The organism is Vibrio sp. VP6 (assembly GCF_028823755.1).
GTDB lineage: Bacteria > Pseudomonadota > Gammaproteobacteria > Enterobacterales > Vibrionaceae > Vibrio > Vibrio parahaemolyticus.
On record NZ_JAPEID010000020.1, the window covers coordinates 1 to 57671 of the forward strand.

General features: G+C 45.4%; 57 protein-coding genes and 1 pseudogene (1 of these 58 running past the window's edge). 20 read left to right on the forward strand and 38 right to left on the reverse strand.

Annotated elements, in window-relative coordinates:
- On the forward strand, positions 1 to 867 hold an 867-nt coding region (locus OU793_RS13785), incomplete at its 5' end, for a fructose-specific PTS transporter subunit EIIC (protein ID WP_274647784.1).
- A 308-nt stretch (positions 868 to 1175) separates the two neighbouring features.
- Entirely contained in the window at positions 1176 to 1751 is a 576-nt protein-coding gene (locus OU793_RS13790; protein ID WP_005454197.1) for a porin family protein, read from the forward strand.
- 68 nt (positions 1752 to 1819) lie between these two features.
- On the opposite strand, the gene vmeV is transcribed toward OU793_RS13790, so the two are convergent.
- From vmeV to vmeT, 3 genes are read right to left on the reverse strand one after another with little or no spacing between them, the layout of a single operon-like run.
- Positions 1820 to 4879: a multidrug efflux RND transporter permease subunit VmeV gene (gene vmeV, locus OU793_RS13795; RefSeq protein ID WP_025542339.1), complete on the reverse strand. Its 3060-nt coding sequence runs from the start codon at positions 4877 to 4879 to the stop codon at positions 1820 to 1822.
- Positions 4879 to 5940 (reverse strand): multidrug efflux RND transporter periplasmic adaptor subunit VmeU, encoded by a 1062-nt coding sequence (gene vmeU, locus OU793_RS13800; RefSeq protein ID WP_047725218.1) that lies wholly within the window; start codon positions 5938 to 5940, stop codon positions 4879 to 4881. Before vmeU ends, vmeV begins: the two co-directional genes overlap by 1 nt.
- Entirely contained in the window at positions 5940 to 7025 is a 1086-nt protein-coding gene (gene vmeT / locus OU793_RS13805) for a multidrug efflux RND transporter periplasmic adaptor subunit VmeT (protein WP_020835249.1), read from the reverse strand. The genes vmeU and vmeT overlap by 1 nt, the downstream gene beginning before the upstream one ends.
- 150 nt (positions 7026 to 7175) lie before the next feature.
- Between vmeT and vdeR the strand changes: the two genes are divergently transcribed.
- The gene (gene vdeR / locus OU793_RS13810) at positions 7176 to 7901 is read left to right on the forward strand and encodes an efflux transporter transcriptional repressor VdeR (protein ID WP_005478460.1); all 726 of its coding nucleotides are present in this window, start codon (positions 7176 to 7178) and stop codon (positions 7899 to 7901) included.
- A 72-nt stretch (positions 7902 to 7973) separates the two neighbouring features.
- Here vdeR and gcvT read toward each other — a convergent pair whose 3' ends face one another.
- Together gcvT and OU793_RS13820 are read right to left on the reverse strand one after the other, a co-directional pair.
- Positions 7974 to 9092 carry a glycine cleavage system aminomethyltransferase GcvT gene (gene gcvT, locus OU793_RS13815; RefSeq protein ID WP_159404333.1) on the reverse strand — a complete coding sequence of 373 codons (1119 nt, stop codon included), beginning with the start codon at positions 9090 to 9092 and terminating at the stop codon, positions 7974 to 7976.
- Positions 9093 to 9352: 260 nt separating this feature from the next.
- Positions 9353 to 9976, reverse strand: a complete 624-nt coding sequence (locus OU793_RS13820) for a helix-turn-helix domain-containing protein (RefSeq protein WP_005454180.1) — start codon at positions 9974 to 9976, stop codon at positions 9353 to 9355.
- 375 nt (positions 9977 to 10351) lie between these two features.
- Between OU793_RS13820 and OU793_RS13825 the strand changes: the two genes are divergently transcribed.
- The 3 genes from OU793_RS13825 to gcvP all read left to right on the forward strand — a co-directional run bounded on the left by OU793_RS13825 (position 10352) and on the right by gcvP (position 15072).
- Positions 10352 to 11647 (forward strand): serine hydroxymethyltransferase, encoded by a 1296-nt coding sequence (locus tag OU793_RS13825; RefSeq protein ID WP_005478453.1) that lies wholly within the window; start codon positions 10352 to 10354, stop codon positions 11645 to 11647.
- A 51-nt stretch (positions 11648 to 11698) separates the two neighbouring features.
- On the forward strand, positions 11699 to 12079 hold the full coding sequence (gene gcvH, locus OU793_RS13830; protein WP_005454126.1) for a glycine cleavage system protein GcvH: 381 nt from the start codon (positions 11699 to 11701) through the stop codon (positions 12077 to 12079).
- Positions 12080 to 12207: 128 nt separating this feature from the next.
- Entirely contained in the window at positions 12208 to 15072 is a 2865-nt protein-coding gene (gene gcvP / locus OU793_RS13835; protein WP_029862277.1) for an aminomethyl-transferring glycine dehydrogenase, read from the forward strand.
- Positions 15073 to 15516: 444 nt separating this feature from the next.
- Here the strand turns inward: gcvP and OU793_RS13840 are convergent, their stop codons facing one another.
- Positions 15517 to 15768 carry a hypothetical protein gene (locus OU793_RS13840; RefSeq protein ID WP_101945303.1) on the reverse strand — a complete coding sequence of 84 codons (252 nt, stop codon included), beginning with the start codon at positions 15766 to 15768 and terminating at the stop codon, positions 15517 to 15519.
- A 24-nt stretch (positions 15769 to 15792) separates the two neighbouring features.
- Positions 15793 to 16608: a caspase family protein gene (locus OU793_RS13845; RefSeq protein ID WP_140103311.1), complete on the reverse strand. Its 816-nt coding sequence runs from the start codon at positions 16606 to 16608 to the stop codon at positions 15793 to 15795.
- A gap of 275 nt (positions 16609 to 16883) precedes the next feature.
- On the opposite strand from OU793_RS13845, the gene OU793_RS13850 reads away from it, so the two are divergent.
- Positions 16884 to 17135 carry a tyrosine-type recombinase/integrase gene (locus OU793_RS13850; protein WP_180793870.1) on the forward strand — a complete coding sequence of 84 codons (252 nt, stop codon included), beginning with the start codon at positions 16884 to 16886 and terminating at the stop codon, positions 17133 to 17135.
- Between the two features lie 250 nt (positions 17136 to 17385).
- Here OU793_RS13850 and OU793_RS13855 read toward each other — a convergent pair whose 3' ends face one another.
- The 5 genes and pseudogenes from OU793_RS13855 to accD all read right to left on the reverse strand — a co-directional run bounded on the left by OU793_RS13855 (position 17386) and on the right by accD (position 20694).
- Positions 17386 to 17880, reverse strand: coding sequence for a YcxB family protein (locus OU793_RS13855; protein WP_140103312.1), 495 nt, complete (start codon positions 17878 to 17880; stop codon positions 17386 to 17388).
- Between the two features lie 224 nt (positions 17881 to 18104).
- Complete coding sequence (locus OU793_RS13860; RefSeq protein WP_140103313.1) at positions 18105 to 18365, reverse strand: DUF5062 family protein; 261 nt, start codon at positions 18363 to 18365, stop codon at positions 18105 to 18107.
- An 82-nt stretch (positions 18366 to 18447) separates the two neighbouring features.
- Positions 18448 to 18672: pseudogene (locus tag OU793_RS13865) on the reverse strand (threonine aldolase); the annotation flags it as partial.
- A 52-nt stretch (positions 18673 to 18724) separates the two neighbouring features.
- On the reverse strand, positions 18725 to 19585 hold the full coding sequence (locus tag OU793_RS13870) for an immunity 49 family protein (RefSeq protein WP_042771170.1): 861 nt from the start codon (positions 19583 to 19585) through the stop codon (positions 18725 to 18727).
- A 239-nt stretch (positions 19586 to 19824) separates the two neighbouring features.
- Entirely contained in the window at positions 19825 to 20694 is an 870-nt protein-coding gene (gene accD / locus OU793_RS13875; protein ID WP_017447608.1) for an acetyl-CoA carboxylase, carboxyltransferase subunit beta, read from the reverse strand.
- 103 nt (positions 20695 to 20797) lie between these two features.
- Here accD and OU793_RS13880 point away from each other — a divergent pair, with 103 nt between their 5' ends.
- From OU793_RS13880 to OU793_RS13900, 5 genes are all read left to right on the forward strand, one after another.
- Positions 20798 to 21709: a LysR family transcriptional regulator gene (locus OU793_RS13880; protein WP_180793976.1), complete on the forward strand. Its 912-nt coding sequence runs from the start codon at positions 20798 to 20800 to the stop codon at positions 21707 to 21709.
- 155 nt (positions 21710 to 21864) lie between these two features.
- Complete coding sequence (locus OU793_RS13885; protein ID WP_021821603.1) at positions 21865 to 22479, forward strand: PolC-type DNA polymerase III; 615 nt, start codon at positions 21865 to 21867, stop codon at positions 22477 to 22479.
- Positions 22480 to 22728: 249 nt separating this feature from the next.
- The gene (locus OU793_RS13890; protein ID WP_159404332.1) at positions 22729 to 23256 is read left to right on the forward strand and encodes a DUF6795 domain-containing protein; all 528 of its coding nucleotides are present in this window, start codon (positions 22729 to 22731) and stop codon (positions 23254 to 23256) included.
- 109 nt (positions 23257 to 23365) lie between these two features.
- A complete protein-coding gene (locus tag OU793_RS13895) occupies positions 23366 to 25126 on the forward strand; it encodes an ABC transporter ATP-binding protein/permease (RefSeq protein ID WP_140103324.1) in 1761 nt (586 codons plus the stop codon).
- A gap of 301 nt (positions 25127 to 25427) precedes the next feature.
- The gene (locus OU793_RS13900; protein WP_025526612.1) at positions 25428 to 25820 is read left to right on the forward strand and encodes a hypothetical protein; all 393 of its coding nucleotides are present in this window, start codon (positions 25428 to 25430) and stop codon (positions 25818 to 25820) included.
- A gap of 39 nt (positions 25821 to 25859) precedes the next feature.
- Here OU793_RS13900 and OU793_RS13905 read toward each other — a convergent pair whose 3' ends face one another.
- The 4 genes from OU793_RS13905 to OU793_RS13920 form a co-directional block, all read right to left on the reverse strand.
- On the reverse strand, positions 25860 to 26864 hold the full coding sequence (locus OU793_RS13905) for a metal-dependent hydrolase (RefSeq protein WP_069549941.1): 1005 nt from the start codon (positions 26862 to 26864) through the stop codon (positions 25860 to 25862).
- A 322-nt stretch (positions 26865 to 27186) separates the two neighbouring features.
- Positions 27187 to 27645, reverse strand: coding sequence for an exoribonuclease R (locus tag OU793_RS13910; protein ID WP_140103325.1), 459 nt, complete (start codon positions 27643 to 27645; stop codon positions 27187 to 27189).
- Between the two features lie 94 nt (positions 27646 to 27739).
- Positions 27740 to 28768 (reverse strand): phospholipase A, encoded by a 1029-nt coding sequence (locus tag OU793_RS13915; protein ID WP_005478421.1) that lies wholly within the window; start codon positions 28766 to 28768, stop codon positions 27740 to 27742.
- A 234-nt stretch (positions 28769 to 29002) separates the two neighbouring features.
- A complete protein-coding gene (locus OU793_RS13920) occupies positions 29003 to 29506 on the reverse strand; it encodes a DUF2938 domain-containing protein (protein ID WP_024702917.1) in 504 nt (167 codons plus the stop codon).
- Between the two features lie 91 nt (positions 29507 to 29597).
- Between OU793_RS13920 and OU793_RS13925 the strand changes: the two genes are divergently transcribed.
- Positions 29598 to 30005, forward strand: coding sequence for a helix-turn-helix domain-containing protein (locus OU793_RS13925; protein WP_020842055.1), 408 nt, complete (start codon positions 29598 to 29600; stop codon positions 30003 to 30005).
- Positions 30006 to 30068: 63 nt separating this feature from the next.
- Here the strand turns inward: OU793_RS13925 and def are convergent, their stop codons facing one another.
- The 7 genes from def to OU793_RS13960 all read right to left on the reverse strand — a co-directional run bounded on the left by def (position 30069) and on the right by OU793_RS13960 (position 35993).
- Positions 30069 to 30575, reverse strand: a complete 507-nt coding sequence (gene def / locus OU793_RS13930; protein WP_020842054.1) for a peptide deformylase — start codon at positions 30573 to 30575, stop codon at positions 30069 to 30071.
- Between the two features lie 220 nt (positions 30576 to 30795).
- Positions 30796 to 31254 carry an ABZJ_00895 family protein gene (locus OU793_RS13935; protein ID WP_193237410.1) on the reverse strand — a complete coding sequence of 153 codons (459 nt, stop codon included), beginning with the start codon at positions 31252 to 31254 and terminating at the stop codon, positions 30796 to 30798.
- Between the two features lie 32 nt (positions 31255 to 31286).
- Complete coding sequence (locus tag OU793_RS13940; protein ID WP_005478428.1) at positions 31287 to 31616, reverse strand: YceK/YidQ family lipoprotein; 330 nt, start codon at positions 31614 to 31616, stop codon at positions 31287 to 31289.
- A gap of 311 nt (positions 31617 to 31927) precedes the next feature.
- Entirely contained in the window at positions 31928 to 32179 is a 252-nt protein-coding gene (locus OU793_RS13945; protein ID WP_005395194.1) for a DUF2999 family protein, read from the reverse strand.
- 100 nt (positions 32180 to 32279) lie between these two features.
- A complete protein-coding gene (locus tag OU793_RS13950; protein WP_180793874.1) occupies positions 32280 to 33725 on the reverse strand; it encodes an N-acylglucosamine 2-epimerase in 1446 nt (481 codons plus the stop codon).
- A 113-nt stretch (positions 33726 to 33838) separates the two neighbouring features.
- The gene (locus OU793_RS13955) at positions 33839 to 34375 is read right to left on the reverse strand and encodes an AAA family ATPase (RefSeq protein ID WP_021821594.1); all 537 of its coding nucleotides are present in this window, start codon (positions 34373 to 34375) and stop codon (positions 33839 to 33841) included.
- A 271-nt stretch (positions 34376 to 34646) separates the two neighbouring features.
- Positions 34647 to 35993 (reverse strand): magnesium transporter, encoded by a 1347-nt coding sequence (locus OU793_RS13960; protein ID WP_021448459.1) that lies wholly within the window; start codon positions 35991 to 35993, stop codon positions 34647 to 34649.
- Between the two features lie 212 nt (positions 35994 to 36205).
- Between OU793_RS13960 and OU793_RS13965 the strand changes: the two genes are divergently transcribed.
- A complete protein-coding gene (locus tag OU793_RS13965; RefSeq protein ID WP_140103328.1) occupies positions 36206 to 37081 on the forward strand; it encodes a universal stress protein in 876 nt (291 codons plus the stop codon).
- A 45-nt stretch (positions 37082 to 37126) separates the two neighbouring features.
- Here OU793_RS13965 and OU793_RS13970 read toward each other — a convergent pair whose 3' ends face one another.
- Together OU793_RS13970 and OU793_RS13975 are read right to left on the reverse strand one after the other, a co-directional pair.
- Entirely contained in the window at positions 37127 to 37516 is a 390-nt protein-coding gene (locus OU793_RS13970) for a MazG nucleotide pyrophosphohydrolase domain-containing protein (protein ID WP_140103329.1), read from the reverse strand.
- A 26-nt stretch (positions 37517 to 37542) separates the two neighbouring features.
- Positions 37543 to 37971 carry a PaaI family thioesterase gene (locus OU793_RS13975; RefSeq protein ID WP_020842047.1) on the reverse strand — a complete coding sequence of 143 codons (429 nt, stop codon included), beginning with the start codon at positions 37969 to 37971 and terminating at the stop codon, positions 37543 to 37545.
- 210 nt (positions 37972 to 38181) lie between these two features.
- On the opposite strand from OU793_RS13975, the gene gloA reads away from it, so the two are divergent.
- Both gloA and OU793_RS13985 read left to right on the forward strand, forming a co-directional pair.
- Positions 38182 to 38568, forward strand: coding sequence for a lactoylglutathione lyase (gene gloA / locus OU793_RS13980; protein ID WP_005481322.1), 387 nt, complete (start codon positions 38182 to 38184; stop codon positions 38566 to 38568).
- An 11-nt stretch (positions 38569 to 38579) separates the two neighbouring features.
- Positions 38580 to 39680 carry an alkene reductase gene (locus OU793_RS13985; protein WP_140103330.1) on the forward strand — a complete coding sequence of 367 codons (1101 nt, stop codon included), beginning with the start codon at positions 38580 to 38582 and terminating at the stop codon, positions 39678 to 39680.
- A gap of 120 nt (positions 39681 to 39800) precedes the next feature.
- Here the strand turns inward: OU793_RS13985 and OU793_RS13990 are convergent, their stop codons facing one another.
- Complete coding sequence (locus OU793_RS13990) at positions 39801 to 40076, reverse strand: nitrogenase-stabilizing/protective protein NifW (RefSeq protein ID WP_140103331.1); 276 nt, start codon at positions 40074 to 40076, stop codon at positions 39801 to 39803.
- A gap of 241 nt (positions 40077 to 40317) precedes the next feature.
- Here OU793_RS13990 and OU793_RS13995 point away from each other — a divergent pair, with 241 nt between their 5' ends.
- Complete coding sequence (locus OU793_RS13995) at positions 40318 to 42168, forward strand: acyltransferase family protein (RefSeq protein WP_140103332.1); 1851 nt, start codon at positions 40318 to 40320, stop codon at positions 42166 to 42168.
- Between the two features lie 80 nt (positions 42169 to 42248).
- On the opposite strand, the gene OU793_RS14000 is transcribed toward OU793_RS13995, so the two are convergent.
- The 4 genes from OU793_RS14000 to OU793_RS14015 all read right to left on the reverse strand — a co-directional run bounded on the left by OU793_RS14000 (position 42249) and on the right by OU793_RS14015 (position 47244).
- Positions 42249 to 42719 carry an RES family NAD+ phosphorylase gene (locus tag OU793_RS14000; protein ID WP_005376497.1) on the reverse strand — a complete coding sequence of 157 codons (471 nt, stop codon included), beginning with the start codon at positions 42717 to 42719 and terminating at the stop codon, positions 42249 to 42251.
- 1 nt (position 42720) lies between these two features.
- Positions 42721 to 43173, reverse strand: a complete 453-nt coding sequence (locus OU793_RS14005; protein WP_005481265.1) for an antitoxin Xre/MbcA/ParS toxin-binding domain-containing protein — start codon at positions 43171 to 43173, stop codon at positions 42721 to 42723.
- 161 nt (positions 43174 to 43334) lie between these two features.
- Complete coding sequence (gene katG, locus OU793_RS14010; RefSeq protein ID WP_140103333.1) at positions 43335 to 45509, reverse strand: catalase/peroxidase HPI; 2175 nt, start codon at positions 45507 to 45509, stop codon at positions 43335 to 43337.
- 193 nt (positions 45510 to 45702) lie between these two features.
- Complete coding sequence (locus OU793_RS14015; protein WP_023584923.1) at positions 45703 to 47244, reverse strand: glutamate synthase-related protein; 1542 nt, start codon at positions 47242 to 47244, stop codon at positions 45703 to 45705.
- 157 nt (positions 47245 to 47401) lie between these two features.
- Here OU793_RS14015 and OU793_RS14020 point away from each other — a divergent pair, with 157 nt between their 5' ends.
- Complete coding sequence (locus OU793_RS14020) at positions 47402 to 47881, forward strand: aminoacyl-tRNA deacylase (RefSeq protein WP_005486498.1); 480 nt, start codon at positions 47402 to 47404, stop codon at positions 47879 to 47881.
- 77 nt (positions 47882 to 47958) lie between these two features.
- On the opposite strand, the gene OU793_RS14025 is transcribed toward OU793_RS14020, so the two are convergent.
- Together OU793_RS14025 and OU793_RS14030 are read right to left on the reverse strand one after the other, a co-directional pair.
- Positions 47959 to 48636: a response regulator gene (locus OU793_RS14025; RefSeq protein WP_005395226.1), complete on the reverse strand. Its 678-nt coding sequence runs from the start codon at positions 48634 to 48636 to the stop codon at positions 47959 to 47961.
- Positions 48633 to 50207, reverse strand: a complete 1575-nt coding sequence (locus OU793_RS14030) for a sensor histidine kinase (RefSeq protein ID WP_140103334.1) — start codon at positions 50205 to 50207, stop codon at positions 48633 to 48635. The genes OU793_RS14025 and OU793_RS14030 overlap by 4 nt, the downstream gene beginning before the upstream one ends.
- Positions 50208 to 50479: 272 nt before the next feature.
- On the opposite strand from OU793_RS14030, the gene OU793_RS14035 reads away from it, so the two are divergent.
- Positions 50480 to 51883 carry an anion permease gene (locus tag OU793_RS14035; RefSeq protein ID WP_140075721.1) on the forward strand — a complete coding sequence of 468 codons (1404 nt, stop codon included), beginning with the start codon at positions 50480 to 50482 and terminating at the stop codon, positions 51881 to 51883.
- Between the two features lie 50 nt (positions 51884 to 51933).
- Here OU793_RS14035 and OU793_RS14040 read toward each other — a convergent pair whose 3' ends face one another.
- From OU793_RS14040 to OU793_RS14055, 4 genes are all read right to left on the reverse strand, one after another.
- Entirely contained in the window at positions 51934 to 53349 is a 1416-nt protein-coding gene (locus OU793_RS14040) for a coniferyl aldehyde dehydrogenase (RefSeq protein WP_140103335.1), read from the reverse strand.
- A 125-nt stretch (positions 53350 to 53474) separates the two neighbouring features.
- Positions 53475 to 54047 carry a GNAT family N-acetyltransferase gene (locus tag OU793_RS14045; RefSeq protein WP_005454340.1) on the reverse strand — a complete coding sequence of 191 codons (573 nt, stop codon included), beginning with the start codon at positions 54045 to 54047 and terminating at the stop codon, positions 53475 to 53477.
- Positions 54048 to 54052: 5 nt separating this feature from the next.
- Positions 54053 to 54538 carry a GNAT family N-acetyltransferase gene (locus tag OU793_RS14050; protein WP_140103336.1) on the reverse strand — a complete coding sequence of 162 codons (486 nt, stop codon included), beginning with the start codon at positions 54536 to 54538 and terminating at the stop codon, positions 54053 to 54055.
- A gap of 17 nt (positions 54539 to 54555) precedes the next feature.
- Positions 54556 to 55014 (reverse strand): NUDIX pyrophosphatase, encoded by a 459-nt coding sequence (locus OU793_RS14055; protein WP_015313152.1) that lies wholly within the window; start codon positions 55012 to 55014, stop codon positions 54556 to 54558.
- Positions 55015 to 55197: 183 nt separating this feature from the next.
- Between OU793_RS14055 and OU793_RS14060 the strand changes: the two genes are divergently transcribed.
- Positions 55198 to 56103 carry a DMT family transporter gene (locus OU793_RS14060; RefSeq protein ID WP_025535266.1) on the forward strand — a complete coding sequence of 302 codons (906 nt, stop codon included), beginning with the start codon at positions 55198 to 55200 and terminating at the stop codon, positions 56101 to 56103.
- A gap of 83 nt (positions 56104 to 56186) precedes the next feature.
- Here OU793_RS14060 and OU793_RS14065 read toward each other — a convergent pair whose 3' ends face one another.
- Positions 56187 to 56501 carry a multidrug efflux SMR transporter gene (locus tag OU793_RS14065; RefSeq protein WP_140103337.1) on the reverse strand — a complete coding sequence of 105 codons (315 nt, stop codon included), beginning with the start codon at positions 56499 to 56501 and terminating at the stop codon, positions 56187 to 56189.
- Positions 56502 to 56655: 154 nt separating this feature from the next.
- Positions 56656 to 57671, reverse strand: the end of a protein-coding gene (locus OU793_RS14070) for a M4 family metallopeptidase (RefSeq protein ID WP_159404330.1). Its footprint extends 1090 nt past the window's final position; 1016 of the gene's 2106 nt are visible here — the last part of the coding sequence; its start codon lies beyond the right edge, outside the window — the gene reads right to left on this strand; its stop codon occupies positions 56656 to 56658.

Sequence of the window (57671 nt, forward strand, 5' to 3'; positions counted from 1 at the left end):
TCCGCGTTTGCGCTGATGATCCCTGTGCTTGCTGGTTACATTGCCTTCTCAATTGCTGACCGTCCGGGTCTGGCTCCGGGTCTTGTTGGTGGTATGTTGGCAAGCTCTACTGGCGCAGGTTTCCTTGGTGGTATCGCGGCTGGTTTCATCGCAGGTTACGCAGCGAAGTTCTTAGCAGATAAAGTAAAACTTCCTCAATCAATGGAAGCATTGAAACCGATTCTGATCATCCCGTTTGTTGCGACGCTATTTACGGGCCTTGTGATGATCTACATCGTTGGTGGTCCGGTTTCTGGCATCATGAATGGTCTGACTGACTTCCTAAACAACATGGGGTCAGACAGCGCCGTTCTACTTGGTATTATCCTTGGCGCAATGATGTGCTTCGACTTGGGTGGCCCGGTAAACAAAGCGGCTTACGCATTCGGTGTAGGTCTATTGGCTTCTCAAACTTACGCACCAATGGCTGCAATCATGGCGGCAGGTATGGTGCCGGCGCTAGGTATGGGTCTGGCCACTTTCCTAGCGAAGAACAAGTTTGAACCAAACGAGCGTGAAGCGGGCAAAGCATCATTCGTGTTAGGTTTGTGCTTTATCTCTGAAGGTGCAATCCCATTCGCAGCGAAAGACCCAATGCGTGTAATCCCATCTTGTATGGCTGGTGGCGCTCTAACAGGTGCTCTATCTATGCTATTCGGCGCGAAACTGATGGCACCTCACGGCGGTCTATTTGTACTGCTTATCCCTAACGCAATTTCTCCAGTCTTGATGTACTTAGTAGCAATTGCTGCAGGTACGGCGGTAACAGGCTTTACCTATGCATTCTTAAAAAACAAAGCGGATGCAAAACAAGAAGTTGCTGCATAAGCAAAATTTAAGCGATTAACACTTAAGCAATTAACAATGCCACCCTCGATTTGGCATTCAGCACCTCCCTTAAATTCCGGTTAAGGGAGGTGTTTTTTATTTCCCCTCTTCTGACAAAACCATACATTTCGATACTTAACCTTTGTTTTTTGACTCGTTATGCTGCACGGATGAGAGGTGCGACTTATTTGCTTAACTAACGCTTCGGTGACTTGTGTTTTTTCAAGTAGCCGATGAAAAATCCCAAATGCAGATAAAGCCTCTTATATTTCACTTCGTTTTAATCAAAATAATAAAGTTAATTACACATGAAAAAAGCTGTCCTTTTGTTAGCTGCTGTTTCAGCATTCGCGCAAGCAAATCAAACTGATGTCGAGAAAAAAGACGTATCAGGCTTTTACCTTGGTGGTGGTATCGGGGTTACAACTGTCTATGACGACAGTGTTTGGCCGTATGCGGTTAATCTGGATTCTAACGACTCCACATACAAACTGTTTGGCGGTTACCAGTTCAACCGTATCGTCGCAATCGAAGCGCAATACACACGCTACGGTGATATTTTTGACAAGTTTGAAGATGCACCACGCACAATGGTAAAACCTGAAAACATCGCTCTAATGGCGAATCTAGGTTACACGTTTGACAGTGGCTGGCGTCCGTTTGCGACGGTCGGCCTTGGTCGTACCGAACTTGATTTTGGCTCTTCGTCAAAAGCAGAAACGTCATTCCGTGCAGGTGTTGGTGGCGAATACTCACCTAAAGCGATCGAGAATCTGAATTTCCGCATCGCGTATGAAGTAGACACATTTGTAATTGATGAAACTTACGATGACTTAACCATCATGCTCGGCTCACTTTACGCTGGCGTCTCTTACAAGTTCTAAAACGAAAAAAGCCCTGAGGAAATCCCTCAGGGCTAGGCAGGAAGCTGACTTAGATAAGTCAGGAGTCCTTATGCAGTGGTCGGTTTAATCCTAAATAGAATCGCAAACATTACTGGTACAACAATCAATGTTAGTACCGTTGCAAAACCAAGACCTGCCATAATCGTAATCGCCATTGAGCCAAAGAAGGCGTCAAACACGAGTGGAATCATACCTAGAATCGTTGTCAGCGCCGCCATGCTTACTGGACGCACACGGCTGATCGCGCTATCTACAATCGCAAGATACGGATCTTTGCCAGACTCTAATTCCAAATTAATTTGATCAAGTAACACAATGCCATTTTTCAAAATCATCCCGCTCAGGCTCAGCAATCCAAGGAATGCAGTGAAGCTGAATGGCATGTTAGTTGTTAGTAGACCGAACGCCACACCAATAATGGAAAGCGGAACCGTAAACCAAATCACCAACGGTTTTTTGATTGAGTTAAACAGTAAAATGGTAATGATGAACATCAGCAAGTAGCCCATCGGCAGAGAACCAAATAGCCCTTCTTGCGCATCTTTCGATGATTCGTATTCCCCACCCCAAGTAATTTCGTACCCTTCAGGGATGTGTAAAGCCATCACTTTTGGTTGTACACGAGCAAACAAACTTGCCGCCGTATCATCACTCAATACATCGTGGTCAGCCAACACCGTTAAGGTACGTTTTCTGTCTCGGCGTTGGATCAGAGGCTCACTCCAATCTAGTTCGACACCATCAATGATTTGATCGACAGGAATGTACGTTTGTAATGACGGGCTCCAAATCTTCACGTTTTGTAGCGATTCAAAGTCCACACGCTCCGCTTCAGGTAGACGCATCATAATAGGTAACGTATGAGTTCCGTCACGCAGAACACCAAACGTGCTGCCGCCAAACGCCATTTGCAGCGTACTTGATAGATCTTCTTTCGAAATACCAAGGCGACGCGCTTTAGATTCGTTGAAGACGGGCACAAGTTCTTTCGTTCTTTCACGCCAATCGTGGCGAATGTTTCTCGCCCCTGGATCTGTGTGAAGAATGTCTTCCACCTGAACCGCTAGTTCTCGCAACACTTTCGGATCTGGGCCAGTAATACGCGCTTCAATTTTAGACGCTGGAGACGGACCAAATTCCATCAGTTTGAACTGGAATGTAGGCTCATCGAACGTCTTCGCTAAATTGTCATCCAGCTTGCGAAGCAGCTTGAACATATTGTCACGGTCAGTTGTTCGCACTTGGAACTGAGCGTAAGCCTCGTAGCTTTTCTCCGGTTGGTACGTCAATGCAAAACGTTGTAAACCTTGGCCAATCGAAACCGAGACAAAATCGATGTCATCTTGCTGACGAATATAGCTTTCTACTTTTTCCGCTTGCTTAATGGTTTGACGGATATCCGTACCTTCTGGCATCCACATATCAACGTAGAACATCGGCGTATTCGAAGGCGGGAAGAATTGCTGCTTCACATTGCCAAACGCAATAACGGCACCCACTAACAACGCCACCATCGCAGCGACCGTCATCCAACGAAAACGTAACGAGAACTTAAGCAACGCGCCAAATACAACGAACAACCAGCCTTTGTAAGGGTCTTCGTCTTCACCGTTCGTGTCTTTCTCCTCTTCTTTTAGAAGCAGGTCTGCTAAGAAAGGGGTGAGTGTAATTGCCGTAACCCAGCTCAAGAACAGTGAGAAACATAACACCCAGAAGAGTGAGCCCATGAATTCGCCAGTTGCGTCCTGAGATAAGCCGATTGGTGCAAACGCGGTAATTGCGATTACTGTCGCGCCAAGCAAAGGCCACTGTGTTTGTTTCACAATATCAACGGCAGCTTGAACCTTTGTGCGCCCTTTCTTCAGGCCAACCAGAATACCTTCAACCACAACAATCGCGTTGTCCACCAACATACCCAACGCGATGATCAACGCACCGAGCGAAATCCGATGAAGTTCTATGTTGTTGTAATTCATCAAGATGAACGTACCAAACACCGTCAACAGAAGTACCACACCAATGATCACGCCACTACGTAAGCCCATAGTGAACAACAGCACAATAATTACGATGGCTACCGCCTCAGCTAAGCTGATCACAAACGCTTTTACAGAATCATCGACTTCTTGCGCTTGGTTGTAGAAATAGCTCATGTCCAAACCCGCAGGTTTGATGGACTCTAAACTGCTTAGCTCAGCGTTAAGGCGCTCACCTACTTCTACTACGTTAACGCCAGACGCAAACGAAATACCAATGTTGATTGCTTTCTTGCCGTTAAACAAAATCATGTTGCCCGGCTTTTCTTGAATACTTCGGGTGATCGTCGCAACGTCTTTTAAGCGAATCAAATTACCCGTATCACGACCGTGAATGATCAGGTTTTCTAACGCTTGAACGGTATTCAGAGTACCGCTAGGACGAATGACGAGGCTTTCACCATTCACCATAACTTCGCCAGCCGAAACTACGTTGTTTTGTTGGTTAAGCAAGCCAGAAACAACGTTCATGTCGAGATTCAGAGACGCAAGGCGGTCAAGCGAGATTTCAACGAACAACATCTCTTGCTGATCACCAGCAATGTCTACTTTGCCCACGCCATCAACCAGTTCGATTTCGCGTCGTAGGTGGTCGGCATAGCGTTTGAGCTCGACATAGTCGTAATCGTCGCCCGTCAGCATCAACATCACACCGTACACGTCACCGAAGTCATCAATAATCTGCAGAGATTGCACACCTTGCGGTAAAGTTGGTTGCAGATCGTTGATTTTACGGCGCATTTCGTCCCAAATCTGTGGCAGTTCGTCAGGGCCGTAATCCATCTTCATACTGACCATGATCTGCGACATACCATTCGAAGAGGTCGACGTGATTCGATCAATGTACGGCAGTTTACGAATCTCTTTCTCAAGCGGATACGTTAATTCTTCTTCCACTTCTTTGGAGGTCGCCCCAGGATAAGTCGCGACAATCATCGCGTCCTTAATCGTAAACGCAGGGTCTTCTAATCGACCAAGCTCTAGGAATGAAGTCACCCCACCGATAGCAAGAATAACAATGAACAACCAACTGATGACTTTGTTCTTAATGGAATACTCAGCAATGTTCATTATTGTTCCTTCTCCACAACATCCACATGCTTACCTTCGCGTAATTTACGCAGGTTTGAATTAACCAACACATCACCTTGAGTGATTCCCGATGAGACAATCGCCCCTTCACCGTTAACTTGTGAAATCGCCACAGGCACTTTAGTGACAGCGTCACTGTTTATTTTCCAAACAAAGAACTCATTGTCATCGTTGCCTGCTTGAAGTGCCGTCATTGGGATGTTGTAACCATCGATAGAAGTGATACCAGCTTTGATCATGTCGACCATCACGCTCACACTGGTGCCCGGAAGAATCTCTTGCTCTGGTTGAGGCATGGTTAAGTACATCTCATAAGTCTGTGTTTCTGAGTTTGGCTCGCTAGTGTGCTCTAAATAGTCCAGCGCATACGTTGTTGGAATACCAGAGAACGTCGCACGCGGCTTATAACTCATGTTTTGTGCGGTTGGGTTCACCATCGCTAACACGTTGTCAGACAATTCGATACGCACATAAACCACATCGTTTTGATACAAGTTCAGTACAGGTTCGCCAATCGCCACGCGCTCAAAACGCTCTTTGAAAACGTCTGAGACTTTTCCTGCAAACGGGGCAAATAAACGCGTATAGTTCAACTGGTTGGTGGCGTTATAGAAGTTTGCCTCTGCCAGTTCCTTGTTTGCGGTCAGCTCATCCAGTTCTGCTTTGGATATCATTTGGCGACCGTGCAATTCCTCACCTCGTTTAAGCTGGCGAATCGCAAGCGTGTATTGCGCTTCAGCATCATTTACCGCTTGCTTTTCTTTGCTGTCATCCAGCTTGGCGATCATTTGCCCTTCTTTCACTACGTCACCAGCTTTCACTAGTACGTGTTGAATCTCACCGGCGCGACGAAATGCCATTGGTGTTTGTTCAGCAGGAACAACTAGCCCTTTAAACGCGCGATATTGGCTTTTCACTGGCGCGTCAACTGAAATAGTCGAAACATACAACGGTTGTTCGGCTACGTTTTGACTATCACTTTGGCAACCAGTAAGAACGGCCAAGGCGATGGCCGATACTGCGAATAGAGAATGCTTCATTAAATGCCTTCCTCACGAATCCAAGCTTTCACCACTTGCCCTTCGACTAATCGTTCTACGCCAGCAATAACCACGTAGTCGTTGTTATCCAAACCTGACTCAATCGCACCACTTTCATTTAGTGACAATGTCACCTTATTCACTTGTTGCGTTGAGCTATCCATCACCCAAACTTCACCTTGGTTCTCTTGCTTGTTTACCCAAGCCGATGTCGGCAACATCATGGCGTTAGACTTGTTTTGCTTAGCAATGTGTACTTGTCCTGTCATCCCAGTGAGCAAGTTGCGATCGGTTGGCCGAGTGATCGTCACAATCGCTTCATAGCTGTTGGTATCGATGTTTGGCTGCGTTGAGATTTCTTTGAACTTACCCGGAATACGTTTGCTTGGTTCGCTGTCCATCGTTACCCACATCTCTGCGTTTTTTAGTGCAGACAGAGAGACAGACTCCGCGTAACTAACGGGCAAAGTGAAAGAAACATCCAGTGTGGTGTTATCAATCAAATTGAGGATTTCTTGCTTTTCACCTACCACTTGATAAGGCTTCACGTAGGTGTACGACACCACACCGTCAAATGGCGCTTGAATTTTGGTGTAGCTCAAATCGGTTTTCGCTTGTTCAAAACTTGCCAACGCTGCTTTGTATTGCGTTTCTTTTTGATCGTAGCTATCGGTGCTGATGAGTTTTTTGCTGTACAGACTTTTTGCTCTTTCCCACTGAGTTTTCGCCAATGCATATTGGGCTTGCGCCGCGTCTAAAGCTAATTGCAGATCTTTCGGGTCTAGTGTGGCGAGCACTTCACCCTTTTCTACCCCTTGTCCCATTCTTACCAGTAGCTTTTCAACTTCCCCACCAACTTGAAAAGACAACTGCGCTCGATACGTTGCATCAATACGCGCAAGAAAAGCGTCAGAGTCGTCAACCGTAAGATCTTTAACAGCAAGTAATTTAACGGGTTTGATTAAAGGCTCTGCCGGTTCTGATATGGCTTTATTACACCCTGTCAGCAACGTAGAGAGACTTAACGTCACCACAGCGCCAATCAAAGTGTGCTTTATAGTTTGTTTTCGCACTGGCTTCTCCATAGATTTAAAATTTACTACACAGTCGTGCAGTATAGGCAGAATTGAATATTGATCAACATATTTTCCACATGGATAGCAAATTAATTAGTCAAAGCGTTCGGTTTCTGGTAAAAGTAGGCACGTTGATTAATATTCGGGAAAAATCGAACTATGAATGTAAGAAAGCAAGGCCGACGTAGCGCTGAAGCCGCAGAACAAACTAAGTGTCTGATCCTTAAGGTCGCTGCAGATATGTTTTGTGAGCTGGGTTACGAGCGAGTCTCGCTAAGAAACATCAGCGAAAAGGCGGGTGTATCACATAGTTTGATTCGTCATCACTTCGGCAGCAAAGAGAAAATCTGGCAAGCAGTGAGTGACGCGATGGATGAGTTCCTGCAAAATTATATGGCAGGCCTAATCAACGAAATGCCTGAGAACACCCCATCAAATCGCAAGATTTACCTGTTTATGGTTCGCATGTTGGCGTTTGCACTCGTGAACCCTCATCCAGTGCAAATGATTGCGGACTCAATCCGACAAGATGATAACGCGCTGTTTGACTACTTCTTAAAGTCAAAAGACGAGTTTGCCGAGATTTTCACGAGCATTTTCGCGCAGTACAACAGTGAATTCCCAGAAGCACAATTCGATCAGTGGGAATCAAAATGGCAGATGTTGATCTTTGCACACGGCGCAGTCAGCCTTGCTCCAATGATGCAAGAAACATGGCCAGATATCGCAGACAATCGTGAACAACTGCTGATCAAACACTGGGAATTGTTTAATACGATCATGGCGACGCAATTCAGAATCGCGAAAGAAGATATGATCCACCCTAGCAAGCTTGAAGACATCGTTATCGACATGTGTTGTACCATCGATGAAGCGGTAAACTAAAAAGCCAATAAGCGAAAAGAAGACATAAAAAATGCCGAGCTATTCAGCTCGGCATTTTTGTTTCATTCAGTTTTAACCGCGGTAGTAGCGTTGCGGTACAAACGGCATTTTTTCAACCGTCATTGGTAACATTTTGCCACGCACTTCTGCGAACAGCTCTGTACCAATCGCAGCAAGGTCGGCGCGCACATAACCCATTGATACTGGCTTACCTGCGTTTGGACCGGCTGTACCGCTGGTTACGATACCAATTTTCGCACCATCAGCATCAAACAGCTCAACACCTTCACGAACTGGCGCTTTTGTTTGGCCAACAAGGCCAACACGCTTACGTGCAACATCTTTGGTTTCAATCTGCTTTAGAATGATGTCAGCACCAGGGAAACCACCTTCACGCTCACCGCCAACACGACGCACTTTTTGGATACCCCAAAGCAAGCTCGCTTCAACTGGTGTTGTAGTCGTGTCTAGGTCATGTCCGTATAGACACAAACCACACTCTAAACGAAGTGAATCACGCGCACCAAGGCCAATCCATTCTACTTCTTCTTCCGCAGTCAGTTTGCGTGCTAATTCTTCTGCTTTGTCAGCAGGAACCGAGATCTCGTAACCATCTTCGCCAGTGTAGCCACTACGAGAAACAATGCATTCGGCGCCTAAAATATCGACTTTACGAATATCCATGAACAGCATGTCTGTCACTTCTGGAGCAAAACGTGCTAACACCGTTGCCGCTTGAGGGCCTTGAATCGCCAGAAGAGCGCGATCTTCAATGACTTCTAGTTCAACACCCGATGGCAGATGCGCTTTTAGGTGAGCGATATCTTGTTCTTTACACGCTGCGTTCACAACCACAAAAAGATGATCGCCCAAGTTTGCAACCATTAGGTCATCCATAATGCCGCCTTCTTCATTAGTGAAGAACGCATAACGCTGTTTGCCAGACTCAAGATCCACAATATCAACAGGAACTAATGTTTCTAGAAATGCTGCCGCGCATTCACCAATTAAGCGAAGCTGACCCATATGAGATACATCAAACAAACCTGCTGCATCACGAGTGTGTAAGTGTTCCTTCTTTACGCCTAGAGGGTATTGAACCGGCATATCGTAACCCGCGAACGGGACCATTTTTGCGCCAACTTCAACATGAAGTGCGTGCAGTGGTGTTTTCAGAAGTTCTTGAGTCATTTTCGTCTCCATTTAGATAGACCCGAGAATGCTATCGGCATTCGATGTGTTTCCAATAATAAACATGGCTCATTCTATTTTGCACGAACAAGACAGCGATCGGCTTTCAAAAGTGTGACTCTTAACATTTTAATCACAATAAAACGTATAAAAAAGGCGCTTCATTGACCGATATATCATCAACAGAGCGCCATCATAACGTATTTACACTTGTTAGCAATCGTTTGCTTTCACTATAGGAAATTTACAACTATTTATCACTACTTGGCGGTAACCCACAAAATTTGAGCATCTTCCTCACTTACGCTGGTCAACATGTGCCCCATGTTCGCGTCGTAATAGACACTGTCACCTTCGCTCAAAACCACCGGCTCGTAAAACTCAGAATAGAACATAACCTCCCCTGATAAGATGAGCAAAAACTCCTCGCCATCATGACGAACCCAATCTTTGTATTCGTCGAAACTGCGAGCACGGATCTGGCTCTTAAACGGCATCATTTTCTTATTGGAAAGTTGTGTCGCAAGCAGTTCATGCTCATAGGTCTGAGTTGGGTGTGGTTTTCCTTCACTTTTCTTAGTGATATCTCTACGCCCTGTTGCCACTTTTTTTCTTGGAGGTTCAAATAGTTGCGGCATGTCAATCTGCAATCCAAGCGCCAATTTTTGCATGGCTTGGAATGTAGGAGAAATCTGTTCGTTTTCAATCTTACTTAGCGTAGAACGCGCAAGGCCAGTACGCTGACTCGCCTCTTCTAACGTAATGCCCAACTTAGAACGGATATCCTTAATGCGCTGACCAAGCTTTAACGGCTCGATATTTTGATCATTTTGTTCTTTCGCCAACGTCATCGACGGGTATTCATCGTAAATACTTTCTGCCATAAATCCCTCTATAAATATCCTTATTTCTCTCCTACTAGCATTGTGCATGAACCCTATAGTGGATAAAAGTGCACCACGTTAATTAAAGCGTGCTCTTGTTAACAAAACCAGAAATCTTGTTTCTTATAGGAAATTTTTGGTTGATTGTTCCCGCCTCAAGCGCTATGTTACCAACTTGTTAGATGTAGAGATGCAAATTTCCGTAAGAGATTGAAGAAGAAAAAGCGCAATCCGACGGAGTTTTCGCCCACTTTTTAGGGCTGGATGTTCACTCTGTTCTGCTACGCAGTTCAGCTGTTTTGAGGACAAATGAACCACATCGCAAGTCAATCAATCTTCTGCGGGTTCATTTTCAGATTTGGAAGGTCAACTACCATGAATAAGAGTTACCCTAACCACAGCTTGGAAAACTTTTTCTCTACCAACCTCTCTGCGACAGATGACGCTGTCTTTGCCGGAATTCAGGCGGAATTCACTCGCCAAAACGAACAAATCGAACTTATCGCTTCTGAGAACATCGTGTCTAAAGCGGTAATGCAAGCTCAAGGCACATGCCTAACAAACAAATACGCTGAAGGTTATCCAGGTCGCCGTTACTATGGTGGTTGTGAGCACGTAGATACAGTGGAAGCCATTGCTATCGAACGCGCGAAAAAACTTTTTAATTGCGAATACGCAAACGTTCAACCTCACTCAGGCGCTCAAGCAAACGGCGCAGTAAAACTGGCACTTCTTCAACCTGGCGACACCATTCTTGGCATGTCTTTGGATGCAGGTGGCCACCTAACACACGGCGCACGCCCTGCACTATCTGGCAAATGGTTTAATGCAGTTCAATACGGCGTTGATCGTGAAACACTAGAAATCAACTACGATGATGTTCGCGCTCTGGCGCTAGAACACAAACCAAAGATGATCATCGCAGGCGGTAGCGCGATTCCACGTACTATCGATTTCGCAAAGTTCCGTGAAATCGCCGACGAAGTGAACGCAATCCTAATGGTCGATATGGCGCACATCGCAGGCCTTATCGCAACAGGCGCACACCCTAGCCCATTGCCACACGCACACGTTGTGACCACGACAACGCACAAAACACTGCGTGGTCCACGCGGGGGCATGATTCTGACTAACCACGAAGACATCATTAAGAAGATCAATTCGGCGGTATTCCCAGGCCTACAAGGCGGTCCATTAATGCACGTTATCGCCGCTAAAGCGGTCGCATTTGGTGAAGCACTTGGCCCTGAATTTAAAACTTATATTGATTCGGTGATCAATAACGCAAAAGTCCTAGCGGAAGTATTGCAAACTCGCGGTTGCGACATCGTAACTGGTGGTACAGACACGCACTTAATGCTGGTTGACCTTCGTCCTAAAGGCTTGAAAGGCAACAAAGCAGAAGAAGCTCTAGAGCGTGCTGGGATCACATGTAACAAAAATGGCATCCCATTCGATACAGAGAAGCCTATGATTACATCGGGCATCCGTTTAGGAACGCCTGCGGGTACAAGCCGCGGCTTTGGCGCTGAAGAATTCAAACTCATCGGTAATTGGATTGGTGACGTACTGGACGGTTTGGTGAACAACCCAGAAGGTGACGCAATCGTTGAGAAACGCGTTCGCAAAGAAGTAAAAGAGCTTTGCAGTCGCTTCCCTCTTTACCAGTAAACGACTTTTTAAATCAGAATAATTCCTGACAAGTTATTTGGAGATTAAGCAATGGACAAAACACTGAAGTTTACAGATAGCCACGAGTGGGTACGTGACAACGGTGACGGCACAGTGACAATCGGTATTTCTGAGCATGCGCAAGAAATGTTGGGTGACGTAGTATTCGTTGACCTACCAGACGTGGAAGACGAAGTAGAAGCTGGCGAAAGCTTCTCTTTGGTTGAGTCTGTAAAAGCGGCTTCAGACATCTACTCACCAGTAACCGGTGAAGTAGTTGAAATCAACGAAGAGCTAGAAGACAGCCCAGAGCTAATCAACGAAGAACCATACGAAGGTGGTTGGATCGTGAAAGTGAAACTTTCGGACCCATCTGAGTTGGATGACTTAAAAGATGCGGAAGAATACCTAAGCTCTATCGAAGAAGAGTAATTAGGATGTGACGAAAGCTGTTCCCTAGCCTGTTTAGAGAGCAGCTTTTTTTCTAGGTTCGGACGTATAATTAAATGAGTCAATTAAGACCATTTCCGATACCCGAGCCAAGGAGTAGGTAAAGGACAATGACTGAATTACTTCAAAGCCTCAGCACACAAAACGAGTTCGTTGGACGCCACAACGGACCAAAACTTTCTGACCAACAAAAAATGTTGGAAGCGATCAACGCAGTTAGCCTAGACGCACTGATCAGCGAAACCGTACCAGCAAACATCCGCCTTGAGCAGCCAATGACGTTGGCAGAAGCGAAAAGCGAAGCGGACATGTTGGCTACGATGAAACAATTCGCAAAACAAAACCAAGTCAAACGTACATTCATCGGTCAGGGTTACTACAACACGTTCACGCCAAATGTCATTCTGCGTAACGTACTAGAAAACCCAGGCTGGTACACCGCGTACACACCATACCAACCAGAAATTTCTCAAGGCCGTTTGGAATCACTACTGAACTTCCAACAAATGGTTATCGACCTAACCGGTATGGAAATCGCTAACGCGTCTTTGCTTGATGAAGCAACCGCAGCGGCAGAAGCGATGACACTTTGTAAGCGCGCAGGTAAGAGCAAGAGCAACGTATTCTTTGTGGCTGACGACGTGCATCCACAAACCATCGAAGTGGTAAAAACGCGTGCTAAATTCATCGGTTTTGAAGTGCTAGTTGGCTCTTTAGAATCTCTACCAGAGCAAGACGTATTCGGCGCGCTGGTTCAATACCCAAGCACAACGGGTGAAGTTCGTGATCTAACGGACATCATCGCGAAAGCACAAGCAAACAAAACGCTTGTTACTGTTGCGACTGACCTACTTGCTTCTACCCTATTGAAACCTGCTGGAGAAATGGGCGCAGACGTCGCAATCGGTTCAGCTCAGCGTTTCGGCGTACCAATGGGTTACGGCGGTCCACACGCGGCATTCATGGCAACTCGTGACAAACACAAACGTACAATGCCAGGCCGTGTTATCGGTGTTTCTATCGATGCGAAAGGCAACCAAGCACTTCGTATGGCAATGCAGACTCGCGAGCAGCACATCCGCCGCGAAAAAGCGACATCAAACATCTGTACCGCTCAAGCGTTACTAGCAAACATGGCATCTTTCTACGCGGTTTACCACGGTGCAGAAGGTCTACGCACCATTGCTCGTCGCACGCACCACATGACTGCCATCCTTGCTGCTGGCCTAACAAAAGGCGGCTTTGAACTGGCTCATAACAGCTTCTTCGACACCATCACCATCAATACTGGTGAGAAAACGCAAAATCTGTACACAAAAGCACTCGCAGCAGACATCAACCTACGCGTCCTACCTGGCAAACTAGGCATTAGCTTAGATGAAACAACAACCGTTGCAGATGTCGAAGCACTGTTCGCCGTCTTTGGCGTAAAAGAAGACGTTGCCGCACTATCAACGGAAATTGCTGGTAACGAGTTTGCCGCCATTCCAGAAGCGCTACGTCGCACTTCAGAATACCTAACGCACCCAGTGTTCAATACTTACCACAGTGAAACACAAATGATGCGTTACCTAAAACAGCTTGAAAACAAAGACTTCTCGCTAACGCACGGTATGATTCCACTAGGCAGCTGTACGATGAAGCTAAACGCAGCGGCAGAGATGATCCCAATCACTTGGCCTGAGTTTGGTTCTATCCACCCATTCGCACCAGCAGAACAAACAGCGGGCTATGCAGCGCTAGCGAAAGATCTAAAAGAGAAGCTTTGTGAAATCACAGGCTACGACGCATTCTCACTACAGCCAAACTCCGGCGCATCGGGTGAGTATGCAGGTCTTATCGCGATTCAACGCTACCACGAAAGCCGTGGCGAAGGTCACCGCAACGTATGTTTGATCCCAAGTTCTGCGCACGGTACTAACCCTGCAACCGCATCTATGGTGTCAATGAAAGTTGTGGTTGTTAAGTGTGATGACGAAGGCAACATCGACATCGACGATCTAGCAGCGAAAATCGAGAAGCACAAAGACAACCTATCCAGCATCATGATCACTTACCCTTCTACGCACGGCGTTTACGAAGAGAAGGTGAAAGAAGTGTGTGAAATGGTTCATTCCGCAGGCGGTCAAGTATACCTAGACGGCGCGAACATGAACGCACAGGTTGGTCTAACATCCCCTGGCTTTATCGGCTCAGACGTTTCTCACCTAAACCTACACAAAACCTTCTGTATCCCTCACGGTGGCGGCGGTCCAGGTATGGGGCCTATCGGCGTTAAATCGCACCTAGCACCTTTCCTACCAGGTCACATCGAGAACGGTGTAGAAGGCGAAGACTTCGCAGTATCAGCTGCAGATTTTGGTAGTGCATCTATCCTACCTATCTCTTGGGCTTACATCGCCATGATGGGTGAAGCAGGCTTATCCAACGCAACGAAGGTCGCGATTCTAAACGCTAACTATGTGATGGAGCGTCTACGCCCTCACTACCCTGTTCTTTACCGTGGTAAAAACGGCCGTGTAGCGCACGAATGTATTATCGACATCCGTCCGCTGAAAGAAGAAACAGGCATTAGCGAAGAAGATATCGCGAAGCGCCTAATGGACTACGGTTTCCACGCGCCAACCATGTCGTTCCCAGTTGCTGGCACGCTAATGGTTGAGCCAACGGAATCTGAAGACCTAGCAGAGCTAAACCGCTTCTGTGATGCGATGATTTCTATTCGTGAAGAAATGACGAAAGTGAAAAACGGTGAATGGCCACTAGAGAACAACCCTCTCGTTAATGCGCCACACACGCAAGTTGACCTTTCTGCTGAAGAATGGGATCGCCCATACTCACGCGAACTTGGCTGCTTCCCTTCTAAAGCAACCAAATCTTGGAAATACTGGCCAACAGTAAACCGCGTAGATAACGTTTACGGCGACCGTAACCTAATCTGCTCGTGCCCAAGCATCGATAACTACGAAGACTAATTTTTGTAGAATCTAAATAGACAAAGGCGAACCGATTGGTTCGCCTTTTTGTTTTTATTGCTGATGCATTAACTCACTTCTGGACAATTTCGTGTCAGTTATATTACTAAATTAGAATGTAACGGATTAGTTGAGGTATGGAAAAGTAACTCTGCACACACCGGAACCAAAACCGCAGCGACTAAGGTGCGAAGATTTTGGTTTCTGTGTGAACTGCTTTGACACTCATTGAGCCTTCTCCTCCAACTTAACCTCTCGGCTAAGCTGGAAGGCGACAAAACCAAAACGGAGAAGACCCTATGAGATTTTACAACCAACTGCATAACGCACGCGTAAGCGGCTGGTTTTTGCGTAAGTTTGTTGTGTAAAAATGAAGCGAAACGAAATACACAATAAGCTGGAGCGAAAACCTGTCCGCTTGACGAGCTTGTTATATTCGCCGAGTTAGAATTTCCAGCTTACCTTGCCTTCGCAACTAACTTTACCACTTGAATCGGCCTTACAGCTTACAGAACCTTCACCTCTAGGTGTAGGACCCGCTTGGAGGGTGCGAACTTGAACATCTAGATCACCAAAACAGCCACCAAAGTCCGGACTATCAATTACGTCAATAATTCTACTCTTAACTCCCTCAACATCTGTTAAATCACAATCGCCGATGGGAAAAGTAATACAACAATCTTTTATACTAGCCATAACTTAATTTCCTATTGTTAATAGTTACTTCAAAAATGCGCTACTAAAGCGCCCATTATTCCCCAACAAACGCGGATGCTGAGGGAATCTTTCTGTAACCTTCTCGGTAACATTATCTATTAGCGAGGCATAAGACATAGACGTATTTTGTTCTAAAAATCTTGTCGCATAATAAGAAAACGCTCCGTGCCGTAAGCCGTCGTCCATTTTCGCATCCCAAGCAGATTCGATATCTAATGCTGCACTTACTATCACATGGTTGATACCATCCTCTTGATTTAGACTCCCCATGCGCTTAATAGGCAAGTCAGGTATTGTTCGGGCTGCGATGTCTGATGGTAGAACGATAGATCTAGCTATATCTGTTTCATCGGAAATCACTACCGTTCTTGCCATTCCACCGGAGTGGCAAGAATCAAAAATGAATGTGACATTCACTGAATCTGGTAGATTTTTAGATTGAATAATACCTAAAAGTTCATCGTCAAATAGAAGGTGCTCTTGAATGTCCTCTTTCACTTCAGGAAAGCAAACTAATGTTTCATCCATGTTATCGTCTAGATCGCCTGTTTCATAATCTCGTCGCCGGAGCCGCGCGCCGTGACCAGCAAAAAACAGTACAATTTCATCAAGACCATCTCCTGAAAATAGCCACTCTAACCGGTCTAATATATTCATTTTCGTGGCTCTATTATCTGCGAGCAAACGAGTTCCCTCAGTTGTGAATCCATAATGCGATTTCAACAAGGAAGCCCATTCATTCATATCGTTTAAGCAACCGGGTAGATTTGAATACTTACCGTTGTAGTTTGAGATACCTATAAGTAGTGCTTTTTTCATCTTCCTTCCTCTAGATATACTTCAAAATAAAATATAACATTCTTAATAACAGGTCGGCTCGTATTGTCGCCAGCCTAACTTTTAATCGAAAATCACAACCATATAAAACATAGAGCATATTGATATTATTTACTACTTCATCACATGAAAACGAGCCGGCCTGTTATAATTTTTTAACATGGCACGTTATATTGAGTTTCTTCAACATAAATCCATTTATTAACAATAATCTTCCCGTCTACGACTATCTGTAGACATTCACTAACCAATCAACCTTGTCGCCATCATTTGCACGACTCCGCACCACGAAAGGCTTTAAAACGTACAGCACAGCGAGCAAGGTTGTTTTTAATAAGCGGGTTACTTGTCATACGTTTCGTCACAGCTTTGCGACAGAATTACTGTGTTCTGGACAGGACATCCGAACAGTTCAAGAGCTATTAGGACATTCAGTTGTAGCGACGACACAAATCTATACGCATGTTATTGGCGAACATTTTTGCGGTTACTGTAAGTCCACTAAATAAAACCTCTGTTGAAAACCACAAGGCAAACAAATAATCTGGTCGCCGATTTATGTTCGTCATGAACCGAACATAAGAAAAACTAGGGCTTATTTGGAGCAGATAATCGAACTGAGTAAGTAGTCTAAATTACTTTGGGGCACAAACGAGTTAGCCAGCGTCGCAGTTTCTTCCTAACAACCTTTTTAAAACTCTGTGCCTAGATCAAAAAAGGCGAACCCATTGGCTCGCCTCTTCTGTTAATAGGGATTTCTTAGCTCACTTTTGATGCGGCGTGCTGCTCTACCATAAACACGATGACTTCTTCGTTTAAGCAAGATTTGCTTATGTATTGGCGTTGTTTACCAAGGTGAAGGATAAAGCCCAAATCAGTTTGTTCGAGTTGGTCGATATCATTCCAAGCGAGGCTGCGGTCAACTTTACCGCTTTTGTAGCGCACTCCGTCTGCATTCACGTCAAACACCACTTTGCTGCCACGGCTTGAACTGATGGTTTGACGCCATAGCCACCAGGTTCTTTTGAAGTAAACGCTACACGCTTCAATCACACTCAATACGATAAAGAACCAACCGACGTAACCGTTAGGTAGCAGTTCAAACTCCAATAAGACCACACCAAAAATGAGAAAGAGTAATCCTTTCAAATACGCTTGTGGGAACTTCGTTGGCTGGCTAGTTTGATCATAACACTCAGCAAAAAATGGCTTATCGAGTGTGTATTCTGTGGTGAATTCGAAATCTTTAGACATGTATGGTTACTTTAAGGTTTCTGTAAATGAGTAATTTTGGTTGCACTCTTGCAACGCGAGCATTGTAGCGCTTCTCTGGCTTTATCTTTAGCCCTTTTGATGCTGTTTTGTAAATCAATGATAACGAAACATTAGAAGACCTCGGTGCACTTGCCAAGATCAGACAAGGCGAACCATCTGGCTCGCCTTGTTAACTAATGCCCCATGTAACGTCTTCAGGCTTTCTACTTTAGAGGGTCGTTGTCTGACAACGCACTGTGTATCCATACTGCTAGTCGGTGTTTGATGCTTGCGCCATCTAGCTTGCTTTCCGGTAGTGGCGTGATCTGTTTGGCATCGACCAAAAATAGGTAAATCGCTTTTACTCTTAGAGGCTGTGGTGACTGAGGAAGGTCAAAACCTTGTAGCTTCGCCATCTTCCCACCAATCTCTAGTGCCTTCTTAACCAGTTTGTCTTCATTGTGAAGCTTGGAGCTTTTTGACATTGATAAATCCTCTTCTTCGCTTCAATTAAGAATACATGAAGTGTCACGTATGGCGTGTTAGTAAGCTCGCATATTGATAAGTTTATGTCTTACCACCGAGTAACTGGTTGAAAAACGACCTTAATTCTTCGTCACCAAGGTTGAGCAGGTAGTCACCGACATACCATTCAACGATGGATTGATGTGGATGTGCCGTGACTTGCGGATTACCAAACCAAATGCCCTTTTCTGTAGCAAAAGTATGTTGGAGTTCTTTCAACTTTTCACAGCTGAAAGGTAGGATCAGGTACAACATGTTTGCTCGAGGTGCTGCCGAACGTCATTGCCGCAGACACTACATAAGGTGTTCCATTAATGATTCATTTAGAACAGAGATCATGCTCACCGTAAACGAGCCACTTCGGCAAATATGCGGTTTCTGGAATTGTCCACCCATACTTATCGTATGCCAATGCAGCAAGACCAATCAGTTTCAGAGAAACATTCCCTTTTGGCGAATAACGAACATCTTCATTCATGTAGAACTGGTAATGCGCCTCTAACGCATCTCTCAGTGCTTCTTGATAATGCGCCTCATCGCCATCGATAATGGCAACAAACACATTCACAAATGGAATAAACAAAGAATGTACATAGGGCACTCTGGTTGATTCTAAGTATTGCGGAGAAGATTTCTCCATCACAGTTTGCAATAACTCAGGTAACGCTGATGAATTACCAAATACACCGTTAACGAACTCGACTAGCGCAACATCGAATGGATCTTTTAAACGCACTAACGACTCATCCATGATGGTCATCAGCTCTACGCAGCGCCAATCTCTCGCGGCCATCGCTAAACAGATTTCATCCAACCATGCATCCATCGTTCCCCCTGCAACAGAACGGTTACCTACTTCCGAAAAGTGTCGGTGCCCAACGGAGAATTCAACTACTTGGTCTGAATGATTGGCCAGCAAGTACACGTTATTCAGTAACTCAAGCGCCCTTTTTATATAAGCTGGCGAGGCCTGATGTTGTCCGAACTCGGAAGCAGTGAAGAATGCCTGAAGCGAATCCCAAGCATCGCCTTTCATTCTTTTAAGAGGTTGTTTATAAAAAGATTGTTTTTCATCAAGCATTCTTTCCCAGAAGCTGTAGAAATCTTCATCTTCTTCACGAAAAATACGCAATTTTCTTTCTTCAGGTATATCTAAATAGTGATTTTTCATTGGTTCCATCGTTCCCTAGCCTCGCATTATAAGTTGTTCTAATTTTTTGCCGTGATGATAATCATCCTCAAAATCAAGCAGTGAATGATGCCGAAGTTGTTTTATGAAATCAATTTATAATCAGCACCTTATATCGAAAAGCAATACTTAGTTGAAATGAACCGAAAAGCCGCCTTTACGCTATTAAATCGATCGATTGCATATCAGTAAATATCTCAAAGAACATATAAAGCATGAGCCAACCGCAATTACTTAACTTCTAGTCGGATGCTTGTATTAGTGAGTTTTGCTATCAACCCGCCTATCCTCTCGCGCATATCGTGCCTTTGCACAATCATATCTAAAGCGCCATGCTCAAGCAGAAACTCGCTTTGTTGAAAGCCATCCGGTAGCTTTTCTCGCACGGTTTGTTCAATCACACGACGCCCTGCAAACCCGATTCTTGCCTCAGGCTCACCAATATTGATGTCCCCTAGCATTGCCAAGCTTGCCGAGACGCCGCCAAAGGTTTGATCGGTCAATACCGAGATATAAGGCAAGCGCGCATTGGATAAACGCTCCAACGCAGCGCTGGTTTTGGCCATTTGCATTAAAGCCATCAGCGACTCTTGCATACGTGCGCCACCACACGCAGAAAAGCAAACTAACCCGCAATTTTCCTCTATCGCCGTATTCACGGCATCAACAAAACGAGCACCCACAACCGACCCCATCGAGCCCGCCATGAAAGAGAACTCGAACGCGCAAGCCACGATGGGTAAGCCCAACAGCTCGCCTTTCATCACGACCAACGCATCTTTCTCGCCAGTACTTTTTTGAGCGAGAGCAAGACGCTCTTTGTAGCGTTTCTTGTCCTTAAAATTGAGCAGATCTTTCGGCTCATATTCGCTAGCAAGCTCTATACGCTCACCTTTGTCCAAGAAGCTGTCTAAACGATGTCGCGCAGACATTCGCAAATGGTGTTGACACTTGGGGCAAACTTCCAAGTTTTCCTTGAGCGCGATGCGATACAGCACTTGGTCACAAGACGGACACTTAGTCCATACGCCTTCCGGAATCGACGCTTTACGCGTATTAATGATGTTCTTTTTATCTAATAGTTTTTCTAACCAACTCATTGGAAAACCTTTATGCCCAAACAACGGTAACTCGCATTGTATAAACCTGTTTTAAGTAATAAAGTGCAACTTATTGGCTTTATAATCCAACCAAGTGGGATTAATGGAGATGCTTGAGAAAATTGATCAGCAATGGCTAAAAAGCTTCCATTGTGTCTACGAGAACAACAGCTTTAAAAGAGCCGCCGAGTTTTTATCTCTGCCGACATCAAATGTCAGTCGCCACATTGCGTTACTTGAAGAACAGCTTGATGTGCGTTTGTTCGACAGAACGACTCGACGAATCTGCGCAACAGACGCTGGAGAGCACCTCTATTTACGTACACAGCCTTTGTTAGACAAACTGAATGATGCACTTGAAGAAGTGACGCAACACTCTCGTGAGGTCATGGGGCAACTCAACGTTGTCATGCCAGATTCACCAGAACTAGCTAAAGCCGTCGTCTCTTTTTGTGCTCAGTACTCTGCTATTTCATTGAATTGCGAGACGAACCTAAGCCCTAAAGAGGACTTGCTCGATGGGTTTGACGTTATCTTGAGTTTTCACCGCGGCAAGCTTGAAGACAGCAATTGGATTGCACAAGAGATCAAGCGTTGGCCGAGTGTTGTGGTCGCCTCACCTAAGCTACTGCACACACGTCAGAGGCCTTTCAAAATTACCGATTTGAAGCACGTTCCTTGTATTAGCAGTTTTACTGCATTGAAAGGAACGCCTTGGGTTTTCAAAAACTCAGAAGGAGAACAGATAACTCAAAGGGTGCAATCTGCATTTAAGGTCAACAGTGGACAACTTGCTAAAGCCGGCGCGTTAGCAGGATTCGGGTTTGCGATTCTACCTGTCGAGTTTTGCCATGAAGAAATCGAATCAGGAGATCTGGAAGTGATCGAACTGGAATATGAACCAGAAGATTTGGTGTTGTATGCCTTTTACGCTTCCAGAAAACACGTAGCCAAGAAGATCCCGGCGTTTATCGAGCACTTAAAACGCCAAGCGAATAACGAAACAAGTGGGTAAAGCCATAGACTTACCTATTACTGCCCATACATTGTGAACCAGAAAGGCTAACTTTGTAGAATCCAAATAGACAAAGGAGCACGGTTGAATTCGCCTTTCTTTTTCTGTCGCTTTCAATAATACTCTTGCGCAATATTACTCAGCTGGAAAACTTCATGCCTCAAGCAAACTCTGTGGTCGTACTCGACTTTGAAACCACTGGTCTCTCTCCTACTTTGGGTGACCGCGCAATAGAAATTGGTGCGGTAAAGTTAGTCGATGGCGAGGTTGTTGATAGTTTTCAGCAACTCATGAATCCCGGTTTCAGAGTGAGCTCCTTCATTGAGAACTACACCGGCATTACCAATAACATGTTGCGAATAGCACCAAGCTGCGAAGAGGTCATGGCATCATTTAGTGAGTTCATTGCTGGCGAGAACCTTATCGCTCATAACGCTTCATTCGATAAACGATTTTTAGATGCAGAGCTTGAGCGAATCAACTGTGGTTATTCAGGTGAGTTTGCTTGCTCCTTACTGGTGGCAAGACGGCTCATTCAAGATGCTCCGTCACACAAGCTAGGTGAACTTGTTCGCTATAAAAATATCGACAACGACGGTGTTTTTCACCGCGCACTAGCCGATGCACAAATGACGGCCAAGCTTTGGCTCTTAATGGTAGAAGGATTAGAAAACTCAGGTATCGTTAAGCCAAGTTTTCAGCTGATGCAAACAGTTAGTAAAACAGCAAAAGGAAAGGTCGACCTGCTACTCGCCAAAAGCCGAGCTTAACTCCCTCCCAACTAAAATCTGGTTCTAGTCTCTTAGGCATTTAAGCAATTTTCGATATACATGCGATATGGATAGCCCTGTGAATACCGCAGTGCTTCTTATTCAAAATAAATATTGGCTATTCATCCTATCCTCCAAAACTTCTAAAAAATCGTGAATTATGTCTCAGCAATTTAGATACTCGCTATAGCCGCTCAAGACAATACGCAACAATTCGAGGTGTATTCACTGACTACTGAGTTATAACTTATGATCGACAATGTGTTTCTGTTCTTAGAACAGTTTGCAGATTTACTGATGCTCGTACTGATTTCTGTTTTTGCTGTTGGCTTTTTGTTTTGTGGTAAAGAAGCTCGTGAATTTACACCAAGGATAAAAGGACGTATTACGAAAGAAGACATTCCCATAAAGAATGCAAATGTAGTACTTAATATTCGGTCAGCAAATCGTTCTTTCGAACGTAGCTTCACCACGAACATAAATGGGGAATTCAAATTTGATCCTGTTTTCAGAAAAAGGAACAAATTTCTAAGTATTTTTGATGGTCTATTTCAAACAATATGCAGTGTAGAAGTGACCACTACCGTTGCTAATCACAAGGTTGTTATTTGGAAAGGAATTTTCAGGCATCACGTTATCGGTGTGAAGGAAAGAGTAAATATGTCTAATTTAAACTGCGAAGCGACCAATCCCATCAGAAAGTTTGAATTTCAATCCCATGGGGATTCCGTAAGTAGTCAATGTGACTTAAGTGATTACTTAAGAGTAAACAGATAGAGTATTTATCAAACTCCTCAACTTCCTACTCCGATAACAGCAGTTCACTGGTCTCCCCTACCAAACTGGCTTACTATGCCAGTTACCTAAAACGCTTTGTGAGTCACTCATGAGCCAAAAAAATAACAAAAATCTCAGCATTCTTCTTAAACTCAACACCTTTATTGCGCCTTATAAATGGCGGGTTGCAGCAGCCTTGGTTGCACTTGTCGCAACAGCAAGTTTGACGTTATCCGTGGGCTATGGTGTGCGTATTCTTATCGACCAAGGGTTTGCACAGCAATCATTGCAAGCGCTCACCAATGCGATTCAGTTTATTGTTGGTGTTACGTTGTGTATTGCCGTAGGGACGTTCTTTCGCTTCTATCTGGTTTCTTCCGTTGGGGAACGTGTCAGTGCGGATATTCGCCTTGCGGTGTTTAACCATGTGATTACGCTGCATCCGAGCTATTTTGAGACCAACAGTAGTGGCGATATCATGTCGCGCCTGACTACCGATACTACGTTGCTGCAAAGCATTATTGGTTCATCGTTCTCGATGGCGATGCGTAGCGCTTTGATGTGCTTTGGGGCCATCATAATGTTGTTTGCCACCAACGTTAAGCTCACGCTGATTGTGCTTGCTTCTGTGCCTTTGGTTTTGGTTCCGATTTTGTTTTATGGACGACGCGTGCGTGCGCTCTCTCGCCAAAGTCAGGATTCAATGGCAGATGTCGGCAGCTACGCAGGTGAAGCGATAGAACATATTAAAACCGTGCAAAGTTTTAGCTCAGAGCCGTACGAACGAGCGGCTTTCGCTGTCGAGGTGGAAAAAGCGTATGAAGTGGGCAGACAGAGAGTAAAACAACGCGCGATCCTGATATCTGGCGTTATTGTGATTGTGTTCAGCGCAATTGCGGGCATGCTTTGGGTTGGCGGCAGCGATGTGATTCACGGAAAGATGTCTGCGGGTGACCTAGCAGCGTTTGTGTTTTATGCCATTATGGTTGCCTCATCGACTGCAACCATTTCTGAAGTCATGGGTGAACTGCAAAGGGCCGCTGGCGCTACCGAGCGACTGATTGAGATCCTTCAAGTAGAAAGCGATATTAAAGCACCAAGCAACCATTTGCCTGTCCGTTCAGACATGTCTGCTGAAGTTAGCTTTAAGTCGGTGAATTTCAACTACCCTTCTCGCCCAAATCAATCTGCTGTCAAAGGATTAAATTTAACCGCTGAACAAGGCAAAGTATTGGCGTTGGTTGGCCCTTCTGGTGCAGGTAAAACAACGCTATTCGAACTGCTGCAACGCTTTTATGACCCACAACAGGGGCAAGTGTTGTTTGGTGGCGAAGATATTCGACAGTTCGACCCAAACGAGCTTCGACGCCAAATGGCACTCGTACCTCAACAACCAGCGCTGTTTAGCCATGATGTGTTTCACAATATTCGTTACGGCAATCCAGAAGCCACAGATGAACAAGTCATCGAAGCCGCCAAAAAAGCCCATGCCCATGAGTTTATTGAGAAGCTTCCCGAAGGCTATCACAGCTTTCTAGGCGAGCGCGGCGTTAGGCTATCAGGCGGTCAAAAGCAGCGCATTGCGATTGCTCGCGCGATTCTAAAAGATCCAAAAATCTTACTGCTGGATGAAGCCACCAGCGCCCTTGATAGTGAAAGTGAGCACCACGTTCAGCAAGCACTTGAAGCACTGATGAAAGGACGCACAACGCTGATCATTGCTCATCGTCTTTCAACTATCCAACATGCGGATAAAATAGCGGTGCTGGACAATGGTGAGTTAGTCGATGTTGGTAACCACCAATCATTAATGCAAAGCTGTGAGCTGTATCAGCGACTTGTGGCGTTGCAATTTAAGCACTTAGAGTAGCGCCTAGTTAAGCCCCTAAAACAAGCAAAGGCGAACCAAACGGTTCGCCTTTTTCTGTTCATTCACTTCCGTGAACTTTGTGCAATCCAAACATCCTTTCGCTCATCTAAAAAACCTCACTCCACTATTTCACTACTCCACCACTCCACTTAGAAGACGAACAAATTCACTCGTAACCAATCTGTTTTCAAAATAGGAAATCACCACTGTAAAAGTTCACCGCGTTTTGTCTTGCTGACTATGGTTACAATATTTGTGAAATCAATGCCTTTAAACCAAATTACAAGAAAGTGGCACCGATATGAACAGCGAAGCGAAACAACTTTTTTATCATTTATGTCAGCAATACGATGCGCTCTCTCAAGATTTAGAGTCTCGCGCGTTTCCTGAGTTTTCCGAGACCATCACTCATCCGCTTGGACACTGCTTTGTCCGTTGCCCTGTAGGCAGCCAGCGCTTTTCCATTGTTGCAGTCAACTTCGTGCCCTCCGTTCGCGGGCAAGGCGTGCTTACTGCATTTATCGACTACATTAAAAGCCATCCATATCATTACCAAGGCGTTGAAGTCGCTATCATTGAAAACAAAAGCTTAGCAAAACGACTGTTGTCTCTTGGATGGAAGTACAAATCTCTGTTTAGCAAAATCTTCTTTGCTCATAAGCCTACGCTGGTGAAGGACTTTCAATCGGCTTGATAGTCACTGAGTCACTCCCCATGTAACCCAAGTAAGCGCTCAGTCAAAGTCCGTAAGCATATTGAGAAAAGTTTGGCGGTCTTCCGCTGTACTACCTCGATGAGCAGTGTATTCGACGTGTTCGTCCGCGCTGGCTTTCGGGGATAGATTGATGCCCCACAGCGCATTAATTTGGTTTGGCACGATGGAGTAACGCACATCAACAATTCGCATTTCGTCATCCGGGTCTTGCACTACAAAACCATTTGAAAACCAACGGAAACGTTCAATATCTTTCGCTTGCTGCGATTGCGGGTCGAGCCATGGAAATTGAGCTTTCACATTGAGCTTTGGTGTGGATTCGCCAGGATAGATTTTTATCGAGCGCCCCACTCTTACCGCATCCACATAGTAGTTATCTTCCGTTTCATAAATCACTTTCCAGACCAAAAGATTGCCGAAGGTTGGTTTTGCTTTTAGCTGCACAGCGCTGTGCTGTCGCTCTTGGACAATTTTCCATCCGGCCGCTTCTGCTCTATCTCGTTGAATAACCCCAAGAGTCAGATAAGCCAGAGACCATAGAAATGCGACACGCGCGCAATTTCGATTTCGCTTCAGTGCGGCAAAGAAAAGCAGGATCAAAATCGGAAGTGAGAAAGCGGGGTCGATAACAGAGATCGTATTCCAGGCATAGCGTGTGTTGCTTATAGGCCAAAAAAGCTGAGTCCCATAGCTGGTGCAAGCATCTAACAGCGCATGGGTGCTATAACCAAGGGCACAATAAAACCAACTCTGTTGAAAGTTTAGCTCTCGTCTTTTTGCAAACAACGGATACAACACTAAAGCACAGAGAAAACTGCCAAAAGGGATAAACAATAATGAATGGGTAAAGTGTCGGTGATATTCCAAAAACAGTAATGGGTCACTTGATGAACGGATAAGTACGTCCAAATCCGGAGCCATCCCTGAGGCCACACCTAATACGCCAGCAGCCACAATATGCCGCTTGTTACTTGCAGACTGTGGCAAAGCAGCGCCCAGTAAACCTTGCGTTAACGGGTCCATTATTTACGCCCACCACGATAACGTAGGCGAGAGAGAAGGCATATGCGCTTCAAAATCGGTTCAAATTTAAAAACCAGAACGTTATCCGACATAAATTATCCGTATTTAAGTGGATTGGAAATCACGGCTTAATGATGCATTAAAGTGTTCGAAAACAAATGCTTTGATTTTAGTGTAAGAAGGAATCGCCCTATTCGCTAGTGAGATGCGAGGAGCGAGGTGTACGTCAGAAGTCCAAAACGGCGGATTTTACAGAAGTAAAATAAAACAAGGCGAACCAGATAGCTCGCCTTGTTTACTGAACGATTAACGACTAAAAACCTTAGTCTTGAGGGTTTTCTTTCGCGTTGATTTCAGCGTAAGTATGCAGAAGCTCTGTCAGAGTTTTCACCCAAGCAAAAACATCCGAAGGGGTATTTTCGAGTAGTTTTTCTACTAGTTCACAGTGTGTTTCTAGCGTGATTGCCTCTTCCAAATGGAATGAAATCGCATAGAAATGCCAAAGCACCAGTCGCGTCATTCGCTCGCTATTTTGCTTTGCATTGTCTGAGTCATCAAACGCTTGTTGAATTTCACTCAGTGCGATTGCTGTCATGCGTAGCATTGCATCAAGACGTGCAGACAACATACGGTCTTCGCTATCCACTTCTTCTTGATCAAAAGTAAACAGCTCATTCATCACATCTTCTGGCACCATTTTACTGATCATGCGAGCACTAAACTCTTCCAGTTCATGGCGAGGCATGGTTACAAGACAATCGAAGGCGTAATCACGAAGCATAAAATCACTCTAGGTTGGAAATCAATTTTAGCCACGCATTCTAAATACTGAAATCTCAATTGCCAGCGTTTATTTCTATTGGACTATCGAAAAACTACAGAACACCGTTGATCGCGATACCAACACCAATGCGCTGCTGATTATGGTCGTAGTCAATTAGGCTTTTGCCGTATCCAGTCGAGTATTGAGCATATCCCCTAACTTTTCCCCAAATTGGAAACAACAAACCTATCTCAGCATAGCCTTTATGCGTTTTGAAGTTCTCGCGCCCCAAGAACGTCAACTCGTAATCGTCCCATTTGTAGGCGCTTGTTAGCTCAAAATGCCCCATGTAATCTTCGATATCTGGGTTATCATCGCCTTTAGGATCATTCGGAAAGGTTTTTTCGTCCTCAGGTATGCGCCACCAAGGCTGGATAGAGGCGACAAAATTGTCTTTCGCAAAGGTTAAGTTGGTATAAACGCGGTTCCAACTGCGCGATAGCTCTTGTCTTTGGCCATTTGATTCATGCTCAATACCGAAACCCAGCCAAGTTGAGCCGCCAAGCGGCTGCCAACTTGTAGGAGTGAAGTAAAACAGCTCAGGACGATAATTGGTTTCGCGAAACGGACGCGACGCATCCCCCGTGTATACCTGCCAGAACGATTTGAGCGTCATACCAAAAAACAAACCATCGCCGTCAAACAACAAATCGTCGTAGTTCATTGGTACTTTAAAGCTGATTTGAAACTCTGCCTCTTCCTTACGCAGTTCATCGCCGTATTTGGTGTCGGCATACGCACGTTTGTTTACGCGATCACTATAAGTAAACGGCAGAATGTAGTTAATTCGATGTGCAACCAAGCTAAAAGGCTCGAACGCGGTTTGCTTTTCTGATTCCAAACGTTTGTCGATCAAGCTTTCTTGCGGTTCTTCTGATTCTTTCGTTGTTGATTCGACAGACGCAGTGCTCGTGACTGTATCTAACTCACACTGCTTGCGAATGCTCTCGATCGTTTCTTCGCCATTGCTTTTTTTGATTGTTTCTAGCAAACATAAATCGTATGCGCTTGCGGTCTCTCCCATCGCCACCGGAGCTACTAATAAACTCAGTATCGATATCCCTGTCGCTTTTGAAGCCATCTGAAATCCTCAATAATCTTGATGTCAAACCAGACAATTCTAATTTTTATCGGTAAATCACTTGCCATAACGGAGTTAAGGTAATGTTAAATGTTGGCCGACTTTACGTCTTGGATTGATACGACAGATTTAAAAGATATCTGCTCACTATGAACAGATCGCCAAAAAACAACCAAGAGTTGAGCATCATAAATCCAAACCGAAAACAGCACGTTTTTATGATGCTCATGCTCACTACATAAAATACTGACTCACACCTTTGATAGCGAATGCGGTAATGAATAAGCCCAATCCATAAGCCAAATGCGCCAATGTGCTAAGAAAACGAGCTTTCCAAGGTGTTGGGGTTTTACTGGCAGCAAAACCAAATCCTAAACAAGGTTGAATGACCAAAAATGGGAACACCAACGTTACCGCACCTGTAATTAAGCCAGGTGTTAGGCTAGGCTCTACCAACCAATGATGACCAAAAACAGCAATGTGAGCCAAAGCGAAAACAACGCCAATGGCATAGTGCAAAAACCAACCGAGTGCTTTTTCTCCCGGCATCGGGTCTGTTGACATAATTGGCGCATGCACAAGCTTCCCTTTTGGCATGCACAAAACCCAGCGCGCAACCAATGCATAGTTTAATGAGGGAATACCAAACACTCTCCTTTGTAGCCAAGCCCATAAATCCATTATCACAGTCGCACCAATCCCTATTAGCGCCGCTTGCAATCCCATTAAAAGCAGCATTTTTCTCTCCTCAAGTTTTTGATTTGTTAAGGTCTTAGTTGCATGCTACAACTTAAAGCCAACTTGAAGTCAATGAGAAATAGGGAATAGAATGGATATTGCAGAAGTGGTTAAAAAATCAGGATTGCCGACCTCAACACTCAGATACTACGAACAATTGGGGTTAATTCGCTCAATAGGAAGGAATGGATTGAGACGTCAATATTCGCCAGAGGTACTCAGTAAACTCAACTTAATTAGTTTAGGGCGTATCGCTGGAATATCACTTAACGAAATGGCGGAAATGTTGAATCACTCAGAAGGTTCAAAACCATACATTGATCGTGACTTACTGGCGAAAAAGGCGCTTGAGATTGATGAGCAAATAACACGTTTGAAAGCGGTGCGAGACAGCCTAAACCATGTTGCCTCCTGCCCTCATGAGTCACATATGGACTGTTCTTCATTTCAGAGGCTTATGAAGGTCGTAAAGCGTTATGTCCCCAAAAAACCGAGATAAACCACTCTACTTATTCTTGATTTAAAAGGAAGCAACTCGCGGTTGTGAGTTACTTCCTCCATCTTACTTAGCTTGCGCTTTTACGTACTTCTTCACTTTTTTCATCGCCATTTTTTGCTTTAGCGGTGAAAGGTAATCAATGAACAAGTTACCAGATAGGTGATCAATTTCGTGCTGCATCACAATCGCTAAGAACTCATCGCTCTCGATTGTAATCGGGTTGCCATCACGGTCCAATGCAGACACAACAACTGATGTGTAACGCTCTACATCGGCATAGTATTCGGGAACAGATAGGCACCCTTCTTGACCAAGTGCTTTGTTTTCTCCGCTCACCACTTCTGGGTTGACTAAGATTAAAGGATCATTGCGTTCGTCAGAGATATCGATGACAACAACCGCCTCTTTTCTGCCCACTTGGGTTGAAGCTAAACCGATGCCATTGCCCGTTGCGTAAAGTGTTTCTAGCATATCGTCGATCAACGTTTGTACTGTCGATACATCAGTGACTTTTTCTGCTTTTACTTTAAGTCTTGGGTCTGGAATGGAGAGAATTTCGAGGACTGCCATACTTACCTTTCGTTATCTGTAAATCGTAATTTCCGGCGAATTATACACACGTTTGGGCAGACATAAACAGGTTGAGTTTTCGTGGAAATACCGTTTCGTCTAAAACATTCGATTTTGCTAGAGACCAAAGAGGCACCAAGGAAGAGAAAACAATAACGCCAGCACGATATGGCTGGCGGCTTTTTTACGTATCTATCTTTAAGCGTTCGTTATATGTGAGTTACGCACTCTTTTGCGCTTTTAGCAAAACCTTAATCGCCATTTTTTCACCACTCTTGAAAATAAAGTACCCGAGACAAACGGTTATTAACGTTAATACAACGATAATAATACTGAACCAGCCTAGTTCCGCTATCAGTTCAAATATAGAAATGCCCAAAAACATTAAGATGAGAGAAAACACCACTAAGCTCGATAAATTCCAAAGCAGCACTGAATACCATCTCGTTGTCGAAGGCATTATATTCCCTGTTTTATAGCCAAAATAATATCCTACACTCATCGCTGGTATTAACGTCCCAAGAAAGCCGACACCGTTCATTTTCATGCCAGAAATGTACTCAATAATAAATAGCAGTATGGCCAAACAAACTGATGCCAAACACAAAAGCGACGTTACAAAGAGCACCGAGGAAGCGTTGTTTTCTGTTGAGTAATTATTTTTCGATTCCACTTTCATTTCCTTCCATTTATTTGAATAAAATAAGTGTTTTAGATCATGCTTCCGCTTGGACAACCTAGAGAAACAACACCGCCATAACTCGTTGTTGGTGTAGCTACCATGATTAAATCAACAGGAAGAAACACAACGTCCGTTGCTAACGACAAAGGAATGTCAATCAATGAAAGTGGATATAACGCGATGGAAGTAATATCAGCTCTTAAATAGCAAGGTTGTCGTGCGACAGATAACGCTGTGCCTGAAAACGGCTTTCCGTATCCGCCACCAGCATGCGCATCTATAGACGAACACCCCACCATTAAAGATGCTGACACCACAAGAAATACAACTTGTAGCTTTTTAAATATATTTATTTTCATTTAACCTAGATTCCAACTAACTATTTTTTTAAAACTAAACCCTCTCTAAAATTGTATATTCAATGAATTTACTCATATGGGCCAAGTGCAACCATGCTAATACGTTCTATGTATTAGAAACAATTCATTTATTTCCAATAGCACCCGTGAGTTCATGCGACGTGACTAGAATCGCACTTAATTTTTTATGCAAGCACCAAGTTAAGCTCAACCTATTCGCTTTCCCGTTGGAGTCGCGTACCTTTCATCTGATGTAAAAAAGCCGCCAGAACCGTTTGGATCTGGCGGCTTTTGTTTTTATCAAAACTCGATTACTGCTGTAGCTTCGCTTTGGCTTCTACTACTTTGGAGAAGTCTAGGCCTAGCTCTTCCACTGCTTCTTTAATCAGTACAGGGTTTTGCATTACCTGCGCCATTAACGCTTGAAGCTGATCTTGTGGCAGACCTAGTTGGCTGATAGTTGCCATTGCAGCCAGAGGGTTTTGAGTTAACGCCTGAAATAGCTCGTTGATTTGCTCGTCGCTAATATTGTTTTCTTTCAACATCGCAAGAATCGGGTTCATCAAATTACCTTTAAATACTATGTAAAACAGACCCGCAGTTTACCATTGGGTTTTGTTAGTTTGCACGCAGACTTTAACCACCACACCACCATCGACCAAGTTATGGTCGAATATTAGTGAACGTTGCGGTAGTGACTCCATCACTTTGCGACGAAAGCGCTTTTATATCTGCGTTAAAGTAATATGGATTAAGTGGCATTTTACTCTCGGCTGGTCTCGCGTAGTAAAGCTTGGCAGGCTGTTTTGCCATTTGTTGCGCGTACAAATACCCGACCAACGCATGTTCAAACTGGTGGTAACCATTTCCCCAATGGAACGCTTTGGTTGATTTAGGATTCAGACCAACACCTCCGTACTGATGATCCACCCACACGTCCATAAAGGTGGGTAACGTGTATTGAAGCGTTTCTTTCATCGAACCATCGACAAGAGAAACCGTCATCGCCGCTTGATCGAGTTCTGCCCATTCCCAAGACGAGCTGTAATGCTTGTGCGGTCTTGATTGCCAAGCAAGAATGCTCTCTTGCGTCCATTTACTCTGCCATTCTGGAGAGAAGAGCGCTTTGACTTGCTCAAAGTTTTGCTGGTATTGCGCTTGTTTAAGCGTGTGTTTCATTCCTTTGAAACCAAACTCTGTCCAATTGGAATTCTCCAACAACTGACCAGTGAGATACGTCATCCAATACGCTTTGATGGTGTGTCCAAAATCATTGTGTTTCGCATCTGGCATCATTACCGCTTTGTGGTGTATCGCGCCATAAAAGCGCTGCTCTTTGTCGGAGTGGTAGTTATCCAGCATCACTTGCGTCAGCCATTGCAGATCTTGTTTCCACTTGGCTTGCGCTGACTCTGGTAAAAGTGGCGCCGTTAGCAACAGATAGCCATTAATTTGGTCAAGTTGAGCGACTAACTCTTGCTGCTTCTCACTTTCCCCATCACCATCTTTCAAAACCCACGCCAGACCGCGATCATCGCTTCGTCGGTATTGTTTAAATATAAACGCTTGCTGGTCGATAAGTGCTTGTTCAACCTTTGGATCTTGCGTCAAGTAGTAGTACATCGCCAAGCCCACCAAGGCGTAAGCTTGGTCTTGAGAAGTTCGCTGTTGCCACTCCATCCCCGGTTTTCCACTACGCGTAAAGCTCACGAAGCCACCGTTTTTCTCATCTTGTAAATGATCAATCAGGTAATAAGCCCCTTTCTTGGCTAGCTCTAATGCTTGTTTGTCACCCGTAAGATGAAAAAGCACGCCATAAGCGTAAGTTTGACGCGATTTCATGCGTGTGTATTCGCGATCGAAGTGCGGGCTAATCCACCCTTTGTTTAATTCTTCACACGGCTTTTGTGGGTCGAGAATGACACCGTTATCACAACGAAATGTCGGAAAATTCCCCGCAGGTTGCCCATGCGCACTTTCCATCATCCAATATGGAGCTAGGCCATTTGTCACATGGTTTAACCAATCATCCCCCGAAGGCAGGTCCACATCAGCAAAGCTGTTCATGCTCGTCGTTGCGAGCAATAAGGTAAGATATTTAAAAGACATAATACTCAATTAAGTTATTGAATTTTATCCAGTATAAATAACTCCCTTTACACATATTGTCGTCGTGGTCACAATCGCCTTACGCATTTGTTTGCATTATTCATCTGTCTGCCTTATTCGATGACTGAGTCGAGAATAAACGCCACTCTGTCTTCGACTGACATTTTGGGCACTTCGATCAATTGATAACCGAACTTGTGGTATGCATCGACCATCTGTTGATACGTGGCGACCGCTTCAGAAAAATCTTGTTTTCGCTCTTCATCGTTACTGAATATCGATGCCCACGGTGGAAAAATGAATACTTGAGGATGATAACGAAGCGTCTGGCAATGCGTGATGAGCTCATGCGAGATTGGCAGTTGTTCCAACTTGCTGTAGCCATATACGTCCACAATACTGCGATCAAAAAATACGTCCCCTTGGCGGACATTGAAAGATCGGTAGTTGCTCACTTCTTCTTTTGTCATTTCATCTCGAAAGGCTTGTTTGTCATTCCAAGGTAATGCTGAACCGTGATTCGCAACCTGCGTTTGTATCACGTGACGACCAGTTTCTGGCGCGCAGATAAAGCCTTGTATTTTTAGTTGTTCGATAACCGAGGTTTTTCCTGCACCGGGACCACCAGTGAATACGATGAGTTTGTTCAAAATCTTTTCCTTATTTTTTGTTTGAGTGAAGTAATGCGTGTACGGCCAAGAAAATTGGCATGGCATTTGGCACACCAGCGTTAAGCGAGATCGGCAGTGGAAAGTTTTGGGATAGAAATGAGCAGTGAAAAATATTGATGAAATGAAAGCTTAAACGGCGTGTTCAGCGTGTATGAAAAACGGAGGAATTTTGAGCAAACCAAACTTGCCCAAAATATTGGGTTGGGAAATGGAGAGATTGGATCATTAGGTTAACGCGTCAATTGGCTTTCTATATCAAGAAGATTGCACCTAAGCCTAAGAACGCAAAGAAACCGACGACATCGGTAACGGTTGTTAATACTACCGAGCCAGCCACGGCGGGGTCAATGTTAAACTTCTTCAACGTGAATGGTATCAACGTCCCCGATGCCGCGGCCGCCAAACTATTGAGGAAAATTGCACAACAGATAATAAGCGCCAATGGCCAAGAGTCAAACACCATGTAGACGACACCCGCGATGACTAATCCCATGATCAAGCCATTAATGGTGGCGATTTTTAACTCCTTATTCACCAATAGCTTCAAGTTACTTTGGTGCAAGTGGTTCAATGCGATACCCCGAATGGCCACCGCTAAGGTTTGGCTACCTGCGATGCCGCCCATACTCGCCACAACGGGCATTAAGATAGCAAGCGCTACAACTTGCTCGACCACATTATCAAAAATACCAATGATGGCAGAGGCAACAAAAGCGGTCAGCAAGTTAATCACCAACCAAAGTGCTCTTAGCCTTGTCGCCACAGTTAATGGTGTGAACAAATCTTCTTCACTTCGTACGTTTTCTGCCACTACAGCTTGTAGGCTGAGTTCACGCAAGGTAATCGCGATGGTCGCCATCGACAAAACGCCCATAATTTTGCCACCAGCCATGATAGGAAACCAATGCGCTCCACCATCAATCGAGACCTGTTTACTGACGCTTTGAATCGTTTGGATATCTTCCAGAATTGGCGTGACTACGGTCAAGTCTGTGAGTTTGGTATGGTTCTCATGCAGCAACAGGGTTTGAGGTTCTATCGTCCCAATAACACCTCCGACATCACGCACAATGATCAATCGCACCGGGCTTTGTCCGCGTTTTAACAACTCGGTTTTGATACCTCCTACGCTGTTTTTAGGATTTGCGACTAAAAAATGCGGCTCGGCATATCTCCCCACTTTATTATCTTCATATGACAATGCTTGTTGAATGTGCGCGACCGACTCTTCACTTTGGTCGATAAGGTACTCATCCACAAACTCGGTCGGTAGAAAGTCTGCAAAGATGATCAGTTCCGAATCCGTGATGTACGCTAAGCGTTCATGTTGCAGCTCTTTGTTGAGTGATTGATGAATGTGCTTGGCGGTGTCGTATCGCAGCAAATTTAATACCGTCCAGTACTTCTCTGGCGGCACCGCTTCTATCACGCGTTTACGATAAGCAATGTTGACCGACTCCAAAATGTTCGCGATTTGCGCTTCCTGATAGTCTTTCAAAAAACCGAGGTCTTCGGTCGACTCTATCGCTTTAATGATCTCGGCAAGCAAATGAGGCACTTTGCGATTAATTTGTAATTGGCTGGAATCTATCATCATTGTCACCGATTTCCTTGGGCATCACGTTAGTGTCAACACGATGTCTATTACCTAAAGGCATGAGATCCTGATGTTAAAATTCTAGGCAATGGCACGCACAATTGCGGAATTTATATTTTGCTCGCAGAAACAGAACGTCTTTGCATAAGGGGATGGTATAAACTTTTAGTGTGCATTATGCGCATTTGCCTCGTTTGATAATGGAGTAATCAATGGCACCAGTATTTTTTCTGACTCAGCAAGCCGCCTTACCAAGTCGTAAGGTGCTTCGTAAAGTGATTCAGTTTGCGACAGCGCTGGCCCAACCCATCGTGGTATTGGTGGAAGATCACCGCCGGAGTGAAGATCACGCGTTCGCGCATTTCCTTAGTTTCAACTCTGACCATATAGAAAAGAGACAAGCTGAGTTTGAAGCTTGGACATCAAAATTTAAAGACTTCGTTATCGAACTTTGTGGAGAAGAGGAAGTTGAAACGCCAACACTCTCTTACGAGCATTTCAAAGGGAGTCATTGGATTGCTCAAGTCGCGAAACGGCTTGTCGACCACACAGATTTACTGCTCGTGGGGCATTTGAACAAGCACGACATTCAAACCTTACTCACCGAGCTAGCAAAAAACGATTGTGATTTATTACTATTAAGTGAGCGTTCATGGCCTTCTCACGCCAACATGCTTTGCGCGATAGATCCGCTTCATCGCGGAGATGCAAAGTCGGTCGTAGATAAAGCCATCGTATCGCGAGGCTCAAAGCTAGAAAAAACCTTGAGCGGAAAAATGACGTTAGTTTACTGCCGCTACGTTGCGCCTTATCTGTCTCGCTATCGTGCAGAGATTTTGAGCAACCAAAAAGCAGGCATTACGGACTTTATTACTGCGCAAAAGTTAACTCGAGTACCACTACTGCTGCCAGAAGGAAACCCTGAAACGGCGTTACCAAAAGCAGTTAAGCAATCACAAGCGGCAATTCTGATTATGGGCGCGTGTAAGCGAAGCATGTCATCCCAATTTTGGTCTGGCAGCACTGTAGACACGTTACTTGATCAACCGCCTTGTGACCTGCTGTTGGTCAATAGCACGAACGATTGATCAGGCTTCCCCATTCCGCCGCATCTTAAATAATATCACGCGCAGTTATTGGCTCTTCATGGTCTCTAACTGCGCGGCTTCATGTTCCGCGTTCAAGGCTTGTTTCTGCTGCTGTTTAACCTCATCCCAACTGCGTCCCGATTCAATCGCTGATACACGCTGCTCGTATTTAGTGCAGGCTCTTTCGAGTACTTTCTCAGGATCTATGCCCTTTTCTCTTTCCAACACTTTTAATACGTTAAGATAGTTCCACAACACATCGCCTAACTCGTCTTCCAAATGACAAAGGCGGTCCTCACGAATCTCTTCACGGACTTCATCGACTTCTTTGCCAATGGTCTCCAGATAAGTCTCTACGCCTTTAAACCAAGTGTTGGTTTGGTCATATTGAGATTTTCTCGTCGCAATTGCGTACAACTCATCAAATTTCTTCATTATCTCTCCGTAGAACGAGTTTTTATTTACGCCTCTTTAGGACGAATAAACTTCCCTTTTGCCGTCACTCTAACTTCATTATTGACCAGTAATTGAGCCACCAGTTGATATATACCGCGGCGTTCACCTTCACAGTGTGCAGTAATCGAGACATGCTCATCTAGCTCAATAGGTGCATGGTAGCGCACATCCAACTGCGCGGTAAGGGCTTGAATGTCTCTAAATAACAAACAGTGCGTCATTGCACCATCGAGCAGCGAACTCGCAATACCACCATGCAACAGGTCGGTGTAACCTTGATGACGCGGTAAAACGTGAAACTCTCCGACAACAGAACCATCGGCTAGGCACTGGTAGTTCACAGCCAAAGAGTTAGGATTTGCATCGATTGAAGAACAAACCGCACATTGATAATGAGATTCGTGAGTGGAATGAAAGTGACTGTTTGCGGACATGTTAAGTACTCAGCTTGTAAAAAGAGTAATTAGCATATGCCAATTATCAAAAAGAAACGGCGAGTAATCTTTGTTTGCACGTTGTAGGACCAACAACCTCATTATCCATAACGTTAAATAATCATTTTCATAATTAACGATAATTTCCAGTTTATTTAGAGCGGCGATAAGGTTTGCATCGTGATTACGCAACGTTATGAAAGGCGACTTATGAAGTTTCTCCACACGATGATCCGTGTTGTTGACCTAGACAAATCTATCGAATTTTATACAAAAGTTCTGGGTATGAGCGTTTTGGATCGTTTTGAAAACCAAGAATACCGTTACTCACTGGTGTTTGTTGGTAGCCCTGATCAACCAGATGGCGCGACCATCGAGCTAACTTATAACTGGGATACCGGCAGTTACGACTTAGGTAACGCATTCGGACACATGGCGCTTGGGTGTGAAGACATTTACGCAGCTTGCGAAAAAATCAAAGCGCTTGGTGGCAACGTCACTCGCGAACCCGGCCCAATGAAAGGAGGAGAAACGCACATCGCCTTCATTAAAGATCCCGACGGCTACCCAATCGAACTGATTCAAACTAAACAATAACGAGGTTTCCTATGACAGACGCATTATTTCAACCGATTCAACTTGGCTCTCTCTCATTAAAAAACCGCATCGTTATGCCTCCGATGACGCGCTCTCGAGCCTCTCAACCGGGTAATGTCGCTAACGACATGATGGCGACCTACTACGCTCAACGCGCCGAAACAGGATTAATTGTTGCTGAAGGCACGCAAATTTCACCAATGGGTCAAGGCTACGCGTGGACACCGGGTATTTATAGCCCAGAGCAAATTGCTGGCTGGAAAAAAGTAACTGATGCAGTGCACGAGAAAGGCGGCGTTATCTTCGCGCAATTATGGCACGTTGGTCGTGTGACTCATCCTGACAACATCGGCGGCGAGCAACCTATTTCTTCTTCTGCGCTTAAAGCAGAAAACGTGAAAGTATTTATCGACAATGGCACTGACGAACCTGGCTTTGTCGACGTGGTTGAGCCGCGTGAAATGACCAAACAAGACATCAAGAATGTTATTGAAGAATACCGCCAAGCCGCATTAAACGCGACAAAAGCTGGGTTTGATGGTGTCGAACTTCATGCAGCAAATGGCTACTTGGTTAACCAGTTTATCGATTCTGAAGCGAACAACCGCACCGATGAATACGGCGGCTCAATTGAAAACCGTCTGCGTTTTCTTGGTGAAGTGGTCGAAGCGATGACGCAAGCCATTGGCGCAGAGCGTGTTGGTGTTCGCCTTGCACCATTCACTTCGTTAAACGGCACCGTTGATAGCACACCAGTCGACACCTACACCGCTGCTGCTGCGCTGCTTGATAAACTCAATGTGGTTTACATTCACATTGCAGAAGTGGATTGGGACGACGCGCCAGACACTCCGCACGACTTTAAAACCGCAGTTCGTGAGGCGTATAAAGGCACACTGATCTATGCCGGTCGTTATAACGCAGAAAAGGCGCAACACGCGATTGAGAGTGGTTTAGCCGACATGATCGGTTTTGGTCGTCCGTTTGTTGCAAACCCAGACTTACCAAGCCGCATCAAGCATGGCTATCCACTGGCAGAACATGACCCTGCCACATTGTTCGGCGGCGGTGAAAAAGGCTTAGTGGACTACCCTGCTTATCACGCGGGTTAACTCATCTACGTAAAGCCGATTCGCAACTCGCGACAAACCAATAGCTAACCCAAAAGAACCTTGCTCTTCCCCCTGTAACGCCAAGATGCAGGGTTCTTTTTTAGGCTAAGCCACCAAGAATTAACGTCTTTGACAAGATGCACAACCTCGGCACGCAGAGCGCGTCGTTTTACTTAGTAAACTGCGTTGTACTTTACAGTAGGCATTTTTCAGTGCGCGGCGGCCTGAAAACCAATCATCCGGTTTAGTGAGGATTAAGTAGCCATTAAATCTCTTAACCAACTCGGTTCGGTTGTTTTCGACAAATCGGCTATCAAACTCGATTTCGAAGTAATCCAACGCTTCTTCGATACAAGTAAAGCTGGCAATTTTTTCCTGAATCGTATTCTCTGTCATTGTTTCTTTAGCGTTATCATTTTCAATGAAGTCTAAGAGCCTCGCGCTTTACGTTCTTTGATTTAGCGCTTGTTAACATCACTCTTTCTGGGATTTCCATATTGAAATTCAATTTGGGAATTCGTTATTTCCCCCAGCCTTTTCATTTTGACACTCAATTTAAGGTGCTGATTTAAAGCAATATTATTTCTGGTTCATATTTTGCTCTACTTCGTTAGACGGAATGTTGGAGGGACACAATATGACTTACAGAGCGGAAGTAGACGGATTAAGGGCGATTGCTGTGACGTTAGTGATTTTGTTTCATGCAGGAGTTGAGCAATTCGCTGGTGGCTTTATTGGCGTCGACGTGTTTTTTGTTATCAGCGGCTATTTGATCACCACCATCGTGATTAACGATTTGGAAAACCAGAAGTTCAGCCTCGGTGATTTTTATGAGCGACGCATTCGCCGCATACTTCCCCTGCTACTGGTGGTGATTGCCGTCAGCTATTTGATGTCTTGGTGGCTATTTTTGCCACAAGCACACAAAGACGTTGGTCAGTTCGCAGTGTCTTCTATTCTTTCTTCATCCAACATTCTTCTGTATTTAAAAGGCCACAATTACTTCGGTTTAGAAGATCAAGCCAATCCGCTATTTCACACCTGGAGCTTGGGCGTTGAAGAACAATACTACATTGTCATTCCTTTGCTACTCATGCTACTCGCTCGTGGCAAAAACGCGTTTTACCTGACTTTTTTCATCGCGGTATTTGCGCTGAGTTTGATGACTATTGTCTATGCGAGCAACGATCCTGATTTCGCCTTCTACATGATCTTCTCTCGTGCTTGGGAACTGGCAACCGGTTCATTACTCGCATTAGTAATGAGAAAAGCTCAAGTTCAATCCAACGATACGCTGGCAACCATTGGCATCGTTTTGATATTGGCCTCTGCACTTTTGTTTGAAAAATCGCAAGATGGCGCGGGTATCACTTTGTTGGTGCCGGTCATCGGTAGCGCGTTAGTGATTTTGTTTGCCTCTAAAGACAATGTCTGCGGTAAATTGCTGAGCCTAAAATGGGTCGTGTTCGTCGGCTTAATCAGCTACAGCTTGTACTTGTGGCATATTCCGCTATTTGTGTTTTACCGCTACATGCTGGACGCAACTCAAGACGTCAATATCTCGCTTTACATTGCCGCTCTTTTTGTACTGTCTTACTTCACTTGGCGCTTTGTGGAAAAGCCGTTCCGCAGCCGAAAAGCCATGAGCATGCGCACTGTGTCTGCGGTTGTTGTGTTGTTGACGCTGCCCTTGCTGACGTTCGGCGTTATTGGTCATCAAAACGGTGGTTTTCCAGAAAGAAGTGCATTTTTCGAGGCCATGCGCGTTAACAACGGTTACGGTTTAGATTGCAACGGCAACACCGACGTTAACGATGTGTGCTCGTCTGCGCCGCAGCCCACCATTGCTGTGTTAGGCAATAGTCACAGCATGGTTTACGTGAAGCGTCTGTCCGAAGTAACACCAACTGGCGTGGTGCAACTTACTCAAGATTCCTGTGCGGTCGGTTATGTCGACATCCTCGAAGCTGCTGGCTCAATTTCTTGCCGACAGTTCTTCAAACAGGCAGTCGATACCATTTTGCGTACCCCTTCTATTCGTCGCGTCGTTATCTCTTCCAACTTCAATAAAGAGCTTTCACGAGCCGATTATGAGGCATCATTAACTGGATTGTTGAATGAACTAGAAGGGAAAGAAGTGGTCGTTTTCGGCCCAACGCCTTCTGCACCTTTTGCGGTGGGTGAATGCCTTTGGAAAGCGCGTTTGTTTGGCGAGACGGAAGAGTCCGCATGCGATTTCTCCCCCAAGCGACATCACCCTCAAAACGTGGCGAAGTTAGTGAACTACTTTGATCAATTTGAGCACGTTGAGTTTGTCGACTTGACCGATGCCATTTGCAGAAATGGTGTATGTCGAATGAAAGTTGGTGTGAACAACGCCATGTATACCGATGACAGCCATTTGTCTTACAAAGGTGCTGAGTTGGTGCTTGGGCATTACCACAGCAGTACGAATGAAACTCAACAGTTCACTTACGACCGACAATAACCAAGAAAATAAGCTTTTATGCTTCAGCGCTTATCTCAGGTAAGCGCTGAATATTTTAAAGCAAGACAAAACCAACGCCTCTATTTGAAAATGCGCGGGTCAAACGCGAAATCAAGCTTTTCGGCTTTCTTGATGATCTCTTTCATTTTGGGATGATTTGGGTTCACCACGTAGTTTTTATCACGAGGTGAAATCGTTGAAGGCACTTGCAGCGCGGCAAACTCAGGATGAGGATCATTGAGAAACTGATCACCAATGTATTGCGTAGACTCGCTCGCCGGTATTGCTCGCCACGTCACTGGGAGATCTTCTTCATCTAAGGTGGCGATGAGGTATTCTGGCATTTCGATACGATATAAATCGTACAGTTTGGTGATGGCAGGATCGTTGTTTACGTGAACAAACACTTCCAATGAGCAAAGGGATTCCGATTCAGAGAAGTAGAGGGCTTCGGTTCCTTTTGAGTTCCATCGCCCTCCAAATAACTTTGCGCCAACGGGGCTGAATGGCGTGTCAGCAAATTTCTTTTGTGTGAGACGATAGAGCTTCATATTACGAGAATACCCCGTGCTCTAAACGGCCGATCAAATCTTTCACGATTTCAAAATCCACCGTGGTCGAGACCATGTCTAGCGGCCTTTTTCCACCTAAGCCGTAAACATTCTCTTTCATCCATTCAAGCGCGCGTTCTTCGTCGTCAAACAGCTCTGTCGCGAGTTTTAATAACATCGCTAATCGATAAATCGCATCACTTTCTTGCGTATTGAAGCGTTCATCGTTTTTTAGGCGACGCTTGATTGTGCTGACAGGTATCAATGTGACGTTTTGAAACTCATTTTGAGATAGCTTCACACGCTCAACAATATTGCGATACACCTTAGGCTCAAAACCTTTGTGAACCGCATCAGTGCGACCTGTCTCGGCGTCTTCAATACCTAACATAAACCAGAAATTGGCTTTATGAGGTTGTTTCGGTTTGAAGCTTTTTAATGCTGCAGTTGCCATATCAAGCTCCTTTAGTTCATATGGTCTAGTGATTATGGTTCAAATGAGCTTAATTTTCAAACAAAGTAAAAATCCACGTAAAGAAAAAGGCGAGCATTGCGCCCGCCTCTCTTACTTATTCACAACTTTGTTTACGCATTTATCGATGAACATCGTTTCACTTATTGCAAGTCAAAACGATCCGCGTTCATGACTTTCGCCCATGCAGCGACGAAATCATGGATGAATTTTTCCTGATTATCATCCTGCGCATACACTTCCGCGTACGAACGTAGAATCGAGTTTGAACCAAAGACAAGATCCACTCGAGTCGCCGTCCATTTCACTTGGTCTGTTTTACGATCACGAATTTCGTATTGGTTCTCACCCGTTGGCTTCCATGTGTAAGCCATATCGGTGAGGTTTACGAAGAAGTCGTTCGATAACGTACCCACGCGGTCGGTAAAGACGCCATCTTTGCTGCCACCGTAGTTGCTACCCAGAACGCGTAAACCACCAATCAGTACCGTCATTTCTGGTGCTGTCAAACCCATAAGCTGAGCTCGGTCGAGCAACAACTCTTCCGGCTTCACCACATAGTCTTTCTTCAACCAATTTCGGAAACCGTCAGCCACAGGTTCAAGCACTTCGAACGATTCCACATCCGTCATATCTTGAGAAGCATCGCCTCGACCTGGTGCGAAAGGCACAGATACATCGTGGCCCGCCGCTCGCGCAGCCAGTTCAATACCTACGTTACCAGCAAGTACGATAGCATCAGCAACGCTACAGCCCTCTTCTGCTGCGATGCTTTCTAGCACAGCAAGAACACGACTTAGACGATCAGGCTCGTTACCTTGCCAATCTTTTTGCGGAGCCAAACGAATTCTCGCGCCATTTGCGCCGCCACGTCGGTCAGAGCCACGATAAGTACGGGCACTGTCCCAAGCGGTGGCGACCAAATCAGCGATAGACAAGCCACTCGCTTCGATTTTGCCTTTCACAAGATCGACGTTGTAGTCCGTTTTGCCTGCTGGCGTTGGGTCTTGCCAAATCAGATCTTCGCTAGGTACATCTGGGCCTAGGTAGCACGATTTTGGTCCCATATCACGGTGAGTCAGTTTGAACCACGCACGGGCAAACATATCTTCAAAGTATGCAGGGTCTTGTTGGAAACGTTCTGAAATCTTGCGATATTCAGGGTCCATTTTGAGTGCCATATCGGCATCGGTCATGATTGGATTGTAGCGCTTAGAGCCATCTTCCACATCAACAGGTTTGTCTTGTTCTTCAATGTCGATAGGCTCCCATTGCCAAGCGCCGGCTGGGCTCTTCTTCAGTTCCCAATCGTATTTGAAGAGCAAATAGAAATAACCGTTATCCCATTGAGTCGGATGCGTTGTCCAAGCCCCTTCCAAACCGCTTGTTACCGTGTCACGACCAATACCACGAGTCTTGTGGTTCATCCAACCAAGGCCTTGTTCATGCACGTCAGCGCCTTCTGGATCTGGACCAAGGTTGGCAGCATCACCGTTACCGTGACATTTGCCCACGGTATGACCACCAGCCGTTAGTGCAACAGTTTCCTCATCGTTCATTGCCATGCGCGCAAATGTCACTCGCATGTCTTGCGCCGTTTTCAGTGGATCTGGATTGCCATCCACCCCTTCTGGGTTCACATAGATCAAGCCCATCATTACTGCTGCAAGTGGGTTCTCTAAATCACGCTCTCCGGAGTAACGGCTGTTTTTCGCGCCACTTGGCGCAAGCCACTCTTGCTCAGAACCCCAATAGGTGTCTTTTTCTGGATGCCAAATATCTTCGCGACCAAAACCAAAGCCAAAGGTTTTAAAGCCCATCGATTCATAAGCCATGTTACCTGCGAGAATAATCAGGTCGGCCCAACTTAACTTGTTGCCGTACTTTCTCTTGATCGGCCAAAGAAGTCGGCGTGCTTTGTCTAGGTTGGCGTTATCTGGCCAAGAGTTGAGAGGGGCAAAGCGTTGGTTACCGGTTGCGGCACCACCACGTCCGTCTGCGATACGATAGCTACCAGCCGCGTGCCATGCCATACGAATCATCAAACCGCCGTAGTGTCCCCAGTCTGCTGGCCACCATTCTTGGCTGTTTGTCATTAGGTCTTTTAAGTCTTGCTTGAGTGCGTCGACGTCCAGTTTTTTAAGTTCTTCTTTGTAATTAAAATCTGGACCAAATGGATTCGTTTTGGAGTCGTGCTGATGCAGGATGTCTAAGTTTAAGGCATTCGGCCACCAATCCATCACCGACTTGTCTGTAGATGTTTGTCCACCATGCATAACTGGACATTTACCTACTGAACCGCCGTTTGTATTGCTCATATTGTACTCCTTTATTTTGTAGCCTCCTTGGCTACTCATTCTCTACTCAATGCGAAAAACATTGAATACCTGACCAAAACAGCGTAGTTCACTTGACGCAAGAAAGAAGTCTTTTTCTTCAAAATTTGCACGCTGTTTACAAGCTTTTACTGTTACCAAACATGTACATATATGCGTTTTATATGGATTCAGATCAGATTGGATTTACCCCTGAATACTTAACGCCAGACAATCTCGCCATGTTTTGATCCCACGTCGCTAAATCCCGGATATTGAATTGGCGGAGTGAATGATGACCACACGCCCTTGCCATCACTTGCATGAGCTCAACCGATGATTCAAAGAAGTTTTTCAGTTGTTGAGACGATTTTTCAATATCGAGACGCTGCCTCAAATCGGCATTTTGTGTCGCAATGCCTGCCGGACAGTTATTGGTGTTGCAGATACGAGCTGCGACACAACCAATTGATTGCATCGCGCTATTCGCTATCGCCACGCCGTCTGCACCGAGCGCTAACGCTTTGACAAAATCCATAGGAACGCGAAGTCCACCAGTAATGATTAACGTGACGCGGTCACTTGCACCTTTTTCATCTAAGTATTTACGTGCGCGAGCTAACGCAGGAATGGTCGGTACGCTAATGTGATCACGGAACATGGTTGGTGCCGCGCCCGTGCCACCACCACGGCCATCGAGAATGATGTAATCAGCACTCGCATCGAGCGCAAACTGGATGTCTTGCTCAATATGGTTAGCACTTAATTTAAAGCCAATCGGAATACCGCCAGTAATGCCACGAACTCTGTCGGCAAACTTTCTGAAATCGTGAGTAGTATGAAGATCGGTAAAGGTTGGTGGCGATATTGCAGGTTGCCCTTCAGGAATGCCCCTCACCTGAGAGATCTTACCAACGTTTTTGTTGGCAGGAAGATGGCCTCCTGTCCCCGTTTTCGCACCTTGTCCGCCTTTAAAGTGAAATGCTTGAACCTTTAAGAGCTTGGATTCGTCGTAGCCAAACTTCGCACTGGCTAGCTCATAAAAATACCGCGAATTAGCAGCTTGCTCTTCTGGCAACATGCCGCCTTCCCCGGAGCAAATCCCAGTTCCGGCTAACTCCGCACCTTTTGCCAGCGCGATTTTCGCTTCTTCCGAAAGCGCACCAAAACTCATGTCCGACACCAATAAAGGAATAGCGAGCTTGAGCGGCTTGCGTGCGTTTGGCCCCACAATCAACTCGGTAGACACGGGAACATCTTCCAACAGCGGTTGTGTCGCCATTTGCGCCACCATGATTTGTATTGCATCCCAATGTGGTAACAAGTGCCTAGGCACGCCCATTGCAGCCATCGGCCCATGATGACCGAGCTTAGAGAGCCCTTCTCTGGCAAGTTGGTGAATAAACTCTAGAGTAGGTTCCTCTTGAGTATTAGCAGCGGCGAGCTTTTCACTTTTCTCTCGTTTTTGATCGGGGCCTTCTTTGCCCACTTGCTCGGCGGTAAATCGTTTATGCGTACCGTCGCAAAAAGGCGCATTGGCGGTGTGCTTGCACTGGCAGAGATAAGCATCTTCATCTTTTTCCGCAGTAAAGCTCATTGGCTTCATCCCAGTTCCAGAATGCGAGCCGTCACAATAAGGTTGCTTTTTTGATCGCCCGCAACGGCAAAAATAGTATTCTTGCCCGGCCTTCAATTCGACCTTGATCGGCTTGTTATCGGCGATGATTGGCTTGCTCATGTTGCCCCCTAGTTATTGTTTTTCACCATGCTTTGTCGCTGGCTTTCAAATAAGCGTAGAACAGGAGCCAAAGAGCGTCAGTGCAAGCGGAGTAAAATGCGCGATTGCGACCGTCCTCTCCTATACTCTTTATGGGTCTCATACACGTGGAGGCTATATGACGATTGCAACCCGATTAGATGAATATTTGACTGAGCATAACATTCACTTTCAAACCGTGAATCACAGCCACAGTCATAGCTCGCTACAAAGTGGTGTTGCCGCAGGTGTGCCTTTAATGAATATCGCAAAAGGTGTGATTCTTGAGGATCATGAAGGGCGTCATATGATGGCGGTCTTACCTGCCAACAACAAAATCAGTTTGTCGAGATTAAACGACGAATTTAACGCCACCTTCCATTTGGTGAAAGAGCGCATGGTTTATCGACTCTTCACCGATTGTGAACACGGCGCTATTCCGCCGATTGGTAGCCCTTACCACATGTCGACAGTTTGCGATGAAAGGTTAGCAAATTTGGAACATGTCTATCTCGAAGCCGGCGATCATGAAACTCTGATTAAGCTGGATAGAAAGGCATTTAAAGATTTGATGAACGACTGCAAATACTTAAGATTCAGCAGTGAAGTTCTGCATTAAACTTGCCAAAATATGTCGACATTTCGTGAAAAAGGCTCTTTCAACAAGAGCCTTTCTTTGTGCTTTATCTCAAACACTTAGCTTTCTGAGACTAACTTATTGCGATAAACCCGAGTCGGTCGCCCTACTTTCCCGTGTTCTAAAAAGGCCACCAACTCACCTTGTTCAACGGCTTTATCCAAATAACGACGAGCCGTGCTCTTACTGATGGTTAAGCTTTCCGACACACTCAATGCGGTGTGCTCGACATGCACATGCGTAAACAGATCCACCACCTGACGGAACATAAAAGGATCTAAACCAGCCAAATCGGTTGGCGTGCCTTTTCCAAGATGGAACAAATCATCAAGCTGCGACTGTCGAAAACTCTCTTGGCTACGCATATGGTTTTTAACCTTTGCGAAACGAAGTAAGCTTTCGGTTAGTCTTGAGTAATCAACGGGCTTGACTAAGTAATCAAATGCACCGAAACGATGGGCTTTTTGAACCGTAGATGCGTCATTGGCCGCCGTGACCAAAATGCATTCTGGTTTCTGGTCGCTCTCTAACCATTGATAAACCAGCTCAACACCTTGCCCGTCTGGCAAGTAGTTGTCGACGATGACTAAATCCGGCTTAGTATGCGTAACTAGCTGCTGGGCAATGTGAATACTGCCAGCAATACCGACGACTTGATATTGTTCCACTTGCTCAATGAAATGGTGATGAAGCTCTGCAATGTTGGGATCATCTTCCACTATGACTACTTTTATCATCCTAACTCCTTGGGAAAATAGATCGTAAACGCGGTTTCTTGCTCGTCACTGTCCAACTCCATATGCCCATTGCCTTGCTCAACGATGGAACGTACAAGGTACATGCCTACCCCATGATCGGCTTTGTTTTTCTTAGTGGTAAAGCCCAATTCGCACAACGCATCAAATTCACTCTCGATCAGCGGGCCATTGTTCGAAACCTGAATGGTGTACTCACAGGCCGATTCTGAAATACCAATGTGTACATGACCGTTCTCTTGTCCTTTCACCGCTTCCAAAGCGTTTTGAGCTAAATTGCCAATCAGCCCACACAATTGTTCTTCTGACAAACAGCGAGACAGCGCGCTCAAATCACTTTGGCAGTCAATGCTCAGTGCCACACCCAGTTCGTTGGCTTTGCTCGCCTTTGCCAAAATCAAGGCTGACAAGGCCGGTCTGCTATTCAGCGCATGTAGCGAATCCAGTTGTGATTGACTGGCTTTCGCTTGCGACAAACAAACTGAAAGCGCTTTATCGTAAGCCCTCATTTGTAAGAGGCCCGAGATAGTCGAAAGTTTATTTTGATACTCGTGACGCGCAACGCGCATGTTCTCCATGTACTGCGTCACCTGACTGATTTTCTCCGAGAGTACGTGCATCTCATTTTGGTCACGCAAGCTAAACACTGCGCCATAAGGCTCACCTGTCGACGTACGAAGCGTAACTCGGTTCATCACCAAGTTTTTGCCATTCACGCGAATCAATCCATTAATGTAATCATCACCTTTCAACGAAAAACTTTCTGGGTTATCTATCCCATCGGTAAATACGTTGCCAAGCTCTTGATGATAGTTGAGCATAGCGCGAGCGGAATCATTAATAAGGTACAAACTTCCCTCGGAGTTTATCGCGACCAATCCTTCATACGTCGCTTGCAGCACGCCTTGATGTGTTTTTAATGCCTGCTTAAGCTGCCAAGGTTCTAACTCTTGCATTTGAGTTCGAACATAGCGAGAAAACTTCCAAGACAACCAAATACAAATAGCGACGGCAATGATTCCGAACGATATCAAGGGCAATAACCGTTCGCTTGTCCAGAGATCCAAAGTATCAATCAAATAGCCAACTTTGATCATGCCAATCACATCGCCTTCATTGGAAAAAATGGGAGATATGTAACGAACCGATGGTCCTAAAGATCCCACGCCATAAGAAAGGTAGGACTCACCGTTTTCCAGCGCTCTTTCAATGTCACCTCCCAATACAGGCAGACCAACGCGTTCAGCGACAGGATGTGCTAGGCGAATTCCTGCGCGATCACTCACGGTGATAAAGTCCGCATCACTCACTGCCTGAACCGCATTGATTATTTCTGACGTTTTGCTTGCGCTACCAGCCCCAACAGCGGTAATAAGGCTGGACAATTGCGAGAGCTGCTGCGACTGAACTTGAGCACGCAGGCTGATTTGATGAGTGAGGATGTCGTCCAACTGATGAGCACTGTAACTCCACCAACTCAACATGCCCAATAGCATTACACCACTGAGCAATACGGCCAGTTGTTTAGTAAAAGAAAAGGAAGCAAACGGCACGATAGGATTCCAAGAAATGACTTGCCCTAAGCTTACCGCAATTCCTTATTCGACTTAGGGGCTCTCACCATGAATTTTGACGCGGATCTCAGTGGTGATTTTTATGACTTTTATTAATTTAATGCGTTTATTCTCAATTATTTTTCAAACAGATTTTGTCGTGACATGCAAATTGATAAAGAGCTCAAGTACGTCGTTGATGAAATTGATTTCTCTCAGTTTTTTGCCATTGCCAAACCCTATGATGAAGAAAATAACTTGGAGATGGATGTATGAATAGTTCCCAAATGAAAATGCTCCTACTGGTCGCGATAGGCTGCATCTTATGGTTTATCCCAACCCCGGAAGGACTCACCGATCAAGCTTGGCAAATGATGGCGATTTTCGTCACCACCGTACTAAGCTTGATCCTCGCCCCACTTCCTCTTGGCGCGATGGCCTTGATGGGTTTGACGCTCGCGACACTGCTTGGCGTACTGCCAATCAAAACCGCACTAACTGGCTTCGCGCACCCAACGATTTGGATGATTGCAGCTGCGTTCTTTATCTCTCGCGGTTTTATTACCACCGGCTTTGGTCGACGCGTCGGATACTGGTTTATCTCTAAACTTGGTCACAACTCATTAGGCCTTGCTTACGGCTTAGTGTTGACTGATTTGCTGTTTGCACCTGCAACCCCAAGTACCACAGCACGTTGTGGCGGTATTATTTCTCCGCTATTTCGCTCGGTTGCGAATGCTTATGATTCCGACCCAGAAAAAGGCACTGAGAACCGAATCGGCGCATTTTTGGTGCAATGTATCTTCCAATGTAACGCGATTACATGTGCGATGTTCCTGACCTCTATGGCAGGTAACCCACTCGCCGCTAACTTCGCAAAAGAACAAGGCGTTGAAATCACATGGGCTGGCTGGGCAACCGCGGCGATCGTCCCTGGTTTATTGTGTTTGTTCCTCATCCCTCTCGTGATGTACATGGTGTTTCCACCAGAGCTGAAGAAGACACCAGAAATGCGTGAAATTGCGCGTCAAAAGCTGGCTGAAATGGGCAAAATGACGCGTGACGAGCTGATGGTTTGTATCACCTTTATCGGTATGGTTTCACTTTGGGTATTGGGCCCAACATTAGGCATTCATGCAACGGTTACGGCTTTACTAGGGTTAGTTTTCTTGCTTCTCACTCACACCATCACATGGGACGCCGTTCTTGGCGAAAAAGAAGCATGGCACACCATAACTTGGTTCGCTGTATTGGTAATGATGGCTGCGCAACTTAACAAACTCGGATTCATCAGCTGGTTCAGCGAGTCTATGGCCGAGTCACTGTCCGGCTTTGGCTGGGTGACAACCATCGTCGTGCTTCTTTTGGTTTACTACTACAGCCACTATTTGATGGCGAGTGCAATGGCACACATCAGTGCGATGTATTCCGCGTTCTTGGCAATTGCGATCTCTGCTGGCGCGCCTCCGATGCTTGCTGCGATTGTTCTTGGTATTTTCAGTAACTTGTATATGTCAACCACGCATTACTCGTCTGGCCCAGCGCCAATCTTGTTTGGTGCTGGCTTCCACACTCTGCAAAACTGGTGGAAAATCGGGTTTATCTTCTCACTCATCGTCATTCCAATCTTTGTTTTTGTTGGCGGTGCGTGGTGGAAGCTTCTCGGCCTTTGGTAATCCGCAATTTAGAACGCATAGAAACCAAAAAACCTTTTTGAACAATCCAATCACAATCGAACAAAAATCTTTTGAATCGCTTTTATCGCCATTGCTCTGCGACGCATTAATGCCCCCGTTCTTGGCAGCCATTTCGGCGTGTGGAGTATGGTTTTCGCATGGCTAAAGGTTCTGAATCCTTCCACTCCGTGATAATGACCAATGCCTGATTGACCAATGCCACCGAAAGGCGCATCTTCAGCGCCAACGTGTAATACCGTATCGTTAATGCCGACTCCGCCACTGTGTGTGTTGCACACGATATGTTTGATGGTCGATTTGTCGTCCGACATAACATACAGCGCAAGTGGTCGCTGGTGCTGATTAATGTAGTCAATCGCTTCTTCTAAGCTTTTGTATGGCTTGATGGGTAGAAGTGGCCCAAAGATTTCCTCTTGCATGATTCGCATATCCGCTGACACGTTTGTGACCAAATGAGGGTACAAAAGCCGTTCCTCTTGAGGTGACGCTTCAACGGTATGGAGGCTTGCGCCTCGGGTTTTGGCATCCTCAAGCAGCGCAGTCAAACGCTCATACTGTCGTTGGTTGATAATATGGGTCAGCTTTTGATTCTTGTTGGATTTCAAATAGAGTTTTTCAAAACGTTTTAAGAACAGCGTGATGAACTCTTCAACGCGTTCTTGCGGTACAAACGCGTAATCAGGCGCCACACAAATCTGGCCCGCATTGATGCATTTACCAAACAAAATCGCATCAACGGCTTTCTTCATGTCTGCATCTTCTGCGATGATCACCGGAGATTTCCCACCCAGTTCTAACGTCACTGGAGTCAGGTTTTCTGCCGCTGCTTTTGCCACAGCGCGGCCAACATTTGTCGAGCCAGTAAACAAGAGATGATCGAATGGCAGTTGGCTGAATGCTTGTGCAACGTCCGCTTCACCTTCAAATACTTCGACATATCCCGACAGCTCGCGACAAATATTGACGATGACTTTATTGGTTTTGGGCGTAAATTCGCTGAGCTTCATCATCACACGGTTGCCTGCGGCCAAAGCAGTCACTAAAGGCGCAAGGCTCAAAATGACAGGAAAGTTCCACGGCGAAATGATCCCGACAACGCCGAGTGGCTGATATTGAACGGTCACTTTCGACGGAGCAAGCAACAGGCCTGATTCACGTTTACTAGGTTTGCACCATTTTTTTAGCCGCTTGAGGGTGTAATTGATGTGCGAGACCGTCGGCAAAACGTCGGTCATTGCGGTATCAAATTCTGAACGATAACCAAAATCGTCACTCAGCGCTTCCACCAACGCTTGTTTGTTCGCGATAAGCGCTTGTTTTAGCATAATAAGGCGCTGCTTACGTTCATCCAAACTAGGATAAGGTTCGGCGGCATACGCCGCTTTTAAGCGGGCGAGGCTTTGTTGTAACGAGTTGTCCACTTCAACCTCTGCGATTGCGTTCATGATGCTTCTCCTAGCCTAGTTTCGATCAATGATGCTCCAAATTAACACGAGCGCAACAATGTTACTATTGTAGCGCTCGCGAAATTAGAGTTCGAACTCTGATTAAAATATCGGTGGGTTTGGAGCTAAGTCAGACGCAATTCATAAATGCCTAATCGTTGAGAGCGGTCAAGCGTCTCGAACTCGTGATCAACGTATTCTTTTAATGTGGCACCAGCACGCTCAGCAATATTGATACTGGCAATGTTATCTTCCATACAGTGGAACTGAATGAACTGCGCATGCCCTTTCTGCTTTAAAAAAGGAATCAGAACCGCAAGCACTTGGTCAATCACTCGGTGTCCTCGCCCATTGTTCGCCAACCAATAGCCGATCTCAGTGACGTGTGTGTGCGAATCCACACCCTTGATGCCAATAACACCCGTAAACTGCTCATCAAAATAAATCGCGCACCAGTGGGCATCTAACGCTTTGCTGTTCACGCGCTGAGAGATGTAGTTCACTGCTTCTCTGCGGTTGGTCACAAAGTCCGTCCAAGGTAAATAGCCAGATAGGCTGTTTCGATACGTGTTCACCACTTCCAGTAAAACCGTCGCATGCTTGGTGGTTAGAGGCTCAATTGAGACCCTTTCCGAGACGGAAAAGCGCGCTTGCGAGCCATTCCCTTGATAGTCGTGTGGATACATCGAATCTCCCATTCACATCATCCTTTAGCAAAGCGCTGCAATGCATCTCCCGCCAGTCGATAGATCTTCCATTCATCTTGAGGCTCTGCACCGATTGACTGATAGAAATCAATCGCGGGTTGGTTCCAATCCAATACAGCCCATTCAAAACGGCCACAACCACGATCAACGGCAATATTCGCCAAATGCTTTAACAACGCTTTCCCAGCACCAACATTTCGGTACTCAGAAGAAACATATAGATCTTCCAAGTAGAGTCCGTTCTTTCCAAGCCATGTTGAGTGGTTAAAAAAGTAGACGGCGAATCCTATCGGTTCTTCGTTCACATAACAAATCACTGCGTGTGTCGTCGAATCTTCGCCGAAAATCGCTCGATCAACGTCTTCGACGCTGGCTTTAACTTCATGTTCTAAATGCTCGTAACGAGCTAACTCTTTAACAAATCTTAAGATGGTTACAGAATCCTGCTTTTGTGCTGCTCGCACAGAAATTTTATGAGTCACGTCCTTGTAGCCCTTTCCTAGCTGTTTTGCTCGATCAATGTATACGGTGTCAGCGACTCCACATCAACATAGTACTGCCAAACATGATCATAGAGATGATGTTGATTGGCAAACGGCGTAAGCTGCTTTGCTTCTTCCAGCGAACACCAGCGATACTCCGTGTGTTCTTCATTAAGCACCACAGGTTGGTTTGGCGGACAAAATAACACAAAGCATGGGATGACCAAGATTCGGTTCTCCTTCGCTTCGTAGAACTGTTCTAAAAAGTCCGCCTTATGTAACTCAACATCGTCAATCTGCGTCTCTTCTTTTAGCTCTCTCAGAATGGTTTGCCATCCTGTTTCACCAGCCTCTACACCACCAGCCACATGGCACCAATACCCGCCTTTAACGCGTTTGAGTAACAGAATTTTATCTACGCCATCAATTCGAGAGATGACAACGCCAGAGACATGCGTCGCTTGTATTGGGATCATGTGTGCTCCTTAAATATCTAGATATTTCCTAGATGCGCTCCATGCGCGAAAGAAAGATAGGTTGATTGAGAACCCACAGTCTACCGCTTATTCTTTCTCTCGGCAGAGATGTTTGAATGCCGCCGATCATTTTGTCTGTTGAGTATGCTAAAGTGCGATCTGTCGCAACAAATGAGCAGTAAAATGTCTAATTCACTCAACGCTATGGTTCCCATTGGTGTGCGCTTTATGGTGCTCTCCGCTTTCGGGTTCGCGCTAATGTCGGCCACGGTAAAGCATGTCAGTCTTCATGGTATCCCTGTCTTTGAAATCGTTGCAGCAAGAGCACTCGTTTCTTTAGTGATCAGTTATTTAGATGTGAAACGAAAACGAATCTCTGTTTGGGGCAACAACAAACCACTACTCTTAGCGCGTGGCGCGGTGGGCACCTTCGCGCTGATGTGTGTTTACTATTCGGTGACCACGTTACCTTTGGCAGAAGCAACCATCTTCCAATACATTCATCCGGTATTTACGGCGCTGCTCGCTGTCATTTTTTTGAAAGAACGAATTCAGCCCACAACCTTCATTTGTATTGCGCTATGTTTGCTCGGCGTCTACGTCATGGTTCGGCCAGAAACCGGCGTAGAATCTGCACAAACACTTCCGATGTTCAGTGTAATGATTGCTATTTTAGGTGCTTTTGGTAGCTCTATTGCTTATGTCATTGTAAGAAAGCTTAGCCAAACCGAAGACAGCTCGGTGATCATTTTCTACTTCCCACTTGTGGCGCTACCAACGTCCATCCTGTTTATGGGAGATAACTTTGTCATGCCAGATCTTTACCTGACGTGTATGTTGGTATTGGTCGGCGTGTTCACTCAAATTGGTCAACTTGGGCTGACTAAGGCGATGCAAACTCAACAAGCAGGTAAAGCATCAGCCTACTCTTACGTCCAGATTGTCTTTTCGGTACTGTTAGGCATTGTGTTCTTTGGCGAGCTTCCATCACTATGGACATACATTGGCGGCGCGTTAATTGTAGCGGGCGCATTGATCAATGTGTTCGGCCATCATTTACGGTTGCCCTTTATTAAGCGCAGTGCTTAACGCTTCCATACCAAACGGGCAAGATATTTAAATGCAAAAAAGCCAGAGTCGACTCTGGCTTTTCTTTTATGTTTAACCCGGCGTTAAGCAGAGATTTTTAACCCTGCAATACCTGCCACAATCATCAATAAACTCAGTGCTTTAATTAGCGTTGCTGGCTCATTGAACAAGTAAATACTGACGATTACCGTGCCTATTGCACCAATGCCAACCCAGACGCCATAAGCGATGCCTAAAGGTAAGGTTCTTAGCGCGATACCAAGCAGCCAAAAGCTCAACAACATAAAAACGATGGTGAACGCCGAAGCGCCAAATTTGGTAAACCCTTGTGAATATTTAAGACCGACAGCCCATGCGATTTCACACAAGCCCGCAATGAAGAGAATTCCCCAAGCCATGTCATATTTCCCAACGAGATTGGGGTCGTCCCCGAGAAAAGATAGAGCGGTGAGGTCGTCCTCACTTCTGTGTGGCTCTCGAGTATAATCAAAAATTCGTAAGAGAAAAATAAGGCTCTGAGAATTTCAGAGCCTTAGGAAATATGCTTTGTCGCTATGGTTTGAGAATGACAAAAGTTTGCCCATCACTCAGCGTGAAGCTTACCGAACCAGTTTTTTTATCAATACCCGATTTGCTACACTCGCTATCATTGCCACATGAATCACTAGGGTTGTTGTTCCACACGCCACCAAGCAATCCTGAGCCCGTGACAATCGCCGTCCACGTTTTGCCATTGTTGATGGATTGTGTTGTCACTCCGCCAGAAGGTGGTGGGGCTTCTTGTTCTGTATAACTCGCGGTTACACTCACGTTACTAATACCGCTATACGCGTAAACCCCAATATGCCACGTCCCTTCACTTGGCGTAGCAAAACTGCACACTTCGTTACTATTCGAGCTGATAGAGCGACAATCGTAGTTTGACAAACTTGGCGCACTGCCCAACTTAACGTAGAGGTCGGCATCCCCATTTGAACCTGCGGTCGTGATGGTTAAGTCTGAACCGTTTGCTGGCACATCAATAGTGAAGCAGTGCCACTGCCCTGTCGAAGCAGATTCGATATTGCTTGATGTCCCATTACTCAACGACACAGCATCACAAGCGCTTGAAGGTGGTTCAACGACACCACCATCCGTCGACACGCCAACTTGGGCAAAAGCCGCCGTCACATCACTCACAGGTAAGCTTAAGTCTTGCGCCGCCGCCAATACACCAGCAGCAGCTGAATCAAACGTCGCACTTGGTGTCCAATAGTTTTGGTTCGCGTGGGCAAATGCCTTGAAGGTATTTTCAGTGCCCCAACCATAATCGACGGCTAACAGATAAAACGCCTTGTTAAACACACCACTAGAGTAATGAACATCCATACCACTGACATATTGAGACGCGTGGTCAATCGAGCGTCCGTCTAACGGAGGGTTGTCCATGTAACGCAATGCGCCAGTTGGAGACTTACGAATATCAAATCCGACTTTCCAATCGTTTGAACCTCGGGAATAGAACTCTGCTGCTTCACCAGCCATATCCGAAAACGCTTCATTAATACCGCCAGATTGACCTGAATAAA

Coding starts and splice junctions, on each gene's coding strand:
- OU793_RS13790 (WP_005454197.1), top strand. CDS start 1,176: ATGAAAAAAGCTGTCCTTTTGTTAGCTGCTGTTTCAGCATTCGCGCAA.
- vmeV (WP_025542339.1), bottom strand. CDS start 4,879: ATGAACATTGCTGAGTATTCCATTAAGAACAAAGTCATCAGTTGGTTG.
- vmeU (WP_047725218.1), bottom strand. CDS start 5,940: ATGAAGCATTCTCTATTCGCAGTATCGGCCATCGCCTTGGCCGTTCTT.
- vmeT (WP_020835249.1), bottom strand. CDS start 7,025: ATGGAGAAGCCAGTGCGAAAACAAACTATAAAGCACACTTTGATTGGC.
- vdeR (WP_005478460.1), top strand. CDS start 7,176: ATGAATGTAAGAAAGCAAGGCCGACGTAGCGCTGAAGCCGCAGAACAA.
- gcvT (WP_159404333.1), bottom strand. CDS start 9,092: ATGACTCAAGAACTTCTGAAAACACCACTGCACGCACTTCATGTTGAA.
- OU793_RS13820 (WP_005454180.1), bottom strand. CDS start 9,976: ATGGCAGAAAGTATTTACGATGAATACCCGTCGATGACGTTGGCGAAA.
- OU793_RS13825 (WP_005478453.1), top strand. CDS start 10,352: ATGAATAAGAGTTACCCTAACCACAGCTTGGAAAACTTTTTCTCTACC.
- gcvH (WP_005454126.1), top strand. CDS start 11,699: ATGGACAAAACACTGAAGTTTACAGATAGCCACGAGTGGGTACGTGAC.
- gcvP (WP_029862277.1), top strand. CDS start 12,208: ATGACTGAATTACTTCAAAGCCTCAGCACACAAAACGAGTTCGTTGGA.
- OU793_RS13840 (WP_101945303.1), bottom strand. CDS start 15,768: ATGGCTAGTATAAAAGATTGTTGTATTACTTTTCCCATCGGCGATTGT.
- OU793_RS13845 (WP_140103311.1), bottom strand. CDS start 16,608: ATGAAAAAAGCACTACTTATAGGTATCTCAAACTACAACGGTAAGTAT.
- OU793_RS13855 (WP_140103312.1), bottom strand. CDS start 17,880: ATGTCTAAAGATTTCGAATTCACCACAGAATACACACTCGATAAGCCA.
- OU793_RS13860 (WP_140103313.1), bottom strand. CDS start 18,365: ATGTCAAAAAGCTCCAAGCTTCACAATGAAGACAAACTGGTTAAGAAG.
- OU793_RS13870 (WP_042771170.1), bottom strand. CDS start 19,585: ATGGAACCAATGAAAAATCACTATTTAGATATACCTGAAGAAAGAAAA.
- accD (WP_017447608.1), bottom strand. CDS start 20,694: ATGAGTTGGTTAGAAAAACTATTAGATAAAAAGAACATCATTAATACG.
- OU793_RS13880 (WP_180793976.1), top strand. CDS start 20,798: ATGGAGATGCTTGAGAAAATTGATCAGCAATGGCTAAAAAGCTTCCAT.
- OU793_RS13885 (WP_021821603.1), top strand. CDS start 21,865: ATGCCTCAAGCAAACTCTGTGGTCGTACTCGACTTTGAAACCACTGGT.
- OU793_RS13890 (WP_159404332.1), top strand. CDS start 22,729: ATGATCGACAATGTGTTTCTGTTCTTAGAACAGTTTGCAGATTTACTG.
- OU793_RS13895 (WP_140103324.1), top strand. CDS start 23,366: ATGAGCCAAAAAAATAACAAAAATCTCAGCATTCTTCTTAAACTCAAC.
- OU793_RS13900 (WP_025526612.1), top strand. CDS start 25,428: ATGAACAGCGAAGCGAAACAACTTTTTTATCATTTATGTCAGCAATAC.
- OU793_RS13905 (WP_069549941.1), bottom strand. CDS start 26,864: ATGGACCCGTTAACGCAAGGTTTACTGGGCGCTGCTTTGCCACAGTCT.
- OU793_RS13910 (WP_140103325.1), bottom strand. CDS start 27,645: ATGCTTCGTGATTACGCCTTCGATTGTCTTGTAACCATGCCTCGCCAT.
- OU793_RS13915 (WP_005478421.1), bottom strand. CDS start 28,768: ATGGCTTCAAAAGCGACAGGGATATCGATACTGAGTTTATTAGTAGCT.
- OU793_RS13920 (WP_024702917.1), bottom strand. CDS start 29,506: ATGCTGCTTTTAATGGGATTGCAAGCGGCGCTAATAGGGATTGGTGCG.
- OU793_RS13925 (WP_020842055.1), top strand. CDS start 29,598: ATGGATATTGCAGAAGTGGTTAAAAAATCAGGATTGCCGACCTCAACA.
- def (WP_020842054.1), bottom strand. CDS start 30,575: ATGGCAGTCCTCGAAATTCTCTCCATTCCAGACCCAAGACTTAAAGTA.
- OU793_RS13935 (WP_193237410.1), bottom strand. CDS start 31,254: ATGAAAGTGGAATCGAAAAATAATTACTCAACAGAAAACAACGCTTCC.
- OU793_RS13940 (WP_005478428.1), bottom strand. CDS start 31,616: ATGAAAATAAATATATTTAAAAAGCTACAAGTTGTATTTCTTGTGGTG.
- OU793_RS13945 (WP_005395194.1), bottom strand. CDS start 32,179: ATGAACCCGATTCTTGCGATGTTGAAAGAAAACAATATTAGCGACGAG.
- OU793_RS13950 (WP_180793874.1), bottom strand. CDS start 33,725: ATGTCTTTTAAATATCTTACCTTATTGCTCGCAACGACGAGCATGAAC.
- OU793_RS13960 (WP_021448459.1), bottom strand. CDS start 35,993: ATGATGATAGATTCCAGCCAATTACAAATTAATCGCAAAGTGCCTCAT.
- OU793_RS13965 (WP_140103328.1), top strand. CDS start 36,206: ATGGCACCAGTATTTTTTCTGACTCAGCAAGCCGCCTTACCAAGTCGT.
- OU793_RS13970 (WP_140103329.1), bottom strand. CDS start 37,516: ATGAAGAAATTTGATGAGTTGTACGCAATTGCGACGAGAAAATCTCAA.
- OU793_RS13975 (WP_020842047.1), bottom strand. CDS start 37,971: ATGTCCGCAAACAGTCACTTTCATTCCACTCACGAATCTCATTATCAA.
- gloA (WP_005481322.1), top strand. CDS start 38,182: ATGAAGTTTCTCCACACGATGATCCGTGTTGTTGACCTAGACAAATCT.
- OU793_RS13985 (WP_140103330.1), top strand. CDS start 38,580: ATGACAGACGCATTATTTCAACCGATTCAACTTGGCTCTCTCTCATTA.
- OU793_RS13990 (WP_140103331.1), bottom strand. CDS start 40,076: ATGACAGAGAATACGATTCAGGAAAAAATTGCCAGCTTTACTTGTATC.
- OU793_RS13995 (WP_140103332.1), top strand. CDS start 40,318: ATGACTTACAGAGCGGAAGTAGACGGATTAAGGGCGATTGCTGTGACG.
- OU793_RS14000 (WP_005376497.1), bottom strand. CDS start 42,719: ATGAAGCTCTATCGTCTCACACAAAAGAAATTTGCTGACACGCCATTC.
- OU793_RS14005 (WP_005481265.1), bottom strand. CDS start 43,173: ATGGCAACTGCAGCATTAAAAAGCTTCAAACCGAAACAACCTCATAAA.
- katG (WP_140103333.1), bottom strand. CDS start 45,509: ATGAGCAATACAAACGGCGGTTCAGTAGGTAAATGTCCAGTTATGCAT.
- OU793_RS14015 (WP_023584923.1), bottom strand. CDS start 47,244: ATGAGCAAGCCAATCATCGCCGATAACAAGCCGATCAAGGTCGAATTG.
- OU793_RS14020 (WP_005486498.1), top strand. CDS start 47,402: ATGACGATTGCAACCCGATTAGATGAATATTTGACTGAGCATAACATT.
- OU793_RS14025 (WP_005395226.1), bottom strand. CDS start 48,636: ATGATAAAAGTAGTCATAGTGGAAGATGATCCCAACATTGCAGAGCTT.
- OU793_RS14035 (WP_140075721.1), top strand. CDS start 50,480: ATGAATAGTTCCCAAATGAAAATGCTCCTACTGGTCGCGATAGGCTGC.
- OU793_RS14040 (WP_140103335.1), bottom strand. CDS start 53,349: ATGAACGCAATCGCAGAGGTTGAAGTGGACAACTCGTTACAACAAAGC.
- OU793_RS14045 (WP_005454340.1), bottom strand. CDS start 54,047: ATGGGAGATTCGATGTATCCACACGACTATCAAGGGAATGGCTCGCAA.
- OU793_RS14055 (WP_015313152.1), bottom strand. CDS start 55,014: ATGATCCCAATACAAGCGACGCATGTCTCTGGCGTTGTCATCTCTCGA.
- OU793_RS14060 (WP_025535266.1), top strand. CDS start 55,198: ATGTCTAATTCACTCAACGCTATGGTTCCCATTGGTGTGCGCTTTATG.
- OU793_RS14065 (WP_140103337.1), bottom strand. CDS start 56,501: ATGGCTTGGGGAATTCTCTTCATTGCGGGCTTGTGTGAAATCGCATGG.